59 protein-coding genes (2 of these 59 only partly in view) are annotated in these 57671 nt (G+C 39.7%); 11 read left to right on the top strand and 48 right to left on the bottom strand.

All coding sequences use genetic code 11. The features are described from left to right. From lpxD to UMU13_RS03415, 22 genes are all read right to left on the bottom strand, one after another. Nucleotides 1-871, bottom strand: the 5' portion of a protein-coding gene (gene lpxD / locus UMU13_RS03520; protein WP_328217189.1) for a UDP-3-O-(3-hydroxymyristoyl)glucosamine N-acyltransferase. Its footprint begins 143 nt before the window's first position; only the first 871 of its 1014 coding nucleotides appear in the window; its start codon is at nt 869-871; its stop codon lies beyond the left edge, outside the window. A gap of 2 nt (nt 872-873) precedes the next feature. Beyond that, nucleotides 874-1398: an OmpH family outer membrane protein gene (locus UMU13_RS03515; protein WP_328217188.1), complete on the bottom strand. Its 525-nt coding sequence runs from the start codon at nt 1396-1398 to the stop codon at nt 874-876. Nucleotides 1399-1425: 27 nt separating this feature from the next. Next, entirely contained in the window at nt 1426-3660 is a 2235-nt protein-coding gene (gene bamA, locus UMU13_RS03510) for an outer membrane protein assembly factor BamA (RefSeq protein WP_328217186.1), read from the bottom strand. A 4-nt stretch (nt 3661-3664) separates the two neighbouring features. Continuing rightward, entirely contained in the window at nt 3665-4288 is a 624-nt protein-coding gene (gene hisG / locus UMU13_RS03505; protein ID WP_328217185.1) for an ATP phosphoribosyltransferase, read from the bottom strand. After that, nucleotides 4281-5540, bottom strand: coding sequence for a UDP-N-acetylglucosamine 1-carboxyvinyltransferase (murA, locus tag UMU13_RS03500; protein ID WP_328217184.1), 1260 nt, complete (start codon nt 5538-5540; stop codon nt 4281-4283). The genes hisG and murA overlap by 8 nt, the downstream gene beginning before the upstream one ends. Next, complete coding sequence (prmC, locus tag UMU13_RS03495) at nt 5528-6358, bottom strand: peptide chain release factor N(5)-glutamine methyltransferase (RefSeq protein ID WP_328217183.1); 831 nt, start codon at nt 6356-6358, stop codon at nt 5528-5530. Before prmC ends, murA begins: the two co-directional genes overlap by 13 nt. A 7-nt stretch (nt 6359-6365) precedes the next feature. Further along, nucleotides 6366-7436 (bottom strand): peptide chain release factor 1, encoded by a 1071-nt coding sequence (gene prfA, locus UMU13_RS03490; protein WP_328217182.1) that lies wholly within the window; start codon nt 7434-7436, stop codon nt 6366-6368. Further along, nucleotides 7429-8337, bottom strand: coding sequence for a DUF1385 domain-containing protein (locus UMU13_RS03485; RefSeq protein ID WP_328217181.1), 909 nt, complete (start codon nt 8335-8337; stop codon nt 7429-7431). Before UMU13_RS03485 ends, prfA begins: the two co-directional genes overlap by 8 nt. A gap of 186 nt (nt 8338-8523) precedes the next feature. Then, on the bottom strand, nt 8524-9258 hold the full coding sequence (gene thyX / locus UMU13_RS03480) for an FAD-dependent thymidylate synthase (protein WP_442902129.1): 735 nt from the start codon (nt 9256-9258) through the stop codon (nt 8524-8526). A 15-nt stretch (nt 9259-9273) separates the two neighbouring features. After that, entirely contained in the window at nt 9274-9504 is a 231-nt protein-coding gene (gene rpmE / locus UMU13_RS03475) for a 50S ribosomal protein L31 (RefSeq protein ID WP_013887043.1), read from the bottom strand. A gap of 479 nt (nt 9505-9983) precedes the next feature. Next, nucleotides 9984-10373: a 30S ribosomal protein S9 gene (gene rpsI / locus UMU13_RS03470; protein WP_013887044.1), complete on the bottom strand. Its 390-nt coding sequence runs from the start codon at nt 10371-10373 to the stop codon at nt 9984-9986. Nucleotides 10374-10384: 11 nt separating this feature from the next. Further along, nucleotides 10385-10810, bottom strand: a complete 426-nt coding sequence (rplM, locus tag UMU13_RS03465; RefSeq protein ID WP_328217179.1) for a 50S ribosomal protein L13 — start codon at nt 10808-10810, stop codon at nt 10385-10387. Nucleotides 10811-10872: 62 nt separating this feature from the next. Continuing rightward, on the bottom strand, nt 10873-11229 hold the full coding sequence (gene rplS / locus UMU13_RS03460; RefSeq protein ID WP_013887046.1) for a 50S ribosomal protein L19: 357 nt from the start codon (nt 11227-11229) through the stop codon (nt 10873-10875). Further along, a complete protein-coding gene (gene trmD, locus UMU13_RS03455; protein ID WP_328217178.1) occupies nt 11226-12530 on the bottom strand; it encodes a tRNA (guanosine(37)-N1)-methyltransferase TrmD in 1305 nt (434 codons plus the stop codon). Before trmD ends, rplS begins: the two co-directional genes overlap by 4 nt. Then, nucleotides 12517-13032: a ribosome maturation factor RimM gene (rimM, locus tag UMU13_RS03450; RefSeq protein ID WP_328217176.1), complete on the bottom strand. Its 516-nt coding sequence runs from the start codon at nt 13030-13032 to the stop codon at nt 12517-12519. Before rimM ends, trmD begins: the two co-directional genes overlap by 14 nt. Nucleotides 13033-13073: 41 nt before the next feature. Beyond that, nucleotides 13074-13304: a KH domain-containing protein gene (locus UMU13_RS03445; protein WP_013887049.1), complete on the bottom strand. Its 231-nt coding sequence runs from the start codon at nt 13302-13304 to the stop codon at nt 13074-13076. Nucleotides 13305-13325: 21 nt separating this feature from the next. Then, nucleotides 13326-13604, bottom strand: coding sequence for a 30S ribosomal protein S16 (gene rpsP, locus UMU13_RS03440; protein ID WP_442902128.1), 279 nt, complete (start codon nt 13602-13604; stop codon nt 13326-13328). 17 nt (nt 13605-13621) lie between these two features. Then, nucleotides 13622-14971 carry a signal recognition particle protein gene (gene ffh, locus UMU13_RS03435; protein ID WP_328217174.1) on the bottom strand — a complete coding sequence of 450 codons (1350 nt, stop codon included), beginning with the start codon at nt 14969-14971 and terminating at the stop codon, nt 13622-13624. A gap of 315 nt (nt 14972-15286) precedes the next feature. Beyond that, entirely contained in the window at nt 15287-15922 is a 636-nt protein-coding gene (gene coaE / locus UMU13_RS03430) for a dephospho-CoA kinase (protein WP_328217173.1), read from the bottom strand. A 13-nt stretch (nt 15923-15935) separates the two neighbouring features. After that, the gene (locus tag UMU13_RS03425) at nt 15936-16187 is read right to left on the bottom strand and encodes a YkgJ family cysteine cluster protein (protein ID WP_328217172.1); all 252 of its coding nucleotides are present in this window, start codon (nt 16185-16187) and stop codon (nt 15936-15938) included. Next, entirely contained in the window at nt 16171-16929 is a 759-nt protein-coding gene (locus UMU13_RS03420; protein ID WP_328217171.1) for a fumarylacetoacetate hydrolase family protein, read from the bottom strand. Before UMU13_RS03420 ends, UMU13_RS03425 begins: the two co-directional genes overlap by 17 nt. After that, nucleotides 16929-18287, bottom strand: a complete 1359-nt coding sequence (locus tag UMU13_RS03415) for an HD domain-containing protein (RefSeq protein WP_328217170.1) — start codon at nt 18285-18287, stop codon at nt 16929-16931. Before UMU13_RS03415 ends, UMU13_RS03420 begins: the two co-directional genes overlap by 1 nt. A 92-nt stretch (nt 18288-18379) precedes the next feature. Between UMU13_RS03415 and UMU13_RS03410 the strand changes: the two genes are divergently transcribed. Both UMU13_RS03410 and UMU13_RS03405 read left to right on the top strand, forming a co-directional pair. Continuing rightward, a complete protein-coding gene (locus UMU13_RS03410) occupies nt 18380-18868 on the top strand; it encodes a metallophosphoesterase family protein (RefSeq protein WP_328217169.1) in 489 nt (162 codons plus the stop codon). A gap of 1 nt (nt 18869) precedes the next feature. After that, nucleotides 18870-20237: an NAD(P)/FAD-dependent oxidoreductase gene (locus UMU13_RS03405; RefSeq protein WP_328217168.1), complete on the top strand. Its 1368-nt coding sequence runs from the start codon at nt 18870-18872 to the stop codon at nt 20235-20237. 4 nt (nt 20238-20241) lie between these two features. On the opposite strand, the gene UMU13_RS03400 is transcribed toward UMU13_RS03405, so the two are convergent. Further along, nucleotides 20242-20640, bottom strand: a complete 399-nt coding sequence (locus UMU13_RS03400) for a hypothetical protein (protein ID WP_328217167.1) — start codon at nt 20638-20640, stop codon at nt 20242-20244. A gap of 356 nt (nt 20641-20996) precedes the next feature. Here UMU13_RS03400 and UMU13_RS03395 point away from each other — a divergent pair, with 356 nt between their 5' ends. Together UMU13_RS03395 and UMU13_RS03390 are read left to right on the top strand one after the other, a co-directional pair. After that, nucleotides 20997-21656 (top strand): AzlC family ABC transporter permease, encoded by a 660-nt coding sequence (locus UMU13_RS03395; protein ID WP_328217166.1) that lies wholly within the window; start codon nt 20997-20999, stop codon nt 21654-21656. After that, a complete protein-coding gene (locus tag UMU13_RS03390; protein WP_328217165.1) occupies nt 21649-21969 on the top strand; it encodes a branched-chain amino acid transporter permease in 321 nt (106 codons plus the stop codon). The genes UMU13_RS03395 and UMU13_RS03390 overlap by 8 nt, the downstream gene beginning before the upstream one ends. Nucleotides 21970-21990: 21 nt before the next feature. Here UMU13_RS03390 and UMU13_RS03385 read toward each other — a convergent pair whose 3' ends face one another. The 7 genes from UMU13_RS03385 to UMU13_RS03355 form a co-directional block, all read right to left on the bottom strand. Then, on the bottom strand, nt 21991-24252 hold the full coding sequence (locus tag UMU13_RS03385) for a hypothetical protein (RefSeq protein ID WP_328217164.1): 2262 nt from the start codon (nt 24250-24252) through the stop codon (nt 21991-21993). A 20-nt stretch (nt 24253-24272) separates the two neighbouring features. Then, complete coding sequence (locus UMU13_RS03380) at nt 24273-24917, bottom strand: TVP38/TMEM64 family protein (RefSeq protein WP_328217163.1); 645 nt, start codon at nt 24915-24917, stop codon at nt 24273-24275. Between the two features lie 194 nt (nt 24918-25111). Continuing rightward, nucleotides 25112-26353, bottom strand: a complete 1242-nt coding sequence (gene rho / locus UMU13_RS03375) for a transcription termination factor Rho (protein ID WP_328217161.1) — start codon at nt 26351-26353, stop codon at nt 25112-25114. 324 nt (nt 26354-26677) lie between these two features. Further along, complete coding sequence (locus UMU13_RS03370; RefSeq protein WP_328217159.1) at nt 26678-27490, bottom strand: pyruvate, water dikinase regulatory protein; 813 nt, start codon at nt 27488-27490, stop codon at nt 26678-26680. After that, entirely contained in the window at nt 27490-29469 is a 1980-nt protein-coding gene (gene ligA, locus UMU13_RS03365; RefSeq protein ID WP_328217158.1) for an NAD-dependent DNA ligase LigA, read from the bottom strand. Before ligA ends, UMU13_RS03370 begins: the two co-directional genes overlap by 1 nt. Further along, the gene (locus UMU13_RS03360; protein WP_328217157.1) at nt 29466-30668 is read right to left on the bottom strand and encodes a peptidase U32 family protein; all 1203 of its coding nucleotides are present in this window, start codon (nt 30666-30668) and stop codon (nt 29466-29468) included. The genes ligA and UMU13_RS03360 overlap by 4 nt, the downstream gene beginning before the upstream one ends. Then, complete coding sequence (locus tag UMU13_RS03355) at nt 30655-31287, bottom strand: O-methyltransferase (protein ID WP_328217156.1); 633 nt, start codon at nt 31285-31287, stop codon at nt 30655-30657. Before UMU13_RS03355 ends, UMU13_RS03360 begins: the two co-directional genes overlap by 14 nt. Before the next feature lie 158 nt (nt 31288-31445). Here UMU13_RS03355 and UMU13_RS03350 point away from each other — a divergent pair, with 158 nt between their 5' ends. Both UMU13_RS03350 and UMU13_RS03345 read left to right on the top strand, forming a co-directional pair. Further along, nucleotides 31446-32342 carry a DUF362 domain-containing protein gene (locus UMU13_RS03350; protein WP_328217154.1) on the top strand — a complete coding sequence of 299 codons (897 nt, stop codon included), beginning with the start codon at nt 31446-31448 and terminating at the stop codon, nt 32340-32342. Next, on the top strand, nt 32329-33849 hold the full coding sequence (locus tag UMU13_RS03345) for a 4Fe-4S binding protein (RefSeq protein WP_328217153.1): 1521 nt from the start codon (nt 32329-32331) through the stop codon (nt 33847-33849). Before UMU13_RS03350 ends, UMU13_RS03345 begins: the two co-directional genes overlap by 14 nt. Nucleotides 33850-34104: 255 nt before the next feature. Here UMU13_RS03345 and UMU13_RS03340 read toward each other — a convergent pair whose 3' ends face one another. The 7 genes from UMU13_RS03340 to UMU13_RS03310 all read right to left on the bottom strand — a co-directional run bounded on the left by UMU13_RS03340 (nt 34105) and on the right by UMU13_RS03310 (nt 40475). After that, on the bottom strand, nt 34105-34311 hold the full coding sequence (locus UMU13_RS03340) for a hypothetical protein (protein ID WP_013885540.1): 207 nt from the start codon (nt 34309-34311) through the stop codon (nt 34105-34107). Nucleotides 34312-34448: 137 nt separating this feature from the next. Then, a complete protein-coding gene (gene purF / locus UMU13_RS03335; RefSeq protein ID WP_328217152.1) occupies nt 34449-35840 on the bottom strand; it encodes an amidophosphoribosyltransferase in 1392 nt (463 codons plus the stop codon). Further along, the gene (purL, locus tag UMU13_RS03330) at nt 35837-38068 is read right to left on the bottom strand and encodes a phosphoribosylformylglycinamidine synthase subunit PurL (RefSeq protein ID WP_328217151.1); all 2232 of its coding nucleotides are present in this window, start codon (nt 38066-38068) and stop codon (nt 35837-35839) included. Before purL ends, purF begins: the two co-directional genes overlap by 4 nt. Further along, nucleotides 38069-38764: a phosphoribosylformylglycinamidine synthase subunit PurQ gene (gene purQ, locus UMU13_RS03325; RefSeq protein ID WP_328217150.1), complete on the bottom strand. Its 696-nt coding sequence runs from the start codon at nt 38762-38764 to the stop codon at nt 38069-38071. 19 nt (nt 38765-38783) lie between these two features. Then, nucleotides 38784-39017 carry a phosphoribosylformylglycinamidine synthase subunit PurS gene (gene purS / locus UMU13_RS03320; protein WP_328217149.1) on the bottom strand — a complete coding sequence of 78 codons (234 nt, stop codon included), beginning with the start codon at nt 39015-39017 and terminating at the stop codon, nt 38784-38786. 118 nt (nt 39018-39135) lie between these two features. After that, complete coding sequence (locus tag UMU13_RS03315; protein WP_328217148.1) at nt 39136-39801, bottom strand: GntR family transcriptional regulator; 666 nt, start codon at nt 39799-39801, stop codon at nt 39136-39138. A gap of 2 nt (nt 39802-39803) precedes the next feature. After that, nucleotides 39804-40475 (bottom strand): GntR family transcriptional regulator, encoded by a 672-nt coding sequence (locus UMU13_RS03310; protein WP_328217146.1) that lies wholly within the window; start codon nt 40473-40475, stop codon nt 39804-39806. Between the two features lie 277 nt (nt 40476-40752). On the opposite strand from UMU13_RS03310, the gene UMU13_RS03305 reads away from it, so the two are divergent. Next, the gene (locus UMU13_RS03305) at nt 40753-41520 is read left to right on the top strand and encodes a patatin-like phospholipase family protein (protein ID WP_328217145.1); all 768 of its coding nucleotides are present in this window, start codon (nt 40753-40755) and stop codon (nt 41518-41520) included. Nucleotides 41521-41794: 274 nt separating this feature from the next. Here the strand turns inward: UMU13_RS03305 and UMU13_RS03300 are convergent, their stop codons facing one another. The 6 genes from UMU13_RS03300 to UMU13_RS03275 form a co-directional block, all read right to left on the bottom strand. Next, nucleotides 41795-42949, bottom strand: coding sequence for an MFS transporter (locus UMU13_RS03300; protein WP_328217144.1), 1155 nt, complete (start codon nt 42947-42949; stop codon nt 41795-41797). Between the two features lie 549 nt (nt 42950-43498). Next, nucleotides 43499-43690 (bottom strand): YgaP family membrane protein, encoded by a 192-nt coding sequence (locus UMU13_RS03295; RefSeq protein WP_328217143.1) that lies wholly within the window; start codon nt 43688-43690, stop codon nt 43499-43501. Beyond that, nucleotides 43691-46975, bottom strand: coding sequence for an efflux RND transporter permease subunit (locus UMU13_RS03290; RefSeq protein ID WP_328217142.1), 3285 nt, complete (start codon nt 46973-46975; stop codon nt 43691-43693). Then, nucleotides 46976-48163: an efflux RND transporter periplasmic adaptor subunit gene (locus tag UMU13_RS03285; RefSeq protein WP_328217141.1), complete on the bottom strand. Its 1188-nt coding sequence runs from the start codon at nt 48161-48163 to the stop codon at nt 46976-46978. A gap of 19 nt (nt 48164-48182) precedes the next feature. Further along, nucleotides 48183-49490, bottom strand: coding sequence for a TolC family protein (locus UMU13_RS03280; RefSeq protein WP_328217139.1), 1308 nt, complete (start codon nt 49488-49490; stop codon nt 48183-48185). Next, nucleotides 49487-49750, bottom strand: a complete 264-nt coding sequence (locus UMU13_RS03275; protein WP_013885527.1) for an ArsR/SmtB family transcription factor — start codon at nt 49748-49750, stop codon at nt 49487-49489. Before UMU13_RS03275 ends, UMU13_RS03280 begins: the two co-directional genes overlap by 4 nt. A 472-nt stretch (nt 49751-50222) precedes the next feature. Between UMU13_RS03275 and tsaA the strand changes: the two genes are divergently transcribed. Beyond that, a complete protein-coding gene (gene tsaA / locus UMU13_RS03270) occupies nt 50223-50621 on the top strand; it encodes a tRNA (N6-threonylcarbamoyladenosine(37)-N6)-methyltransferase TrmO (protein WP_328217138.1) in 399 nt (132 codons plus the stop codon). A gap of 5 nt (nt 50622-50626) precedes the next feature. Here the strand turns inward: tsaA and UMU13_RS03265 are convergent, their stop codons facing one another. Then, on the bottom strand, nt 50627-50827 hold the full coding sequence (locus UMU13_RS03265; protein ID WP_328217137.1) for a 4-oxalocrotonate tautomerase family protein: 201 nt from the start codon (nt 50825-50827) through the stop codon (nt 50627-50629). Further along, nucleotides 50808-51992, bottom strand: a complete 1185-nt coding sequence (locus UMU13_RS03260; protein WP_328217136.1) for a YbfB/YjiJ family MFS transporter — start codon at nt 51990-51992, stop codon at nt 50808-50810. The genes UMU13_RS03265 and UMU13_RS03260 overlap by 20 nt, the downstream gene beginning before the upstream one ends. Nucleotides 51993-52109: 117 nt before the next feature. Between UMU13_RS03260 and UMU13_RS03255 the strand changes: the two genes are divergently transcribed. Then, complete coding sequence (locus UMU13_RS03255; RefSeq protein WP_328217135.1) at nt 52110-52475, top strand: cupin domain-containing protein; 366 nt, start codon at nt 52110-52112, stop codon at nt 52473-52475. Then, nucleotides 52472-52912, top strand: a complete 441-nt coding sequence (locus UMU13_RS03250) for a CBS domain-containing protein (protein ID WP_328217134.1) — start codon at nt 52472-52474, stop codon at nt 52910-52912. The genes UMU13_RS03255 and UMU13_RS03250 overlap by 4 nt, the downstream gene beginning before the upstream one ends. 17 nt (nt 52913-52929) lie before the next feature. Here the strand turns inward: UMU13_RS03250 and UMU13_RS03245 are convergent, their stop codons facing one another. Next, complete coding sequence (locus UMU13_RS03245; protein WP_328217133.1) at nt 52930-53811, bottom strand: VIT1/CCC1 transporter family protein; 882 nt, start codon at nt 53809-53811, stop codon at nt 52930-52932. Between the two features lie 411 nt (nt 53812-54222). Between UMU13_RS03245 and UMU13_RS03240 the strand changes: the two genes are divergently transcribed. Next, entirely contained in the window at nt 54223-55401 is a 1179-nt protein-coding gene (locus tag UMU13_RS03240) for an MFS transporter (protein ID WP_328217132.1), read from the top strand. Here the strand turns inward: UMU13_RS03240 and UMU13_RS03235 are convergent. Then, entirely contained in the window at nt 55393-57012 is a 1620-nt protein-coding gene (locus UMU13_RS03235) for a class I adenylate-forming enzyme family protein (protein WP_328217131.1), read from the bottom strand. The genes UMU13_RS03240 and UMU13_RS03235 overlap by 9 nt on opposite strands. Next, nucleotides 57005-57671, bottom strand: partial view of a beta-ketoacyl-[acyl-carrier-protein] synthase family protein gene (locus tag UMU13_RS03230; protein WP_328217130.1) — the 3' portion only. The gene runs 602 nt beyond the window's last position; 667 of the gene's 1269 nt are visible here — the last part of the coding sequence; its start codon lies off the right edge, out of view; its stop codon occupies nt 57005-57007. The genes UMU13_RS03235 and UMU13_RS03230 overlap by 8 nt, the downstream gene beginning before the upstream one ends.

Here is a 57671-nt window from a genome sequence, read left to right as displayed (position 1 = left end):
CCCCGGATTTGGAACCAATCATAGTTCCATCCGGGATATTAACATGGTCGGCCACTGCAGTCTGTCCACCCAGAACAACAAAGTCTCCTATACGGCTGCTGCCAGCAATACCAGCCTGTGCAACAATTATACAATGCTTACCGATTTTTACATTATGTCCAACCTGGACAAGGTTGTCAATTTTCGTCCCCTCCCCGATAACAGTGGAAGATAGTGTACCTTTATCCACTGAGCAGTTGGAACCTATTTCTACATTATCCTCTATAACAACACGCCCAATATGTTTGATTTTCAGATGTCCCTGTTTCGTATTTACAAATCCGAAACCATCTGAACCGACAACCGTTCCTGCATGAATAATCACATTGTTACCTATAATACAGTTGTCATATATTGTTACATTGGGGTAAATTGTACAGTTATCACCAACTGAAACATTATTTCCTATTACTGCGCCGGACTTAATTTTGCAGCATCTGCCGATTTTACTTGAGGCACCAATACTGACATTATCTCCAATACAGGCATCTCCCGCAATTACAGCATCTTTTTCCACATAAGCGGACTCTGAAATAAACCCGGCCTGCTGATCATCCGGATAAAAAATATCGATAATGCATTTTAAAGCATACTTATAATCATCCACAACAATTGCAGACTTATGAAAAAGATTACTATATTTATCAAACAGTTTTGCAGGCACCACAAAAGCGGAAACGTTTTCAGTGTCATACATCTCAAGCATTTTTATGTCAGTCAGGAGTACAAGCGAATTATCAGCTGTTTCGTTAATATCGGAGATATTCCCGACTTCTGCATCTTCACCTGAAAGCCTGGCACCGATTTTTTCGGCAATAAAACTAAGCTTCATGATTAATTGTTTTCCGCATTCCATTCATTATTATATCTTTCAATCACAATAGGAGTAATGTCCACCGTTTCCGAGTTATGAATAATACCGGCTTCCTGCTTTTCCATAATTATATCATATTTAAGCTCTTTACCGAGCTCTCTGACAACCTGTGTCAAATCTTCGGCAATCCTGTTAACATATGACCTTTCCTGCCTCTGCAATTCTGCATTTGAATCCTCTATCATTCTTTTTAAATCCTTCAGTTTATCCTGATACTCTGCCATTTTGTTTTGTTTTGCCTGCTCGGAAAGTACACCGCTTTGACTGTTGAGCTCTGTCTGCATATTTTGCAGCTCTTCTCTTTTTTTCTGAATCTTTTCCTGCATCTCTTTGTACTCTTGCTCTATTTTCTTAGCTGCTGCCTTACCTGCATCACACTCATCCAGAGCTTTCTGCATGTCCACAACACCCACTTTGAGTTCAGCAAAAGCCATTGATGACAACACAAAAATAAACATGAAACTGATTACTGCTATTTTCCTCACAATTACCTCCTGATTTATATTAATTTTTTAAAACGTCCCGCCTATTGAAAAATCCCACTGGGCTTGCTCTTCATCCTTTTTCTTATCCAGTTTGTAGCCATATTCTAACCTAAGAGGGCCTATAGGGCTGAACCAGCGGAAACCAAATCCCACTGAACTTCTCATATCTTTTTCAAAATAACTTTCATCATTGTCATATACCTGACCGGTATCGTAAAAAAGTACACCTTTCAGGTTAGCCGCTTCGGAAAGAGGAAAAATTAGCTCTGCATTGAAAAGCAGGAATTTGTTTCCACCATACTCATAGCCGTTTTCATCAACCGGGGAAATATCTCCGTAATCAAATCCTCTGACGCTTTGCATTCCGCCTAATCTGTACCGCTCATCTATGGGAAGTTTTTTATCATCCAGTGACTCCATATATCCTGCCTCACCGTGCAGCATACCAACAAACTTCCACCAGAGGGGCACATACTGACTTGATTCAATACCGGCTTTGTAAAAATTACTGTCTCCGCCCAGAAACGTATCCGCATATTTTACAAACAAACTTGACTTGTTTCCTCGTGTGGGATCAACAGGATGGTTTAATGTATTCCATACAAGCTTCGGAGTAAAACTTACGGTGGTTGTTATGCCTTCTTGATCCTTGATATACTGTGAAGCGTCATCATCAATAGAAGTTATATCAACTTTCTCATAGGCAAAACGGTAATACATATTAAGTTTTCTTTTAATAATGGGATGCCCTATTCTTAATGCACCGCCTGTAGAATCTTTTGTATATTCGTAATAACTCCGTCTGAATTTATACAAGTCAAACCCGAATGAGATAGGCCTGTCAAAAAGCCACTGATTAGTAAAACTTAATGTATAGTCTGTTCTCTTTGAGGAGAACTCTGATTTCAGGCTCAAATCATAGCCATATCCCAGCAGATTTTTCTGTGAAACCTGTATCATTCCCACAGCACCGTCCAGAGTTGAATATCCTGCACCTATGGTAAACATACCTGTGGGTTTTTCATTAACAGACAAATTTAAATTTATACTGTTATTGTCAATTCTCTCTTCCACCAGCTTCACCTGTTCAAAATAGTTTAGATATTCAATTTGTTTTTTGGACTGTTGAATTTCCAAACTGTCATACTTGTCTTTTTCAACGATATCAAACTGCCTTCTGATAACCCTGTCCCGGGTTTTTGTATTGCCGGTTATTTTTATTTTATTAATATAATACAGGTTATTTTCCGTAATTTTATAGGTTATATTAACCTTTCTGGTACTTTCATTAACAGAAGTTGACGGATTAACATTAGAATAAGCGTATCCAATCTTGGTAAACGCCTTTGTTAAAGACTCGATATCTTTCTGAAACTTCTCACTTTTAAAAAGATCCCCCTCTTTAAGGGTAATGACTTTTCCCAAATATTCATCTGTCCGATGCTCATTTCCTTCAAAGCGGATTTCACCTATATGATACTGTTTGCCTTCCTGGATTCGAAAAACAAGGGTAATTTCCGTTTTATCCTCATTATATATAACTTCAGGTTTTCCCACTTTAGCCTGAATATATCCGTTATTAAGATAAGTGGCCCTTATCCGCTGTCTGTCAAGATCCAGCTGCTGTGATTTCAGCTTACCGCTGCCCGTGAACCATGAAAAGAACCCCTTTTCACTTGTCTGAATAATATCTTCCAACTTATCATCAGAGATATTGTCATTACCGTAAAATTTTATCTCCTCGACCTTTGCTTCTTTCCTTTCATTAATAGTAAATATAATATCAACAGTATTGTCAGGTCTCTGCTCTATAGAAAAATTCACATCAACATTATAATAATTTCTGTCCTGATATTCAGCTATTATCGTTTTTACTGCATTTTCAATAGCAGGTTTCTCAAAAACATCACCTTCTGAAATAGATAATTTTTCCAGCAGGGCTCCCCTGTCGATTTCCTCATTCCCTTCAAAATAGATATCATTAATAAACGGCTTTTCCTCTACAATATATGTTACAATCACCTTTTCGGTAACCTTCAGATCAACCTTTATGTTAACAAAAAGACCCGTCTTATACAAACGTCCGATTGATTTATCGATTTCAGCCAGATCAAACTCAGAGCCCACCTGCACAGCCTTTTCAAGAACCTTCTCATCAGGGACTCTTTTATTGCCTTTCACCACAACCTTATCAATGGTGGCAGCATTAACCGTAAAAGCTGCAGCCAGAACTATTAAAACAATCTTCAAATAAAGTCTCATAAAATCACTCATCCAATACATTTATTATATTTTTTATCCTTTCAGATTTGCTCTTGGATAAATTCTTGTTTGCCACAAGACGCGCCGTTGATTCAAGAATTGTTTCAACTTCCTCGAGACCGTTTTTCTTAAGCGTTTCACCGGTGGAAACAAGGTCCACAATAAAATCCGACAAACCAAGCAGGGGAGCAATTTCAATCGATCCGTATAATTTCACTGTTTCCACAAGCACTCCCCTGGAAGCAAAAAAATCTTTAGTAATATTTACAAATTTGGTTGCCACACGCATATCGTGGGCGTATGAATTACTGCCGCCTCTTTTGGCAGCGACACACAGCCTGCAGTATCCAAAACCGAGATCCTTGAACTCGTATAGCTCAGGATTTAACTCCAGAAGGATATCCTTTCCCACAACACCCAAATCGCATGCGCCGTGCTCCACATAGGTGGGCACATCCATATTTCTTATCATCAGAAAACGAACTTTCCCTTTTGTGTCCTCAAAAATCAGTTTACGGGATTTGAAGTTTATACTTTCTTTGTTTATGATACGGCGGCTGTCCAAAAGGTTCACCGTCTCTTCAGCTAACCGCCCCTTAGGCAGTGCTATTGTTAAATAATCATTCATCAGCCACCCTCTTCACACTGATTCCGAGCTCTGCCATCTTTCTATCAAAACCATCATAACCCCGGTCCAGATGATAAACCCTGTGTATATGGCTTTCCCCTTCAGCAAGCATCGCAGCGATAAACAGACCGGCACTTGCCCGCAGGTCAGATGCCATAACATGAGCACCTGTAAGCTTGTCAACACCTTTCACAACAGCAGATCTGTTTTTAAGTGTAATATCTGCGCCCATGCGCTTCATCTCCGCAACATGCATAAACCGGTTTTCAAAAATATTCTCCGTAATAACCGATATACCCGACGCCACTGTCATACATGCCATAAATTGAGCCTGCATATCAGTGGGAAATCCGGGATAAGGCTGAGTACTCACATCTGCTGAAGAGGGTCTCTCATTTGCCGAAGCTCTTATACAGTCCTCTTTTATATCGATATTGAGACCAATCTCTTTCAACTTATCCAGCATTACACCCATATGTTTCACCGGCGCATTTTTCAAAGTCAATTCTCCGCCTACTGCTGCAAGAGCGCAGAGAAAAGTACCGGCTTCTATCCTGTCGGTCATGACAGAATAACTGCAAGGCTTTAATACTTTAACACCTCTGACAGTGATTGTCGAAGAACCTGCCCCTTTTATATCAGCACCCATTTTATTAAGGAAATTTATCAAATCAATGACTTCAGGTTCCCTGGCAGCATTTTTAATTACTGTAACCCCTTCAGCGAGAGTAGCTGCCATTATAATATTTTCAGTACCTGTTACAGTCACAATATCAAAATTTATATCGGCACCTTTAAGTCCGTCACATTCCGCCTCAATATAGCCGTGCTTAATCTCAACATCTGCCCCCATCTGGGTCAGTGCTTTTATATGAAGATCAACCGGACGCTCCCCTATAGCACAACCGCCGGGAAGGGATATTCTGGCTTTTTTACGTTTTGCCAGAAGCGGTCCCAGCATAAGCACTCCAGCCCGCATCAGTTTTACCAGCTCATAAGGAGCTGTATAAAAATCTCTGTTTTCAACATTAAGTACAGTGACATCATTCTGCACCTGACGAGAGGTTATCCCAAGCACATCAAGCATACCAAGCATTGTACTTATATCCCTCAATTTAGGGATATTGCTCAGATAATATTCCCCTTCGGCTAAAATTGTTGCACAAAGGATTGGAAGAGCAGCATTTTTAGCACCGCTGACCTTCACACTTCCGTTTATCTTATTGCCACCTTTAACTATCAGTTTTTCCACATCATTATCCTGTCATGCCCGGCCAGATCTTTAATAAATTCGATTTTTTCATTCTTGTATATTAATTCAAGATCCTTTTTATGGGTATTTCCTATTTCATAAAAAACAATTGCATCCTTTTTACATAATTTATTCAGCTTAGACAATAGCTTTTTATAAAAAAACAGACCGTTATCCGGAGCAAACAGAGCCTCTTTAGGTTCAAAAAGGATTGATTTTTCATATTTATCCGTTTCTGAAACATAGGGGGGGTTGCAGATAATAATATCAAAACGTGTTTTATGAAACATATCGGAATCAAGCATATCGGCACAAACAAAAAATGATCTTTCATCCGGATCGTACTTAAGGGCGTTCTTTTTGGCAACATTCAGGGCATGATAGTTTTTGTCCACCCCGAGTCCTTTAAAATGTTTAAGTTCTTTAAGCAGGGTAAGCAGTATGCACCCTGAGCCCGTCCCCAAGTCAAGTATCAGACCATTTTCATTCTTCACATATTTTAATACAGTATCCACCAAAATTTCCGTTTCAATGCGGGGAATCAAAACACTTTCATCGACATTAAATTCTCTGCCGTAAAACTCCCTGCGGTTTGTTATATAGGCTGGAGGAATTCCTTTATCCAGTTTTCGGATAATATCGTCAAAATCTAAAATCGGGATAAATTTTGTATGGGAAAAAAGTGCTAATTTCTTGTAAGGAATACCTGTAACATAAGATGCCAAATCACCGGCATCACTTTTGGATAGATTGTAGTGTTTACATAGAGAAGAAATTATTTCGGAAATATTTTTTTCTTTCCAGGAGTTTGAAATCATAAAACATTTATAAACCGGCTTCTTTCAATCTTTCCGTTTCATCATATGTCCAGAGAGCTTCCAGCAGTTCGTCTATCTCCCCTTCCAGGAATTTATCCAAACTGTGGCTTGTATAATTAATTCTGTGATCGGTTACGCGGTTCTGAGGGAAGTTGTATGTCCTGATTCTTTCGCTTCTGTCACCTGAGCCAACTTGCAGTTTCCTGCTTTCGGCAATTTCCTCTTCCTGCTTTCTAATCTCCATGTTGAGAAGTTTTGCTTTGAGAAGCTTCATTGCCTTGTCTTTGTTCTTTGTCTGGCTTCTTTCATCCTGGCAGGAAACCACAATACCGGTGGGCTCATGAGTTATCCTTACCGCCGAATCGGTTGTATTCACATGCTGTCCGCCTGCACCGCTCGCCCTGAAAACATCTATCCTCAAATCATTCTGGTCTATCTGCAGCTCCACATCTTCGGCTTCCGGGAGAACTGCAACAGTACACGCGGAAGTATGTATCCTTCCGCCGGATTCGGTTTCCGGAATTCGCTGCACTCTGTGTCCGCCGGCTTCAAACTTCAAATGACTGTAAGCTCCCCTGCCTTTAATCAGTAACACAACTTCCTTGTATCCGCCCACTCCGGTCTCGTTGGCTTCTACAATCTCCGTTTTAAAACCTTTTCTTTCGGCATACCTTGTATACATTCTCAACAAATCAGCCACAAAGAGCGTTGCTTCATCTCCGCCCGTCCCGGCTCGTATTTCAAGATAAATATTCTTCTCATCAAAGGGATCTTTGGGCACCAGGAGTCTCTTTATATCGTGTTCGAGCTCACACAGTTTATCTTCATTCTCTTTCTTCTCGGCTTCCGCAATTTCTTTCAATTCGGAATCGCTTGATTTCGCAAGTATTTCTTCAGCTTCTTCAACCAGTCCAAGAGCCGTTGTGTACTCATCATATTTTTCCACAATAGGTTTTAGTTCGGAAAGTTCCCTGGCGTATTTCTGGAAAAGATTCTGATCGGCTATGACATCCGGATCGGTCATTTTTTCTGTTAGCATGTCATATTTTTCTTTCACTTCAGCCAGTTTTTCATACATAAACTACGCCTTCCTCTTCCACATTCTCTCCTAAAGCTTCCCGCAGAGACAACAAAGCAACTTCAAGCTGTTTGTCATCGGGCTCTTTGGTGGTAATTTTCTGCAGCCACAAACCGGGAACAATAAGCAGCTGAATAAGTTTACCCGATTGATTTCTGCTGCTGAATTTCAGTATTTCATATGAAATCCCGGCTATAACAGGGATAAAAACAAGTCTGGATGCAAACTTAATTACAAAATGGGAATCTTTCGGAATGACGCTGAAAACAAAAATACTTACTATCATAACAATAAGCAGAAAACTTGTACCGCATCTCGGGTGAAATCTGCTTTTACTACGTGCATTTTCCACTGTCAGCTCTTCACCGGCCTCATAAGTAAAAATCGACTTATGTTCGGCACCATGATATTCAAACACTCTTTTTATATCTTTAAAAAAAGAAATTATATAAATATAAATCAGAAAAAATATCACCCTGATTACCCCGTCCACAGCATTAAATGCCAGGAATGACTGCTTAACTATGGGTAAAACATGTTTAAGGAGATCTGTTATCAAAAGAGGGAGAAATATAAAGAGTACAATACCCAATCCCAGCCCGAGGAACATACTGAGAAAAATTTCCTTTTTAGTCATTTTTTCCTCGCCCTCTCCCATAGCATGGTAAGCGCTGAAATTAAGAGCCTGCACTCCCAGAATAAGGGCATTATACAACGCCACAAGACCTCTGATAAAAGGTTTTTTGAAGATACCTTTATTGTCAATGGTAACATTCTTCTTCTGAACAACAATCTGGTTTTCAGGATTGCGTACAGCAATAACAAACTTTTCGGGTGCTCTCATCATAACACCCTCTATGACCGCCTGACCACCTACATCACTATATTCTTTATTTTTCATTTTTCACCTGACACTTTAAGCTTTTTTTAATACATTTCGTAAATTAATCTGTTAATATAGTCATTTTGCCAAAATAGTACACAATAATCTTAAATTTATTTATTTTAACGTCTATATGAAAAGTTAGATTTTATGCGACGGAAGTTCTGTTTAACTGTGTAATATTATGATAAGGGCAGATTGCATTCAGTTCAACCTATCGTATTTGTCCAGCATCTCACTGTACTTCTGTCTGACTGCAGAAATTTTACCGCAGGCAAACTCACCTTCGGGGCAGGGGCCGCTGAGACATCCGGGACCCGAATTTTTGAATATCAGAGGAGCGGTTTCATAACATTTCTGAAGCATCAGATCTGCCATCTGCCTGATTTCCCACTGAGCCCGCTCACAGCATCTTAAAGAAAAGAAGTGAAGCAGTTCTCTGGCATTCATTGTAATGATTATCTTTGTCTCACATGCATTGGGAAGAACATAACGGGCATCTTCAGCTTTGATTCCCTTATTTATCATTTCACCGTAAAAATCGGATATTTCCGACATCAGATTGTGGAAACGTTCAGCACAGCCGGAATCCTCTTTTATACTTTCAGGCAAAATAAAGTCGAACCCTTCCGTTTCGGATACATACCTCTGCGACTTCTGTGAATAACTTGCAACTCTGTGTCTTACAAGCTGATGTGTGAGCGCTCTTGAGACACCTTCCACGCCGAAGGTAAAACTTACATGCTCTAACACGGAAAAATGACCGAGCCCCATAATCTTGTTAACAAAATCACCCTGATCTTTTGCCTGAATCTTTTCCCGTAAGCCTTCAATATCCGAAGAGGAATAACAAAGTTTAGCGGCTAAAGCCACTGTTTTTTCCGGTTCGGGTGCATGAGAAAGCAGTTCCACTACAGGTTTAACAGCTTTACCTTTCAAAATCACACCGCCAGGTTACTTACTTTTTTTCTTTTCGTTTTTCTTGCCGTACTCGCCGTATTTTTTCATAAATTTTTCCACACGCCCGGCTGTATCAACAAACTTCTGTCTGCCTGTAAAGAAAGGGTGGCAGGCGGAGCAAATTGCAACAGAAGTATCTCCGGCTGTTGACTTGGTATGAATTTCATTCCCGCAGGCACATTTAATTACAGAATCTTTATATTCCGGGTGAATGCCTTCTTTCATCTTTAACACCTCTTTATTTAAATTGATGTGTTTCACTAGCATCGGTCAAAGACCGATAAATTTACCAGCCTTTCAGGCTGTTGCCAATAGAGTCAAAGAAAATAACACAGTAACCGAGCCTTTTCAAGCTTTTTTTGTTGGTAGGCTCACAATATTTTCTCATTTAAAAAGCAGTGATGCGTAAAAATGTAGTTAAAGGTATTTGAGGTAATTGGGGTATTTTGAAGTCCATCTGAGTACAAAGCTTTATAAACTTCCTCAACCATCTCAACCTTAACCTTTGCCTCTACTTCTCTATCTCCCTAATCTCACTATTTCCAAATCTCACTCCCTCACCATTTAGATTGGCATAGCTCTTTAAAAAAATTGGGGAAGAAGTTTTTTGGAGTATCTCATTCTGAACCCTAATAATAAAAAAGCAGGTAACAGCTATAACAAACTGCAACCTGCCCGAATATATCTTACAAAATATAAATTTATTAACGTTTTGAAAATTGAGGTTTTTTACGTGCCTTGGGCTGTCCAGGCTTTTTCCTTTCAACCATTCTGGGATCTCTTGTAAGAAATCCGCCTTCGCGTAAAGCTTTTTTGAATTCAGGATTATACTGAAGAAGTGCCCTTGCAATGCCGTGTCTTATCGCACCGGCCTGTCCGCTTTTACCGCCGCCGGTAACGGTTATATAAAAATCGAATTTAGCTTGAACACCGAGCTTTTCCAAAGGCTGCTTTACCACCTGCCTTGAAACAGGTCTGTCAAGATAAGATTCAAGCGGTTTGCCGTTAACCGTGATAACACCGGAACCGGGCTTTAAAAATACCCTTGAAATCGATGTTTTTCTTCTGCCGGTACCATAAAAATATTCAGCCATCAATACTCCTCCTATAACTCTATAAGAACAGGTTTCTGAGCTTCGTGGGGATGAGATTCCCCGGCATAAACCTTAAGTTTTTTTAACATTTGTCTTCCAAGACGATTCTTGGGAAGCATTCTCTTTACCGCCAGCTTGATGACATCTTCCGGCTTGTCAGCAAGCATTTGTTCGAGATTTTTTTCTTTCAGACCGCCAAGATATCCGGAATGTCTGTAATACTTTTTATCACTCAGCTTTTTACCGGTGACACTTATCTTCTCAGCATTGATAACCACCACGAAATCTCCTGTATCGATGAATGGAGTATATTCGGGTTTATGCTTGCCTATTAATATTTTGGCAATCTGGCTGGCAACTCTGCCAAGGGTCTTACCCTCAACATCAACCGTATACCAATTACGATTTTCATCCTTTTTTGCCCATGTCGTTTTCATAACTCACTAACCCCTTTTCTGCTATCTAAAATTATTTATACAAGCTGAATCCCGATGTCAATTTAAAAACCTTTCCTGCGCTCCTTAATCCTGGCTGCTTTTCCTCTTCTTTCTCTGATGTAATAAAGTTTGGCTCTGCGCACTCTGCCCCTGCGGAGAACTTTTATTCCTTCGATCCGCGGAGAGTGGAAGGGAAAAATCCTTTCAACACCGATGTCCCCGACAACTTTTCTGACGGTAAACGTTGAACTCAGACCGTTATTATTCACTCTTATAACCAGTCCTGAAAAAGACTGTATTCTTTCTTTGTTCCCTTCAACAATTCTGAAATCCACATTCACAGTGTCACCAGCCCTGAATTCAGGAATATCGCTTTTTTTGTATTCAGCCTCAACTGATTCTATCAATGCATTTCTCATGATGCTTCCTCCTGTAAAAACTTAACAACTCTATCAAGTATTATAGCCACTGCACTTCTTACTGACAGGTGATTGAAATCACCCGCACCTTCTATTGGTTCGGCAGTATAATCCACCTCTTCCATAATATCCGGTACAAAACCCCATCCGGTACCGAACAACAGCAAAACAGGCTTTTTAGCAGCCATTCCCGCAATCTTTTTATAAGCAACAGTTTTTTCATGTCTTTTCGCACTTGTTGCCACTAACAGGGGCTTTTCACCCTCTGCATCTTCTATATCAGAAATTGTTTCCACCAGCGAGCTTTTAATCACTGTACCGCTGAAGGCTTCTTTTCTGTTACCGTTATAGGCAGAGCCGTATCCCACCTGCCAGTGTTTCAAAACCCTCCCAGCAATCTCACGCTGTGCCTCAAGGGGGGTTACCACAAAATATTTTTTAACACCAAATGTCTTGCAGCTTCTGGAAATATCGTGCAAATCCATATTGGTGATAGCAGTAGATACTGTATCACCCTGTTTGTCAAGCATCGGATAATGCATCAAAGCCACGTATAAACTGGGTCCTGAATTCATTTTTGCCTTTTCTTTTTCTACTATTTCCGCATCCCCGATGTCAAGAGCCTTATCTTTTAACAAATCAAATCTGTTTTGTAAAGTAATTTTTATCGATTCTTTTTTTCTCCATTCTTCAATCTTTTTATGGTCCCCGCTTCTCAGTACGTCCGGAACTTTCAACCCTCTGTATTCATAGGGTCTTGTGTAATGGGGGAACTCCAGCAGATTTTGTGAAAAAGATTCCTCTTCGGCTGAATTTTCATCTCCCAGGACACCGGGAATAAGTCTGCCCACCGCATCGATAATTACAGCTGCTGCCAATTCCCCACCGCTTAGGATAAAGTCTCCTATGGAAATCTCTTCGTCCACAACAAGATCTCTTATGCGCTCATCAACACCTTCGTATCTTCCGCATATAAACGTTATGTTATCTTTTTCTGACAATTCTTCGGCTTTAGACTGATCAAATCTGCGTCCGCGGGGATCAAGCAGTATTACATGACTTCTTTCTGCGGCTTGTATCTCATCCACAGCCTCGCATATGGGCTCCGGTTTCATAACCAGCCCCTGTCCTCCGCCGTACTGATAATCGTCCGTCATTCTATGTTTATCACGGGTATAATCCCGGATATTTAGAACTTCCACATCTATAAGTTTGTTCTCTATACCTTTGGAAATCACTCCGTATGAAAAAAACGAGTCAAAATAATCAGGAAAAATGGTCAGAATATTAAACTTCTTCACTAACCAGTCCGTCTGAATTTATAAATATAGACTTTCTCTCCGCATCTATCTTTTTGATATGATCGGGATTATTTGAGATTAAGTATAAAATACCGTCATGTCCTTTTATTTCAAAAACATCTGTGCCGCCGGATTCGATATAATCATAGAGAACTCCGATATCCCGGCCGTCTTCATCAAAAACACTTGAGCCCTTTATTTTATACCAGTAAATTTCACCAGATGACGCCCCCGGCAGAAAAGTTTCCGGAATAACTATTTCCATACCTTTAAGTGCTTTGGCTTCCTCTATATCATCAAGCCCTTCCAGAGTGAAGATAAAAAACTTATTTTGAAGGAAAAAGGATTCAATCTTATACGATTTCCTGACTTCACCGTCGACAGACAGCATGATATGTGACAGATTGTTGTATATGTTTATGTTATCTGTAATCGGTCTGACTTTTATTTCTCCGTCAAGACCGTGATGACCGGCAACTCTGCCGATTCTGAAAAATTTCATAGCAACACCATAAAAAGCGTCTCACAAAAGAGACGCTCTATTTATTCCAATATTTCCAGAACAACTCTTTTGTTCTTTTTAATGCCGGCGGCATTTAGTATTGTTCTGATAGCTCTGGCTGTCCTGCCCTGCTTTCCTATAACTTTACCTAAATCTGAAGGGTCAACTCTAAGCTCAATAACGGTTGTTTTTTCACCCTCAACTTCTTCAATCAGAACCTTGTCCGGGTTGTCAACCAAAGACTTAACGATGAATTCAACTAACTCTTTCACTTGTACACCTCCGCATTGGTTTTAGCTGCTCTTTTGATGCTTCTGCTCATCAAACTTTTTCATTATTCCGGCCCTGGAAAGAATACTCCTGGCAGTATCGGTCGGTACAGCACCATCGCTCAACCATTTAAGAGCCTTCTCCTCATCAACCTTATATTCGGTCGGGTCCGGCAGCGGGTTGTAATGGCCGATTATCTCTATAAATCTGCCGTCTCTTTTAGCTCTGCTGTCTGCAACAACCAGTCTGTAATAAGGTCTCTTTTTTCGTCCCATTCTCATGAGTCTGATTTTAGTAGCCACGTTTCACACCTCCTTGTTTACATAGGGAATATATTTTTTAACATATTTTTGTCAAACTTATCTGCTCCGCCGTATTTCTTTTTAAATTTTTTCAGCATCTTATTCATCTGCTGCAGCTGGCTGATAAGTTTATTGACATCGTTTACCGAGGTTCCGCTTCCTCTGGCTATACGTTTTTTCCTGCTCCCGTTGAGGAGTTTATAATACCTTCTCTCCCGGGGGGTCATGGAATTGATAATCGCTTCTATCTTCTTAATCTGGTCTTCATCCACATCTGCATTTTTCATGTTGCCCATTCCGGGCATCAGTTTCATAATGCTTTCAAATGAGCCCATTTTTCTTATCATCTTAAACTGCGAAAGCATATCGTTAAAGTCCATCCCGCCTTTTGAAACTTTATCGGCAAGCTTTTCGGCTTCATCCTCTTCTATTGCATCCTGTGCCATTTCAACCAGAGAAACAACATCGCCCATGCCAAGAATTCTTGAAGCCATCCTGTCTGGATAAAAGGGTTCAAAGGCATCCAGTTTTTCCCCTACACCGACATATTTCAAAGGTTTGCCGGTAACTTCCCTGATGGACAGTGCGGCTCCGCCTCTGGCATCACCGTCAAGCTTTGTAAGAATTACACCGGATATATCCAGATCATTGTTAAACTTTGTGGCAACATTCACAGCATCCTGTCCTGTCATAGCATCGGCAACAAACAAAATCTCATCGGGACTAACAGCTTTCTTGATATTGGAGAGCTCATCCATAAGCTCATTGTTGACATGAAGCCTGCCAGCGGTATCAATGATTACAATATCTTTCGCACTCTTCTTTGCGTATTCATACGATTTTTGAGCAATGTCGACTGCATTTTTATTGTCTTTGTCGGAATAAACGTCCACACCCAGCTGTTTCCCAAGGACTTCCAGCTGATCGATAGCTGCCGGTCTGTATATATCATCGGCCACCATCAATGCACGTTTGTCATTTTTCTGGAAATGTTTTGCAAGCTTACCCGCAGTAGTAGTCTTACCTGAGCCCTGCAGCCCCACCAGCATTATAACCGTGGGAGGAGTAGAGCTGAGAGTGATTTTGGAAGCGGAAGGATCCTCTCCTCCCAGAATACTGGTTAGTTCGTCATTTACTATTTTTATGAAAACCTGATCGGCACTAAGACTTTTGAGAACTTCCTCGCCCAGAGCTTTTTCCTGGACACCGGAAATAAATTTCTTTACAACTTTATAATTAACATCAGCTTCAAGCATAGCCATCTTGACCTGTCTGATGGCTTCTTTAATATTGTCTTCGGTGATTCTTGCTTCACCGCGCATTTTTTTAAATACAGACTGAAGCTTTTCATTCAGCGTATTAAACATATACTTCCCATCCCGTTACGCTTATCGTATTCAATTGGGCACATTCCACCCTTTGGAGAGAGAAAATATATATGAACAGTAATATCAAGTCAACAACTTATTTGTTGGCAACCTCCTAAAATTTACATATTTAAAAGCCGTAACGCGTAATACGTAATGCGTGACAGCTGAAGGAAAGATAGTTAAAAGTATTTGAGGTGGTTGAAATGGTTGAATAAGTTGATTGTGTGGAAATTCAGCCTTTACCTTTGCCTTTGCCTTTGCCTCTGCCTATACCTATACTTCTCAATACCTCACTAATAGTAGGTTGGCAGCTTATTTACTAGTTTTTTTTCTAAGCTGCCTGAAACAGTATTTATAAATCTTTATTGCATTAAATACGCGAAGAACATCTTGTTTTGTATCCTCCGGAGTTCCCGTATTATCAATAATAAAATCGGCATATTTAACCTTTTCATCCAAAGGCATTTGGGAGGAAATGATTTTCTCTGCATACTCTCTCGAAATGGAATCTCTCTTAATAAGCCGTGTAATCTGCTGCTCTCTTTCAGCATAAACAACAATCACTCCGTCAAATCTTTCAAATGTTCCTTTTTCGATAATAAGAGCAGCATGCGTTATAATTATTGCCTTGTCATCACGCCCTTTTATCTCCCCTACGCGTTTTTTTTCTTCCTCCAGAATAGCAGGATGAACAATGGACTCAAGCAACTGCCTTTTTTCAGCATTGTCAAATACAATCTTTCTCAGAGCTTTCCTGTCAATTTCATTGTTCTCCTTCAGTATGTCTCTGCCGAAATTTTCAACAATTTTATCATACGTTTTATGACCAGAAGACATTACTTCTCTGCTTATTTCATCAGCATCTATTGTATAGGCACCTAATGAAGAAAACATTTTTGCCACTGTATTTTTGCCCGAAGCTATCCCGCCGGTAAGCCCTAAATACACACCATACCCCTATTTACATACCATAAATTTTTTTAAGCACTTCTACTTTTTCCTCAAAAGACAGCCCCTGGATTAAAACACAGATCTCATCCGGGACAAATTCCCGGCATACATCGGGGCGTTTTGAATATATTCCGCACAGTCCGTCTTCAGAAAGGTAATTACAGGCTTTTCCTGATTCCTTTCCCAAAGTTGAAATACTGAAAGCTACACAGCAGGCCCCGCATGCAAAACATTCTGTCCTTTCATCATTTTTTGTGCACATAATTCCTCAGCATCCCTATTGCGTCTATTTCGACCTCAACAATATCACCAGGCTGAAGTTCTCCGACACCTGCAGGGGTACCCGTTGCTATGACGTCTCCGGGCAGAAGTGTCATTACACCCGAAATAAAACTTATTAAATACTCCACACTAAACACCATATCTGACGTATTGCCGTTCTGTTTTACCTCTCCGTTCACCAGACATCTAACCGCGGCATTGGAATGGTCAAGCCTGGTTTCCAGAAAAGGCCCCATTGGAGCAAAAGTATCAAAGGACTTGGCTCTCGTAAACTTATTTTCCTTCTTCTGGATATCTCTTGCAGTTATATCGTTAAAACAGGTATATCCCAAAATATAATCTGAAGCGCTTTCCGGAGAAACATCTTTACACGTCTTGCCTATAATAACGGCGAGTTCAGATTCATGATCCACTTTGGATGAACATTCAGGATAGATAATAACCGATTCATGACAGGCAAGAGATGTTGATGGTTTTAAAAAAATCATCGGCTCATCAGGTACTTCATTACCAAGTTCCCTGGCATGATCGGAATAGTTTCTCCCAACACAGACAATTTTAGATGGCGTAACCGGTGGCAATATATGAACCTCTTCCAGATTGTACTCTTCATCGGTAACAATATATTCATGAAAAATAGAACCGAAGATTCTTTTTATCAAACCGTCTTCATATATCCCTTTCTTTTCCACATCACCCGTCTTAAATCTAACGAACTTCATCATGTCCCCCTTATCTCTTTCAGAAAAATTTTTACATCTTCCATACTTTTCAGATAACCAAAGGCAAGCCGGAAATGTACTTCCTTTAATAGGATTGAAACCTCAGGCCCCCTCTCAACACCCATGTCGATGAGGTCTGAACCGGATACTGTTTTAGCCCGGCTCATATCAATCTCCTTCTGTGCATTTCTTATTCTTAATATAATGTTGTATAGTCTTTTCATATTAAATTTTTTAACCCTGTTATCTGCCAAACTCAATAAAATAATATCTTCTACTTCATCCATATTTTCAAACACAAATCGCTGCAATCTAATTTTTCTCACACCGTTAACAGCAAAAATGGTCAGCTTCAAATGCTGTCTGACCAGAAAAGAAACCCTTTTTATATATTTATTGGGATAACCGAGTCTTTTCATAATCTCAGCAGCCACTCTGCTGCCTAACTCGTCATGACCTATAAAATTTTTTCTATTATTTCTCAGCCAGGCTTCCTTCTTGCCGCAATCGTGAAGGAGGGCAGCTGTAATCAAAACAAAGCGCCTTTCCTCAGCTATATTAAGTCCGCGTGCTATTTTAAAAATTTCCTTTGCCACACTGAGACTGTGTTTAAGGACATTCTCCCTGTGAAAAATGCTGTTCTGCCTGATATCTGCAGAATCAACGAGCTCAGGGAAAAGATAGTAAGCTGCAGAATTTTTAGTGTGGTTTTCTTTCTTGAATAAATCTTTAGGACTTTTCCTAAAAAAGAGGGTAACGGCCTTGTCAAAATAACTGCCGCTAAAAAACCTTAATATCTCCTGGTAAACTCTCTCTTTTGGCACACTGTTTATTTTATCAGCTTTATCCGCAATGAGACGGCTGGTTTCCGGAACAATATCAAATCCGCACTCAGAAACAAAACGAAATGCCCTTAGAATTCTCAGAGGATCATCATCAAACACTGACGGATATACATGCCTGATCAGTTTTTTTTCAAGGTCATAAGAATTACCGATAATTTCACCCTTTAACGTTAAGGCAAGATTATTGATGGTAAAATCCCTTTTTTGCAAATCAGACTCTATCGTCTCACCACGGGGTTTGGATACATCAATAGTAAACCCACCTATGACAAGACGAACATTGTCTTTAAATGGAACATATGTTGCATCCGCTTTTGCTGCCAAAAGGCCTGCAAATTCAGAGTAAGCTATCCCAAAACATGTGATATCCACATCATGTATTCTGCGCCTCATCAGCAGATCTCTGACAACTCCGCCTACAAAATAAACTTCTGCTCCGCTGTCGGCCGCAGCACGGATAATATCATCTGCAAATGGTATATCTCCGGTGTTTATAGGTACAATATCAACCACCTTATATTGAGCTCAATCGTTAAACTTAACATTGACTAAGCTGCCGTTTTTAAAATAAACTATGCTTTAATTATAAACAAAAAAAGGTGCATATGAGAATCCTTATTATATCCGATACACATACGGATTCAATAAAAAAACTCCCGAAAAAGATATTGGCTGAACTTAGCAAAGCAGATTTGGTGGTTCATGCCGGCGATTACACCGACTTCAGACTTTACAAAGAGCTTGAAGAGGACTCAGCATCATTTGCCGGTGTAAAAGGGAATATGGATATGCAGACCGAATTTCAGTCGGTGCCCGGCAAGATGGATTTTGAATGCGGAAATTATAAAATTGGCATTTCACACGGATCCGGCGCACCCCACAACATCATCAACCGTCTTATGTATTTGCATGAAGCTACTGATATAATAATATTCGGACATACACATTCCCCGGCTCACAAAAAAGTCAACGGCAAAATATTTATTAACCCGGGCAGTCTCAGTCAAAACAGGTGGGGGAATGACAAAACATACGCCATCCTTGAAATTGATAACGGTTCTTATGATTTGCAAATAAAAAGTGTAGAGGAATAATATGCGGATAGCTATTGTGGGAGCAGGCAGCTCCGGAATGTTTGCGGCTTATAAGCTTATGCAAAACAATAATTTTTCCATTGATCTGTATGATAAAGGCAGTGATATTTATAAAAGAACACGCAAGGAAGTAATGAGCGGCTTCGGAGGAGCAGGTGCCTATTCTGATGGTAAGCTTACACTGACAACTGAATTCGGGGGGTGGCTTACTGAATTTGTCCCTGAATACAAACTAGAAAAACTGATAGAGGAAGCTGATTCCATATGGAAGAGTGTGAGCGGTGTGGATACTCTTGAAAGTACTTCCAATTACGAAAAAATCAAAGACCTCGAATACATGTGCACCCGACACACGTTAAGGCTTTATGCAGCCAAAATCAGACATTTGGGTACAGACAACTGTATTAAGGCTATAAAAAAACTTTATGAAATTCTTAACAGTCAATCCAATGTTAACATTTACTGCAACAAGCAGGTATCGGACATAATCATTGATAATGGCTCTGCCAAGGGAGTTGTTACAGAAGATAAAGAAATAAATTATTATGATAAAATAATACTGGCAGTGGGCAGAAGCGGCAATTCCTGGATGCACGAAATCGCACAGAAATATAATATATCTTCATCTATCAATCCGGTGGACATAGGTGTAAGGGTGGAAATCCCAAGGGCGGTTTCCGATCATTTCACAAATAATCTCTATGAATTCAAGATAAAACACTTTTCAACAGAATTTGAAGACGAAGTCCGGACATTCTGTGTGAATCCGGGTGGCTATGTGGCGATGGAAGAAAATGAAAACGGGCTTTTAACCGTAAACGGTCACTGTTACAAAAACAAAAAAAGCAGCAACACAAATTTTGCACTGCTCGTTTCCACAAAATTTACAGAGCCTTTCAGAGAACCCGTTAAATACGGGCAGTATATAGCTTACCTTGCAAACATGCTCAGCGGCCAAAGTGTCATAGTACAGAGATTCGGAGATTTGGAAAGGGGAAGACGCTCCACAACCAGCAGAATAGCCAAAAATTTTGTCCAGCCGACACTTAAAAACGCCATGCCCGGGGATCTCTCTTTTGTACTGCCCTACAGGTATCTAACCGACCTGAAGGAAACGATATACAGGCTTGATAAGATAATGCCGGGGATAGCCGATCCCAATACACTTCTGTACGGAGTGGAAGTAAAATTTTATTCACTGCGTATTGATGTTGATGAAAATTTAAAATCGAAAAGTATAGAAAATCTCTACTGTATAGGCGACGGTGCTGGAATCACGAGGGGTATTATACAGGCATCCACATCGGGAATCATTGCAGCAGAAGATATTAAAAATCAATACGAGAAAGAATACATATCTAATGAATAAACAACTAACGCTTGGCTGTATTGCACGCCTTGGCCCTTTTAATGACTTCATCCCTCAAAAGCTGAGCCACATCCTCGGGCTCCACCCCTCTTTCGCGGGCTTCTTCAGATATGGCATGTACCAAGTCTTTCTTTTGCGGTTTATCCACAGCACATTGTACTGTCATCGTCGTACCGCAGGAGCAGTTTCTAAACGCAATTACATCGTGCAAATCCTGTGAGTCAATAAGCTGCAGACTGTGATCCTTTGAGTGTACAGGTATGATTGTGTGAGTTAGGAAATCCTGAAATGTATCAAAATACCTGCCGCAGCAGCTGCACTTTTTGGGAAACTGTTTTTCACAGGCATCAAGCATAATTTCAACAAATTCTTCAATTTTTTTTCTCTTTTTGTTTTCTTCCATATGCATCATCACCATGTTCAATATATTTAACGTAATTTAATGAGTAAAATATAAAAATGCAACAATTTCCTTTCGTTGCAAAAATAATTTTACAATCAATTTTTTCAAGTTCTTACTCCCACATTTACTTCCACTTTGCACTTGTTACTCGGCCCTTGAGACTTAATATATAGCAAATCTTTCACCAATAAACTACTCAACTAATAACCAATATACAAATTACGACTTCTCCATCTCACCAACAAATTGTCATAGCTATTAAAAAAATGAGAAGGGGCAAAAATTACATATCACTTGACTTAAATCCTATTAATTGCAATAACTCATTCTTAAAAATATTTAACGGTTTATCTATAATGAAAAAAGTTTTTTTATACACATTGCCCGTACTAATGGGGTATATCCCGTTAGGCATAGCATTCGGCATTCTTTCTGTTGAGAGCGGAATTTCTTTTGCAGCCACAGTAATAATGAGCATTGTGGTATTTGCCGGAGCAGGGCAGTTTTTGGCGGTTTCCCTTCTCAGTGCCCATGCCGGGTATTTTGAAATAGCGCTCGGTACTTTTCTGCTGAATTTAAGACACTTCTTTTACGGAATCACAATAATGGACGAGCTGAAAGATTTTGGCATGAAGAAGTTTTACATCATTTTCGGGCTCACAGATGAAACATTTGCACTTTTAAAAGCGTGGAAAAGAGAGGAAGACAAGGAAAAAACCTTTTTCCGGATTGCCCTTTTCGATCACCTATACTGGGTTACCGGAACAATTATAGGTGCAGCCGCTGCTTCTACAATTTCTTTTAACTCCAGTGGTATCGAGTTTTCACTGACTGTACTGTTTGTGGTGCTTACAATTGATCTTCTCAGACAGCAGAAAAATTTCAAAACTTTCTTCACAGCATGTATAATAGGTATTTTGTCATTAATGTTTATCTCTGCAGATAAAATGCTGATTACCTCCCTTACATTAGGGGTCATTGTGATGTTCATTATGAGAGGTTTTGTGGATGAGTAGCGGTTATTTATATTTCTCCATTCTTTTATGTGCTTTATTTACCTTTCTTACCCGTATTCTGGCATTCATCGTTTTCTCTAAAGTAAAACCAAATCCCACCATGGATTATTTAAAAAGGAACCTTCCCGTAATGATAATGACCATCCTAATCTTTTATGCACTCTCGGGAACAAACTGGGACCATACCAAAGGGATACCGGAAATATCGGCAATAGCACTGTCTGCAGTGTTACATCTGAAAATGAAAAATGCCCTGATAAGCATCTTTTTATCAACAGCCTTTTATATGATATTTTTACAGTCGATTTTTTAGACTGAAACTCTGAACAATATTTTACCCATTTAAAATATCCAACTTTTTAGCAACACAGCCATTTTTAACAACTACACTTTCATATCCCGGAATCATAATATTGAATGATAAATCCCGTGACCGCTCCGTGCAAATAACATCCACAGAAACTCCTTCATCATCTTTCACAACGGCAACCTCCACTTTGCCGCCGGGAACAGGCGTAGGTCCGAAAGATATTGTTTTACCCGTTTCTATCCATTGGGCAAAAATACCCGAACCAACAATTATTTCGTCTTTTTCTTCTCTGACAAAAATGTTTTTAATCATCATAATCCATTCTGCAGATGCCCATCCGTGTTGCCCGTCTCCCATGCAGCCGCCTTTTGTTTGTGGATGTATAGCTTCCGGCCACTGTCCGGTGGGTGAAGCAAGCCCGGCCACATTATATACCAGATCTTCATACTCTTTATCTCCGGCTCTGAGCAGAGATTGTGCAATTGCCAGTGTCAGATATATGTTTACCCCTGAATGAATCATATTTTGGAAGAATGCCCCTTCATAAAAAGAGGTCTCTTCAAGGAGCTCTATGGTTTTCATTATTTTGGAATCCGCGGGCGGGGTTATCTGCAGCGGATAATCGGCCACCAGCGAACCCACAGCTCCGGAATCAATTCTCCTGTAAGGGGAAGCCGGAACACCACCCTGTGATTTAGCTGAAGGAATTGAGTTTATTGTATCGAATATGGTTTTTTCATATTCATCAGCTACTTCTTTGAATTTATTTTTGATATCTGCAAACTCCTCGTCCTCGCCAATAATCTCATCAACAGCTCTCAAACCGGCCAGTGCCCAAAAATTATCCCAATAATAATAATCATTCGGGCCTAAATGCTCTGCACTGAATCCAGCCGGCAGAAGACTGTTATGCATTTTACCGTCTGCATTTTTAATCCTTTTATTGCATAACCATTCTGCACCTTTTGCCATAGAACGGACAAAATCTTTTTTATACTTAACATTTCTGATTTGCTTTATTCTGTTTGCTATCCATAAAACCTGACCATTTGAGTCCCATTCGCCTTCCTGAGACCTGAAATAGCCGGAGTGTTTCTGTTTCTCCGGAAATTTTAGAAGCATATTATATGCTCTGTCTGTTAGACCGGCAGCAAGCAGTGCATTCATCATCAGGCAGGCATCTCTAAACCAGAATCTTTTATAGGTGTAAGGTCCCGGGTAAGCTTCGCCAGACGTTAAAAGTAAAAGAGTCCTTACAGAAGCGTCATAAAGAAATTGAATCTTTTCATCCGGAATATTGAGTTTTGCTGTTTCACTTATTAAACTGTTCCATTCACCGGCAACATTGACAGATGGGTAAATTTCTTTTTTCCTGCTTTTACATTTAAGGGGCAAACTGACTGAAAGTTCCGATTCATTTTCATCCAAAGTAAATACAGCTGCAGCAGTTGCCATCCCAATATTACAAATGACAGAATTACCGCTCTCTTCACCATTGATTTTATAGTAAACATCCCCGTCGTGATAATCAGAAAAAAATATTTTATCAGGAATTTTGTCAAAATACACTTTAGATGATTCATTAACAAGAAAGTTATTACCGGCTCTCTCATATTCAATCTTTTCCACAAACTGCACACCTTCCGCATTATACGGTCTTATAGAACAGATGATTTTATCACCCTTTTCACCGGAAACTTTGACATCGCTGAAAATAGTGTATTTGCCGTTTTTACCTTCAACGAATATATCAGAGGAGATTTTTCTTTGGCCTTCCTTCGTTTCTGTTTTCACCCTGATATTATCTTCATATTCCAGTGTTTGATGTACATTGTCCATCTGTGCGGGTATCAGCATATTGCCGTCATTTTTTAACAGCCAGAAATCGATTGACCATCCGTCATAATAAGGTGTTAAAAGTCCCCGTGGATCAACAATAGGATAATGCGGTTCATTAGGAGAGCCCACAGCAGTCCAGTTGCGATGAGTTAAATTGATATGGCTGAAAGAAAACCCCCTTGGTATGAATGACTCGTCTTCCGGTCTGAACTGCTTGTTTATCCAGTATGGCCAGACCCAATCCAAATTGTATTGTATAGCCCTTGTATTAACCAACCCTCTTGCATGAAAAAGAACGCCTGCTCTTATAAGCTCAATAGGTTCCTGAACCTCCGAAGGATGCCCGAATCTTCTTAATTTCGCCATTAAGGTGAGTGGATCCATAAAACCGTGGGATTTGGCTGCTCTTTTTATTATAAATCTCCACGGAAGCCACCTCATTATCATGCAACACCACCTTTCAGCATTTAATTTTCTTTCTTTGTTATAAGCTTATAATATCTTTCTTTCAGCTTCCTCATAACAAAATAAAAAATGGGAAACAATATAAAAAGTGCAAAAAGCATCCGGTAATCAAGGCTTGAGGCAGCCTCACCTAAAATAACAAACGGTGCCCCTAAAACTGATTGAATTATCCAGCCTATAATAAAATAATATCTGAATGGAATACCTGAAGCGGGAAGCAGATAGTTTTTCACTGCATAAGGCACCACCGGAAGAATCATAAATATAAAAGTGTATTCAAGGTGCTTCTCAGAGGATATATCAAAGATTCTGAATCTGCTTGCCAATGGTGAATGTTTTATTTTTTCCCGGAAAAACCTGTTAACAATCCAAAAAGAAAATGCAAGGTGAAGGGGAATTACAGCTACCAAAATCACGAGTCCGATAATATAATCAAATTCAATCCCAATAGCCACAAGAAGTGCTGAAAAAGGAAATCCAAGAAGAGGCAGAGCAAAAACAGAAACAATGACCAGAAGGTGTTTATATAAATCATGTTTAAAAATATTTAGTTCTATTAAGCCGCTTTTTGACAGAATGACTATTACTAATATAAAACAGATAAGTAGCAGGGCAAAATAGCGGTAAAACTTAAACTTATTGGGCACAGAATCCTCACTGCCAAAAAGATATTGTTTCAGATTATTTTATTAGAATAAGAGGCAAGAGTAAACAAATGTGACTAAATTTTTCCGTTTAAAATAAAAAATCCCACTGAAAAATATACCAAAATTTCCGCCCGCCCACTTAAGGCGTTAAGTGAGCGGGCGTAATGACGGAACTAAGTGCGAAACTTGTAATATTATTTATTCATGGAATCGAGAAATTCTTTGTTTGTCTTGGTGCCTTTAATCTTATCAAGCAGAAATTCCATTGCATCCACAGCATTCATATTGCTTAAGAACCTCCGGAGTATCCAGACCTTGTTTATCTCATCTTTTCCGAGAAGGAGCTCTTCACGCCTTGTACCGGATCTGTTAATATCGAGTGCTGGGAAAATACGTTTTTCAACTAGCCTTCTATCCAGATGAACTTCCATATTACCCGTACCTTTAAATTCTTCAAAGATAACTTCATCCATACGGGAGCCTGTATCCACAAGAGCTGTAGCAATGACCGTCAGGCTGCCGCCTTCTTCGATATTCCTGGCAGCACCAAAAAACCTTTTGGGTTTATGCAGTGCATTGGCATCCACACCACCCGACAAAACTTTACCACTGGGCGGCTCAATAGAGTTATAAGCTCTGGCAAGTCTTGTAATACTGTCCAGAAGGATACAAACGTCTCTGCCCTGCTCAACCAGTCTTTTGGCTTTATTCATAACCATCTCAGAAACCTGAACATGTCTGTAGCCGGGCTCGTCAAATGTGGAACTGATAACCTCGGCATCAACCGAACGCTGCATATCTGTTACCTCTTCAGGTCTTTCATCAATAAGCAGAATAATCATATAAACTTCAGGATGATTCGCCGTAATACTGTTGGCAATAGATTTTAAAAGCATTGTTTTCCCGGTTTTGGGCGGAGCCACCAGTAGGCCTCTCTGTCCTTTTCCCACAGGTGAAAGCATATTCATAATTCTCGTATCATAGGAAGTCGGATAAGCTTCAAGATTGAGTCTCTCTTCCGGGAAAAGAGGGGTGAGATTTTCAAAAAGGTTTCTCTGTCGTCTCGGTTTTCCATCGTTAACCGTTGTAATTTTAAGCAGCGCAAAATATTTTTCATTATCTTTTGGCGGCCTGATTTCTCCGGCTATAGTATCCCCGTTGCGAAGTCCAAAACGCCTGATTTGTGCAGGAGAGACATAAAGGTCATCCGGCCCGGGGAGATAGTTGTAATCCGTGGAGCGTAAAAAGCCGAAACCGTCCGGTAAAATCTCAAGGACACCGCGGCCGTATATCTGGCCGTTCTTTTCACTTATGGACTTTAGAATCTCAAATATAAGTTCCTGTTTCAAAAGGTTAGGAGCATCTACAATCTCTTGTTCTTCAGCAATATTAACAAGCTCTTCTATAGACTTTTTCTTAAGTTCGGATAAATTCACACAAACACCTCTGCAATTTTTTATCTATTATTTTAGATGTTTACCTTGCCATCTCAGTGGCGGTAAACACTGTTGGTACACAAAAACAAAATTTTCCTGAAACAATTTCATAAGATTATTTATTTTATCATCCAGGTTTACAAATCAGCAGAAAAACAAAACAAGTTAGATACACCTTAAATTAACTTTTATTGATTTTTGAGTTTTATTTAAGCATCGAAACGGCTGTTTCAGCGGCTCACAAGCTGAATATAGATGTATAAATAACTGCAAGTTAAACCGTTGTCAAGCTTTTTGTAAAGAATTCAGCCGCAAAAAAACAAGTCACAGTTGTATTTCTCTGCCGTAAATTTTCATAAGTACTTCCCTTGCCGTCTCTTCTACAGACTTATTTGTCGTATCAACTATATGCCATTGTCTGTGCTTATCTTTCAATGCATACATAAACTCCACTTCTTCCAGGATATTGTTAATATTTGTATATTTGCTCATAGTTCTGTAATGTTTCAAACGCTCAATACGAATTTTCTGCAGTATATCAGGCTCCATCATGAGACAGACAATTTTATTCTGATCAGCCTTATACACTTCTTCCGGAATCCCCACTTCAGGGATAACTGGTATATTCACAACCTTGTAACCCTGCTGAGCAAGAAAAAATGAAGTCGGCGTCTTTGATGTTCTTGAAAGACCTAAAATTATTATATCCGCTTCTTCAAGATTTTTAAGATTTTTACCGTCATCATGATTGATTGAAAACTCTATGGCCTCTATCCGTTTAAAATATTTACTGTCCACCTTTCTCAGCAGATTAGGATTTTCAATCGGTTCACTGTCCAAAAAAGCACTCAGTTTTTCCACCGGCGGTCCCAAAATATCATGGTGAATTATTTCCCTTTTATGGCATACCTCGTGAACCAGCCTTCTCAACGATTTCTTGGCAATGGTAAAAGCTACAAAGGCCTTGTTGCGTCCAGCTTTTTCCAGAATATTCACAATCTTGTCCTCATTATCAACCTTTGAATACACCGAAAGCTTAATCTCCGGATCCTCAAACTGAATCAGGCACGCTTTTACAATATTTATGGCACTTTGACCGGTTCCGTCTGATAATATATACACTGTTTTTTCAGCCATTATTTACCCAGCATGCTCATGAATTCTTTTTCACCTATAATATTGATATCCAATTCCTTGGCTTTATCAAGCTTAGAACCGGGAGACTCACCGCAAATTAGATAATCAAGATTACTGCTGACACCGGAAAGAACCTTTCCTCCGTTTTTTTTAATTAACTCTTCAAACTGTTTTCTCGGTCTGCTCAAACTACCGGTTATCAGGAACGTCTTCCCTTTTAAAACATCACTTTCCCTTACTCTTCTGTAAGTGAAATTAAGGCCGGCTTTTCTAAGTTTTTCTATAAGATATGTAATCTTTTCATTCCGCAGTGCTCTGAACAACCCGTCGGCAATTACAGGGCCAATATCTTCGATTTCTTCAAAATCTTTCCTCTCAGCTTTCATCATTGTGTCCATATCCCCGAATTTTTCAGATAGTATCTCAGCTGTCCTGACACCCACATTAGGCAGGCCGATTCCGAAAAGCACTTTTGAAAAAGGTTTGGATTTACTTTTGGCTATGGCTTTAATCAAATTTTCGGCAGATTTCGCACCAAAGCCTTCCAACCCCTGGAAATCCTCACTCTTTAAATCATAAATATCTGCAATTGAGTCCAACAACCCCAAATCAACAAAGCGGTCCACAATTTTTTCCCCCAAGCCTTTTATATCCATAGCGTTTCTCCCGGCAAAATGTACTATGGAAGCTTTCAAACGGGCAGGACAATCCGGGTTTGCACACTTGTAATATACATCATCCTCGTCTTTTAAAACAGCACTTCCGCATACCGGGCAGGTATCGGGAAATTTTATATCTTTTTCATCCCCTTTTCTTTCATCTTTTATAACACTCGTTACCTTCGGAATAACATCTCCGCTTTTCTCTATAAAAACATTGTCTCCTATCTTTATACCAAGCCTTTTTATTTCATCCTCATTGTGGAGTGTTGCCCTGCTTACTGTAGAGCCTGCAACCTTAACAGGCTCAAAGATTCCAACCGGAGTAACTATACCAGTCCGTCCCACCTGAAAGGAAACCCTTAAAAGCTTTGTTCGGGCATGCTCGGCAGGGTATTTATACGCCACAGCCCACCGGGGGGATTTATTCGTGCTGCCCAGTTCTTCACGGACATTGTACTCATTCACCTTTATAACCACACCATCAATTTCATAGTCCAGCTTTTGTCTTTTCTTCTCAATAAGGTTAATATATTCAAAAATTTCATCCTGTGAGGATACATGCTCAATCATTGGATTTACTTTTATTCCTATGGATTTAAGAAATTGTAAATCTTTATAATGCTCAGCATTAACCCTTCCCACATCCAAAGCATAAATATATATGTCAAGTGATCTTTCGCTGGCAATTTCAGGATTAAGAAGTTTCATGGTTCCAGCTGCTGCATTGCGTGGATTTGCAAACAGCGGCATTCCATCCTTCTCCCTTCTTTTGTTTATTTTATCAAAATTATCTTTTGATAAAAAGACTTCACCCCTCACAACAATTTTATCCTTATGCTCAATATAAAGAGGGAGTGTTTTCACAGTTTTTATGTTGTGCAGTACATCCTCACCCTGATAACCATCCCCCCGGGTGACAGCTTCTGTCAGCACACCCTTCTCATATGTCAAAGAAACGGCTGCACCGTCAATCTTAGGCTCAAGCAGAAAGGTAAAGCTGCGGGAAGAGTCCTTCTGCATTCTTGTAATAAAATTTTCAAGCTCGGATTTACTGTACGTATTATCCAGAGAGAGCATTCGGACTTCATGTGATTTAACGGCCAGTCCCGATTCAACTTTATGTCCGACTCTTTGGGTGGGTGAATAGTCGACCGTCCAGTCAGGATGTTCTTTTTCCGTCTTTTCAAGTTTTTTGTAAAGCTGGTCGTACTCATAGTCTGATATTACAGGATTATTAAATACGTAGTACCTTTTATCATGTTTAATAATTTCCTCAACAAGCTGTATATATTCTTCATATGTTTTTATTGTGCTCATTTATATCTTCTCACCAAAGCCCCTTCAGAAATACTTTCATTTACGGGAAGATAATATTCAAAATTTGGTTTTGTGCTTTCACACTCATTCATTTTATCATCATAAATCTTTTGAACCTGATACGGTGTCTCCCGCATATCAGTATCAAGAAAATGTATATTCTCATTTATTTCAAGCTTGGTTTTACAAATAAATTTTATGGTTTCTCCGTCGAACTCCGTAACAACGCCGATAAAATCACAATTCCTGTAATAGGAAGACGTACTGTAATTCATCGATTGCTCATCAGCTTTGCTGCAAAAAAAACCGGTTGTATACCCTCTGTTACTGACACTTTCCAAAAGAGGCATCCATTCTTCCGGCGCTAATTGTTCACCTCTTAACGCAGTGTCCAAAGCCTGTCTGTAAACACCGGTGACTACGCCCGTATACATTGCACTTTTCATTCTCCCTTCTATCTTCAGACTCGCAACTCCAAGATTGACAATTTCGTCAATGTATTCCAAAAGACATAAATCTCTTGAGTTATAAATAAAAGTACCTTCCTCACTCTCCACTACAGGCAAATATTCACCAGGTCTTGTTTTTTCAACAAGATAATAGTTCCACCTGCACGGATGGGTGCACTCACCGCGGTTAGCATCTTTACCGGTAAAATAATTACTGAGGACACATCGGCCGGAATGGGAAATGCACATAGCTCCGTGAACAAACATTTCTATTTCAATGCCGGTATTGTTACAGATAAAGCCAATCTCCTCCTTACTAAGTTCCCTTGCAAGTATAACCCGTGAAGCTCCCATCTCTTCCCAAAACTTAACAGACATATAGTTTACAGTATTGCTCTGGGTGCTGATATGAACAGGTATATTGATCCCGGATTGTTTTATTAAATGCAAAATTCCCGGATCACTTATTATTACAGCATCAGCGCCTATTTCGGCTAAAACCCCGATGTAGGATTTTAAATCTTCAAAATCATCATTCCGGGGGTATATGTTGGCTGTTACATACCCTTTTTTGCCTGCAGAATGCAGATAGCTTAATGCATCCTCGAGCTCAGAAATTTCGAAGTTAGCAGCTTTAGCCCGCAGACCGAAATTTTTCCCGGAAAGATAAACGGCATCCGCTCCGAAATTCACAGCTGTCCGCAGCTTTTCGAAATTGCCGGCAGGACTTAATAACTCAACATTTTTCATGATTTATCAATAATAAACCGTTTCCGATTGGAATAACAGAAGAATTTGATGGATACCTGCACTTAATCTCATTTATAAAATTTCTCAATTCCTTTACTGACTGGATATATCTGCCGGGGATTTCAGCATCTTCAAAAAGTGTGTATCCATAAAGCAGTATATCATCAAACACTACCAAAGCGTTGTTTTTCAGCTTTCTACGGATCATATGCCAGATGCCTGGATACTCCCTTTTTATTGTATCAACAAAAACAAAATCGTAATAATCTTCAGTTTTGTCAAGAAAATTTTCAGCCTTATCAAAAACAAACTCCACATTATCCGAAGGGCTGAAATGCTCCTTTGCCTTCCCCAGCCTGTCGGCATTGTAGTCAACTGCGGTAAGCTTTATTTTGTCACTAAACAGCAGGTATTTGGTCGCCACCCCGGCTCCGCATCCAAGCTCCAGAAGGTTCTTAGGTTTTTTAAGTTGCACCAGAAAACGCAAAAACTCTCCCACACTCTTATCGACCGCCGGTATTTTATTATTTAGGGAATAAGAGTATATTTTCTCGATGTCTATCGATTCATATGAGTTTAGAAAATTTTCAAGAAAAGGATACATCAATTCGCTCTGCATTTAACAGTCCTGAATAAAATTTTATACTCTGAAAATAGCATTTTTGCGGCTATCTTTCAACTAATTCCAAAATTCTATTTATCTTCAAAAAAATATACATTAAACAATCATTGATTTTTTTTAAAAACATTACAAATTAAATTGAAAAAAGAGGAAAAATGATTGACAGAAGAAATTTCATTAAACAGTCAGTATTGGCTTATACAACACTAAAATTTTTTTCTCCGCTGCATACACTTGCTGCTGAACAAAATAAATCTCTTGTAGCAATCTGCGAATCAGCTGATCACAGACGGGCAGTCAGACAGTCGGTAAAAATGGCTGGAAATATGGAAAATTTTATTTCCAAAGGGGATACAGTTGCAGTTAAGCCTAACATGGCGTGGGCCAGAAAACCTGAATATGCCGCAAATACAAACCCGGACGTTGTGGCTGAAGTTGTAAAACTCTGCTATGAAGCCGGAGCAAAAAAGGTTTATGTAACAGATAATCCGTGTAACAGCCCTAGAAGCGTTTATGCTCTCTCAAACATCCCCGCATTTGCTCAAAAGGAAGGAGCGGAAGTCTTTATACCACAAAGCAGACATTATAAAGATATGAACCTGGGTGGGAGATTCGTGGATGACTGGTCTGTTTTGGAGATATTTCATACAGCTGATAAAGTTATAAACGTGCCGGTTGCCAAACATCACGGCTCATCACGTATAACTGTTTCCATGAAAAACTGGCTCGGAGCAGTGGGAGGCTTCAGGGGGTTGCTCCATCAGAATCTCCACCAGGCAATTGTTGACTTGGCCTCCTTTTTCAAACCGACTTTGAATATAGTGGACTGCACAAGGATATTAATGTCAAACGGTCCCACCGGAGGCAGCCTTGATGATGTAAAAAGGCTAAACAGGGTGCTTGTATCCACAGACCAGGTTTCCGTTGACTCAATAGCTGCCGGATATCTCGGCACATCCGCCGAAAAAGTAGAATTTATAGGGCTTGCAGAAAAGCAGGGACTCGGAACATCTGAGAAAAACAAAATGAATGTTTTATATGAAAAAATATAGCAGATACTTAAGGCTTATATCCCAGATTTTGTTTTTGGCTCTGTTTTTCTACATTTTCTTTAATTCAATCATCGACAATTCAGGTTTCTCACTTGAGCTGAAATTAAAAAGCAAAATTGAATACATTTTCGCGATTGATCCGCTTGTAGCACTTACAACTTTTTTCAGCACATACAAACTGCCGGCTGTTTTTATTCTTTCAGCCGTCGTTATAATGCTCACGGTGATTTTCGGAAGGCTTTTCTGCGGGTGGATTTGCCCATTCGGGACAATACATCATTTTTTCAGTTTTATCGCTCATAAAATCAGGAAAGACAAATACGAAAAAACGGAATATCCAAAGTATCAAAATCTGAAATACTACATTTTTACAGCCGTTGTTATTTTATCAATTATGCGTATCAATGTCTCAGGGTATCTCGACCCGCTGAGTATTTTGGTTAAATGCTTAGCTGTTTTTTTTCTCCCGGTTGTGCTTATTATTTACAACATGAATATACTGTCAGGCAGCATGCAGGATTTTCTCTTCTATAATGTACTCGGAAGGGATAATATATATTATGAACAGGCGCCCCTGTTCGGAACCATATTTATAATTTTATTGGCTCTGAACTTTTACAGGAATCGCTTTTGGTGCAAATACCTCTGTCCTTTGGGAGGGATGCTTGGTTTGCTCAGCAAATATTCACCTTTAAAACTGCAGCACAAGGCAAACTGTAATTCATGCGGCAGCTGTTCGGACAAATGTTATGCAGATGCTCTGCCTTTCAAAAAGAACAATTTTAAATCGAGTGAATGTATGCTTTTATTTAACTGCCTCGCCGCCTGTCCTTCAGATTCGCTTTATTACGGATTAAATATAAAACCAGCTGAAATTGATCTGTCTAAACGTGCAACTGCAAAAACCCTGGGAATCGCTTTGTCCGGATTCTTTGTAATAAAAACAGGAAAAAAAGCAGTTGCTAAAACCCCACAGCTGATAAGGCCGCCTGGAAGCGTTCAGGAAAATAAATTTCTTAAAACATGCATAAGATGCGGAGCGTGCATGAAAGTATGTCCGGAGAATTTTCTCGCCCCCTCTCTTTTTGAATCAGGTATCGAAGGTTTATGGACTCCTGTGGGAAATGCCGATTACGGCTATTGTGTTTACAACTGCAATCTGTGCGGCAAAATGTGCCCTACAGGGGCAATTGAAGAATTAAGTGTGGAAGAAAAGAAAAAAACAGTAATAGCAACTGCATTCATAGATGAAAACAGATGTCTTCCCTATGCCTACGGAGTGGACTGTATTGTATGCGAAGAGCACTGTCCCACCTCACCCAAAGCAATATACTTTGACAGAGTCAAAGGCAAAAACTATAAGGGCCGTTCAAGGGAAATAAAGCAACCGAAAATTAATCCCGAGGAATGTATCGGATGCGGAATCTGCCAGTACAAGTGCCCGGTCAAAGACAAACCGGCAATTTATATGACCTCCATCAAAAACGGAGGTGTTATATTATCTTAGCCAACTAAACGCAAACGCATATTTGTTTATTGTATCGTTTCATATGGCAGAGATTTTTCTGCGCCCCCGAGCGGTTTGAAAAAATGTATGCGGCCGCTATCAGTTGTTTAGACTAATAAACCACCCCGCCGCCGGGCAAGATATGTGTAACATCCTATTTATCTATCGATGTTAGACAGTTTTTTGTCACCTCGAGCTCAGCGGAGAGGTCTCTATCTATATGCTCATAATCTCTGTTAATCTCCTTAGTGAAACTTAAGGACATATCTTTTCTTTCAATTTTTCGTATGCCTTACCGGCATCTTCGATACCCCAGCAAAACGGCCTGCCGTCCAGAGAAACATAAGGCAGGGGCAGCCTGCCCTCTACTATATTGTTAACATCCTCCAGATAGTCCAAAACTTCCGGTGTGGAAATATCAATATATTTTATATCATAATCCCTGCAGTCGTTCTTGGTCAAATAAGCATCCAGAGCAACATAAAATTCAAAGTAAGGATCTTCGCTCTTCCCGCAGCCTGCGGGAAAATATGAAGGGCTTCAGCCGGACTCAAAATCGGAACTTGAGCCAAAAATCCTGATTTCCGGTTTATCCATTCTTACACCTCATCTCTTGGGTTACTGTCATCACCAAATTTATATATCGTCGGATAATCGCCGCTGAAACATGCATCACAGAAATCGCCATTTCTTGAGCATTCAAACATCCCCTCCCTGCTCAGGTATGCAAGGGAATCAGCTGTAATATATTTCCTTATCTCCTCCACAGTATGTGTCGAAGCAATCAGTTCCTTTCGGGTGGGTGTATCTATTCCGTAAAAGCAGGGAAATCTTGTGGGAGGAGAACTAATTCTGAAATGTACCTCTAAAGCTCCCGCTTCCCTTAGCATTTTCACAATCTTTCTGCTTGTGGTTCCCCTGACAACGGAATCATCCACAACAATCACTCTTCTTCCCTTTATTATCGATTTAACGGCATTAAGTTTGATTTTTACTCCAAAATGCCTGATGGACTGGGCAGGCTCGATGAATGTTCTGCCAACATAGTGGTTTCTGATAAGCCCGTGCTCATAGGGAATTCCGCTGGCTTCAGAGTATCCAAGTGTTGCCACAACTCCTGAGTCAGGAACGGGCATTACCACATCGGCATCCACAGGCGCTTCCTCGGCAAGTTTTTTCCCCATTTTCTTTCTGACCGAATAAACATCGGTACCGAATAAAAAAGAATCCGGTCTGGCAAAATATATATGTTCAAATATACAAGGTCTTGGCTTCTCTTTTTCAAATGGATAAATACTTCGGATCCCCTCATCATTGATAATCACCATTTCACCGGGTTCAATTTCCCTTATGAACTCAGCTTCAATCAAATCCAGCGCACACGTTTCACTGACCAGAACGTGCCCTGTCCTTATTTTTCCCAAAATAAGCGGACGAAAACCGAACGGGTCCCGGACACCTATCATTGTTCCCTTCGTCATAAACAACAACGAATATGCCCCTTTCAGTTTTGTCAGAGAGGCAATGATAGCGTCAATCAGGTTATCCTTTTTGCTTTTTGCCAAAAGATGTATGATAATTTCACTGTCTGAAGTGGAAGTAAATATTGCCCCGTTTTGCACAAGTTCATTCTTTACTTCATCGGCATTAACAATATTTCCGTTATGTGAAAGAGCAATGGAACCTTTGCTTATATCAGCAACAATGGGTTGGGTATTTTTTATATGGTTTTCTCCGGCCGTGGAATACCTGTTGTGCCCAACAGCCATGTCACCTTTGAGTTTGCTCAGTCTTTCTTCTGAAAAGATATCGGCAACAAGCCCCTGTCCTCTTTCATAGTTTATTTTTTCACCGTCGGATGAAGCAATTCCTGCCCCTTCCTGCCCTCGGTGCTGTAAAGCATAGAGGCACAGATACACAAGATTAGCCGCTTCGCTGTCACCGTATACACCGGCAACTCCACATTCTTCTTTAAACTTATCAAATATCATTGCATTAATTCTCCGAGAGACTCATTAAAAACCTCTGCTGCAGCTTCAACTTTCTCATCGATTACGAGATGACCGTTATGACGGATTGTGAGCAAATCACCGTCTGTCTTACCGAGTTTTTCAAAAAGAATATTATTATTTTCCAGCAAACTTTCAACCCCTTTTAAATGCAAATCGTCCACTTCCAGTAAAACCAAAGGCATATTTTCTCCAAACAATAACTCATCTGTGCGGATATCTCTGTTGATATCTATATTGGCACCAATTCCTTTATTAAAACACATTTCAGCCAGACAAACACACAAGCCGCCGTCGGAAACATCATGGGCGGATAAGATAAGACCCTTTTCTGCTGCTTCTGCTAAAAAATCAATTAATCTCAAACCAAGATTCAGATCAACTTCACCTACACTTCCCTCAAGTTTGTTATGAATCTTATACAGGTATTCACTTGCATCTATCTTAGGGTTAAAATTCCCTGCAACAATAATATTACTGCCTCTTTTATTGAAAAAAGATGGGATTCTTTTATTTATATCGTCCAAAACCCCAACCATCACAACTGTAGGGGTGGGTAAAATTGCTTTTGATTCCGTTTCATTATAGAAACTAACATTTCCGCTTACCACCGGTGTATTCAGTATTTTGCAGGCTTCGCTCATACCATCTGTTGATCTTACAAACTGCCACATTACCCCTTCTTTTTCAGGATTACCGAAATTCAAACAATCGCTGACGGCTTTCGGCCGGGCCCCGGATACCGCTACATTAAGTGCACTTTCTAGTACAGCAGCTTTCCCCCCTTCATAAGGATCCACAAAACAGTATCTTCCGTTACAGTCAGAAGAAACTGCTAACCCCTTTTTGCTCCCCTTTACTCTCAACAGTGCTGAATCTGAACCGGGTAAAAAAACTGTATTTGTCTGAACCATATGATCATACTGCCTGTAAACCCATTTTTTTGATGCAATATTGGGATTAGACAGCATTCTGGCCAGAATTGCAGGGTAGCCTCCCGGATCGTCAATCGAAGCCGGGTCAAAATCCTTTATTTGCCTCTGAGATTCAGGCTCGGTATATTTTCTATCATAAACAGGCGCATCATCCGCCAAAGATTTAGCCGGCAGACTTGCCACTTCCTCGCCGTTCCAGTTCAATCGGACAAAACCATCATCTGTTACTTTACCTATAACTTCGGCATCCAGATCCCATTTATCGAAGATTTTTTTAACTTTATTTTCATACCCTTTTTTCGCAATCAGCAACATCCTCTCCTGAGACTCTGACAGCATTATTTCATAGGGTGTCATGCCTGTTTCTCTCACAGGAACTTTTTCAAGGTCCAGTTCAACACCTGTATCCGATTTGGAAGCCATCTCAAAAGAAGAGCTGCTCAAACCGGCTGCGCCCATATCCTGAATCCCCACTATATAATCCGTCTGCATAAGTTCCAGACAGGCCTCCAGAAGGAGTTTTTCCTTGAAAGGGTCGCCAATTTGCACATTAGGCCTTTTAGATTCACTCTCCTCGCTGAATTCCTCACTTGCCATGGTGGCCCCATGAATACCGTCTTTACCTGTTTTTGCCCCGACATATATAATGGGATTACCCTTACCTTCTGCCTTTGCATAGAAAATTTTATCTCTGTCCACCAGTCCCAAAGCAAAAGCGTTGACAAGGGGGTTTTTTTGATATGTTTCATGAAAATATATTTCACCGCCGACAGTCGGAACACCAAAACAGTTACCGTATCCGGCTATGCCTGAAACTACACCTTCTAACAAATGTACACTCTCGTCATTATTCAAAGGGCCGAATCTCAGTGAATTCATTGCGCACACCGGCCTTGCACCCATTGTAAAGACATCCCTTAGTATTCCGCCCACTCCGGTAGCTGCACCCTGGTATGGCTCTATGTAGGAAGGATGGTTGTGACTTTCCACTTTAAAACAGGCACAAATATCACCGTCCACTTCAATAATACCGGCATTTTCACCGGGACCCTGAACAACCCACTCAGCTTCTGTAGGAAATTTTTTCAGATGTTTTTTGCTGCTTTTGTAACTGCAGTGCTCACTCCACATAGCAGTAATAACACCAAGCTCTATATAATTCGGTTCACGCCCCAATATATCACAGGCATTTTTATACTCATCCTCTTTAAGTCCCATTTCCATGGCAACTTTCAGATTAACGCCGGGATATTTAAATTTTTCGTAGACTCCCATTTATGCACCTTTAAGAAAATTTTTTATCGATTCAAACAGATAATAGCCGTGATTGCCCCCCAACAAAGGCTCACAGCATCTTTCCGGATGCGGCATCATCCCCATTATATTGCCTTTTTTATTTATCACACCGGCAATATTATAAACGGAGCCGTTAGGGTTATCCTCTTCACTGATCCCACCGTCTGCATCGCAGTACCTGAAAACCACCTGCTCATTTTCCAGCAGATCATTCAGCCCCTTTTCATCAATGTAATAATTGCCGTCCATATGAGCAATGGGGATATTCAGTATTTCGCCGTCATTATAATAGGATGTAAACCCTGTTTTAGCATTTTCCACAATCACATTGACATATTCACAGATAAATTTAAGATTTTTATTTCTGATCAAAGCACCCGGCAACAGTCCCGATTCAGTAAGAACCTGAAAACCATTGCATATCCCCAGAACATGACCGCCTTTCTCTGCAAAATCAACTACTGCATCCACTACAGGAGAATGCTTTGCTATAGCTCCGCATCTAAGATAGTCACCATACGAAAATCCGCCGGGTAATACGAGAAGATCAAAGCCTTTTACACTGTCTTCTTTATGCCATATATATTCAGCATCAATCCCGAGTATGCTGTTTAGGGCATAATAACAGTCATGGTCACAATTGGAACCGGGAAAGACAACAACCCCTGCTTTCATATCTTCACCTTTTACTATTTTAATAAATTATTCTGTAGTCTTCTATTATCGGATTGGCCAGAATGGAATGACAGATTTCTTCTATTTTTTTCTCATACCTTTCAATGCCGTCTTCGACTTCCAGCTCGATAACTTTGCCAACCCTGACATCACTGACAAAATCATACCCCTTTCTGTTCAAAGTATTCAGAATAGTCTGACCTTCCGGGTCAAGAACTCCCTCTTTAAATCTCACTTCAACCTTGACTTTCATTTTTCACTCCAACATTTTTTGGGTATATAACACAATAAAAGTGCACAGTCACCACTTTTTTAAGGATGTAAACAACTGGAAAACTGATAAGATACAACGAATTATAGAAAAAACAAGATTAAATAACTTCGCCGCTTACTCTGGATTTGATAAACTGCCAGCCATTCTGAATGTGCTTTGCCATAAGCTCTTCAGCCATCTCGGAATCACGCTTTTTAAATGATTCGATAATCTCTCTATGCTCTTCAATCACCCGCTGAATTCTGCCGGCTTCGGTAAAAGAATAGGCTGTCGCCCTCTTAAACTGTCTCAGCAGGGCTTCGAGAAATTTAGCAAGACGTGTATTTTCGCATTTGGAAATGATAAGGTTATGAAATTCTGAATTTAATTTTATGAGAATCGATACATTTTTTGCATCGGCAAACTTTTCCATTCTTTCGTTCAACTCTTCAAGTTCTGCAATATCTTCATCACTAAGGTGCTCAGCGGCAAGCTTGGCAGCCAAAGACTCCAGCTTTACCTTTAGAATAAATATCTCATCGACATCCTTGTCTGTAACATCTGTAACTACAGCGCCGCGTCTGGGAAAAATCTCAATAAACCCTTCCATTTCAAGAATACGCAAAGCTTCCCTTATTGGCGTTCTGCTTATGCCAAGCAGCTTTGAGAGCCTGGGTTCGGTGAGGCGCTCACCCTGTTTAATCCTTCCTTTAAGGATATAATCCCTTATAGTCCCTGCTATACGCTCACTTAACGGAGTACTGTCGATATTAAGCTCTTTCAATGTTAATACCTCTTTTTAAGTTTTGACCTGAGATACTCCCAGCCGTTCTCAATATGCCATCTTACTGTCTTTTCCGCCAAATCAGGATCTTTTGTAGCAAAAGCCTTAATAATTTCTTCATGTTCTATCCTTGCTTCTTCCGCCCTGTCAGACTTGGAAACAAGTATGGATTTCAGACGCTGAAAGTTTTTATCAAGCCCTTTTAAAATTTCTATAAGCTTATGATTCTTTGATAACACAATAAACATATTATGAAAATCTAAATTATACTTCAGGTACTCTTCGATGATATTTGTTTTACCTGATGAAATCCTGTAAAATTTCTCATTAATACTCTTCAGCTTTTCTATATCTTTTTCGGAAATATTTTCTGTAGTCTGTTTTGCAGCAAGCCCTTCAAGATTAGCCTTAATCGCGTACAAATCATCGATGTCTTTAAGAGTAAGCTCCTTCACTACCGCCCCTTTTCTGGGGACTATCTCCACAAATCCTTCATTCTCAAGCTGTCGTAAGGCTTCACGAATAGGGGTTCTGCTGATACCGAGCATTTCAGCCAGCTTTGGCTCAACGAGGCGCTCGCCGTCTTTGTATGTACCTTTTATGATATCGGATCTCAGCCTGTCCGCAATCCTCTCACGGAGTGGTTTGCTCTCCAGTATATTAGGATTATCCAATATTGCACCCGCCTTACGAAGACCCTTTTTTTGACTTTTCCGAGATAAATGCTCTACAGCAAAACATCCGGAAAACAATTAAAATATCTAATCATTGCATGTATTCTGTATACAGTATTCAATTATACACAACAAATTTCTGACAGTCAAATAAAAATATAACAGCATACAAAATTGTGACAGGTCATTCAGATCGGTTTACAAAAGATAATTTTATTTGCTATAAGTATAAGAGAAGCTGGAATTATTCAAAAGTCAAAGAGATAAGGTGGCAAAATTGGTTAAAAAGGTATCCCTTGCACTGGGCAGCGGCTCGGCAAAAGGATGGGCACATATAGGCATAATAAAAGCACTCAAAGAGCTGGATTATAAAATTGAAGCTGTTTCCGGGACAAGTGCGGGTGCTATAATAGCAGCTTATGAGGCTTTCGGTATTTTAAATGAATTTGAAGATTTTGTTTTAAATCTCGATAAACGCCGTGTACTCAGATATTACGATGTAAACCTTCTGCCCGTAAAAGGGCTCATCAGCGGGAACAGGCTTCTGGAACTTTTTGCTGAAAATTTAAAAAACAAAAAAATTGAAGACACAGTAATTCCACTATACATTTGCGCATCAAGTCTGGAAAGCGGCAAATGCGTAACATTCGAAAAAGGTTCTGTAATAGAAGGAGTAAGAGCTTCCATATCCATACCGGGACTGTTCACTCCTGCAGAAATCAAAGGTATGTATTTTGTAGACGGTGGAATAACAAACCCCGTTCCCGTGGATATTCTTTCTCATAAAAGGCACAGAAAAATTATAGCAGTGGACTTGAACTCACCGCTTCAAGTACCTTACTTTGAAGAATCACCCAATGTTATGAGTACAATTAACAGGTCAATCACAATAATGTCACACCACCTGACATCATATCAGCTGAAAAATTCTGAGGCATGGAAAATACTGAAACCGGATCTCAGGGAATTTGGTCTTTTCGAGTTTTACAGAGGTAAAGAACTTATTGAGGCAGGATACAAATACACTATGAAATGTTTATCTTAATATTCAAGTTTCGCACTTACACTGTTTTCTCGTCTTTGTTCACCCTGTTAAATATCAGCTTCGCTGATTGCCTGTGGCATTTAACAGGGCAGGGAGTGAAAACGACGAAGCAATCTCCATACTTTTCTTATTTTGAGCTTGCCACAACCCTGTTTTCACAGGGTTTCTCAAGGATGCCTATGGCTAGCACCAGTCTTTTAGACTGGTAAATATGTTTAACATTCTATATATTCGCTAAAAGCGAATGCTAGACACAGAGAAGTGCGAAACTTAATTATTTATTTGTTGCAAGTTTTTTGCCGCCGATAAAAACTATAATTGATGAAAAAACAGCCAGAAGACCTCCGATTGTAAAGATAGCGTTAACCCCGGCCATATCATATATGATACCACTTAATACAGAACCGATTATAGCCCCGAGTCCGAAACTCATTTCAGAATACCGGCTTTGTGCTTTGAGACGAACTTTTCCAGGGAGCTTTTGCTGAATAAGCCTTAAGACGGAAAGGTGATAAGCTCCGAAAGCAAATCCGTGAAGCAGATTTACAGTATAAAGAATCAAAAGATTTGCACTGAAGGCAATTACAAAAAGCCTGAAGGCTCCAAGAAACATAGATAAAATCAGAACATTTACAGCTTTATATTTTCTGAAAATACTTCCGGCATAGTACATAACAAATACTTCACATAATATCCCGAATCCCCAGATCGCTCCGGCGTGGAACTGCGAATACCCGGCTTCATCTATTTTAATATTAAAAAAGCTTCCGAAAAATTTAAACGATGCAAAATAAAATATTACGGCAACAAGTATAAAATAAAAGAAAAGGGGAAAAGCTTCTGAGCCTTTTTTTCGGTCGTTTTTGCAAACCCCGTCACTCAATTGAAGAAAAATCAATGGGACTGCAGAAACACAACCCAGCACGGAGGCGGCGATAACAATTGAATCCACACCCCAGATATCAACAATTTTACCCATAATAACTGTGGATGCAATGAAGCCGATAGACCCGAACATTCGCATTTTACCATATTCGATTCCGCTTTTTTTGAAAAATTCCATACTGCAGTGATCAACAGCCGGTAATAAACCTACTCTCAGGGTTGAAAAGACAAACACAATAACCGCAGCTGTAAAAAAGCTCGGGAAAAGGATAAGAAAATACAGAGCGATATTAGCCAAAAGTACACTTAAAGCTGCAAACAAATGAGGCATTGGAGATGCACCAAAAAGCTTCGTCCATTTTGAGGTAAAAACAAATTTGCACAAAGGAACAAGAGCCAGAACTATCCCAATCTGAAGACCGCTGAAGCCGTTCTCTTTAAAAAACAGCGCCAGATAAGGGAGAAAAACGCCCAAAGAGGCGAAGTTCAAAAAATAAAAAAGTGAAAAAAATACCGCCTGAATTCCTGTTTTGCTCGTATTCAACAAACCGTCCTTGTTCAACTGATAATTACGGAATAAATAAGGATAAGCAAAAACTATAATTGTTCAATAATCCCATACTGTAAAGGGAAAAATAAAATTTTAGAGTTTTGTACAAAACCTAAAGCACAACTATAAAAACGTTCAAGATTAGTGAACGTAAGTGTGAATGTGAAAGCAAAACTATCCAGATCTACAACTAAAATTATCTCTATCTTTACTAAGCAGAAACGCAGAAATTGTTAATATATAGATAGAGATTCCTCGATTCCACTTTGCTCCACTCGGAATGACATAAATTGTTGTCTAACATCCGCCTTGTGCGGATAAATAGAATGTAAACATATTTACCAGTCTAAAAGACTGGTGATAGCCGCAGGCATTCTTTCGAACGAAGTGAGAAATCTCTACCATATGAAACGACATAACGAATAAATATGCAACTGTGCTTATCACTTTACTTCACTACTTCCCCACCTTTACCTTTACCTTTACCTTTGCCTTAGCCTTATCTTAACACTTAGCACTTAACGCTTAACACTGTATCATGTGTTACTGTTCAGGAAAACCCAGTTTCCGAAGTATCTTTTCCAACGGGCAGAAGTCCGTAAATCCGGACTGTGTGAGATTAATGCCCACAAAAAGTGTCAAAGCAAACCACCAGGGACTGTGGATAAGCCCCAATATAGCACTGATTGTAACCATAAGTCCCGGTATTATTCTCATCAATTTTTTTACCGTCATTTAAGCCTCCTTTTTTATTTTACCAATTTTCAGCATAAACTTGTAAAACATATAGTACGCCATCGGTATAAGCACAAGGGTCAATACTGTCGATACAAGAGCCCCCATGATAAGTGAAACACCAAGGCCTGCAAATATAGGGTCCGGAAGCATAAACAAAGCTCCCACAACCACTGTAATTGCCGTAAGAAATACCGGCCTCGTCCGGATAGCTCCGGATTCTATCACAGAATCCTTAATCGATTTACCTTTCTTCAGACCGTTCTCGATAAAATCAATTAGCAGTATTGCATTCCTGACCATTATCCCCGCCAGAGCAATGAAACCTATCATACTTGTAGCGGTGAAAAACTCCCCGAAAAGGTAATGTCCGGGAATAATCCCGAGGAGACTCAAAGGTATCGGCAGCATCATAATTATCGGGGTTGCAAAAGAGCGGAACCATGCAACAAGAAGAAAATACATAATTACCAGCACGGCTGCAAATGCCAGTCCCAGGTCTCTGAAAACCTCATATGTAATCTGCCACTCTCCATCCCACTTCATTGAAACTTTATTAATGTTTTCAGGCTGATTGATCCAGTATTGTTCAATCTTGTGTCCGTTATACGAAATTTCGGAAATATCATCTTTCATATCAAGTATCGCATACACAGGACTTTCTTCAACACCAGCCACATCCCCTGTCACATATGTTACCGGCTTCAGATTTTTCTGATAAACAGGTTTTTCTTTTGTCTTGTACTCAAATTTAACAAGTTCATTAAGAGGCACCTGTTTGTTGTTCATGGATGTCAGCATTATATTGCTTAAAACATTCTGGTAAGACTTTTTAGATTCCGGAAGTTTTATAACAATATCAACTTCTTCCCGGTCATTTCCCGTATGGAGTATACCGATTTTACTTCCTTTGACTGCCGCATAAGCAGTTCGGGTTATCATTTCCGTTGAAATACCCGTTAATGCAGCTTTTTCTTTGTCCACCTTCAGATGGAGTTCTTTCATGTCGTCTTCAACATACCAGTCCACGTCCACCACACCTTTGGTGGATTTAAAAACCTCTTTAATTTTCTTCGCAACTTCACGTCTGCTCTCTTTATCAGGCCCGTAAACCTCTGCAACAAGCGTGGACATAACAGGCGGCCCCGGCGGTACTTCGGCTATTTTAATATTAGCATTGTATTTATCGCCTATTTTCTGTATCGGTCCTCTGATAACTTTTGCCAGCGCGTGGCTTTTCAACTCCCTTTTATTCTTAGACACAAAATTAACCTGTATGTCAGCGACATTCTCACCCTTTCTCAGATAATACTGCCTGACAAGACCGTTAAAATTAATAGGGGCAGCTATACCCGAATATATCTGGAAATTTTCAACCTGCTCCACACCTGATAAATAATTGCCTACCTCCATTGCCACGGTATTGGTCCTTTCCAGCGGGGTGCCTTCAGGCATATCTATGATAACCTGCAGTTCATTTTTATTATCAAATGGCAGCATCTTCATGACGACCATCTTAGCCGGCACCATAAGAAAAGCTGCAATAAAGAGGCCTATCATAACAAAGGTAAGTATCAGCTTATAATACCATTTCTCCATAAGAGGACTTAAAATAAAACTGTAAAACTTATAAAGTTTTGTACCCTTTACCCATTCATCTTCACTCAACTCAGCATCTTTGCCTTTTCCCGCCTTGCCGGAAAGAAGCTGCAAAGCAAGCCATGGTGTGATAATCAATGCCACAAGAAGTGAAAAAATCATTGCAAGGGAGGCTCCTATGGGCATCGGTTTCATATAAGGACCCATTAACCCTCCCACAAAAGCCATCGGATAAATGGCAACAATGACGGTGATTGTCGCCAGTATCGTGGGATTTCCGACTTCTCCCACTGCTTTCACTGCTTTTGCAAACAGATTTTTACTTCCCATCCTGAAATGCCGCTCGATATTTTCCACAACAATAATGGCATCATCCACCACGAGACCGGTGACAAAAATCAGAGCAAAAAGTGTTACCCGGTTTAATGTATAGTCAAACATATAATATACGAAAAAAGTCAGGGCAAACGTAACAGGCAATGCTACAAATACAACGAGTCCGGCTCTCCAACCCATTGTCAGTGTCATAACAAGTATCACTGCAGCGATAGCCCCAAGCAGGTGCTCAATAAGCGTCTTTACTTTTTCATAGGCCGTTTCCCCGTAATTACGCGTAACACTCACATGAACATTATCAGGAATTACCGTTCCTTTGAGATCTTCGAGTTTGCTCAGTATATGCTCAGAGACCACAACCGAGTCACTGCCCTTTCTTTTGGCAAGTGTGATTGTCGCGGCTGAATAGACTTTTTCAGTTTTGTCTTCATTGAAACCCATAAAATGATAGTTGTCAGGTATTTCAGCTCCGTATTCTATCTCAGCCACATCCCGGAGATAAACAGGAGAGCCTTTATTAACACCCACAACTATATTTCGTATCTCTTCAGCCGACTGGAAAAAGCTTCCGGCTGACATATAAATAACCTCATTGTTTCTGGTAATATTTCCGGTATTCAGAGAATCATTGGACATTTTCAGGGAACGTATTATCTTGAAAAAATCCACATTATAAGCATCCAGTTTATCCGTATCCGGTTCAATACGAACAACTTTTTCGTATCCTCCTTTGATATCGGTAATAGAAACATCCTCAACACTTTTTAATCTGTGTTCCACCTCACCGGCTATCTGCCTCAGAGAATATCCACCCATCTCTTTTGACCACAAGGTGAGCGTCACCTGAGGGACATCGTTAATGGAGCGTTTTTTTATTATCGGACTTTTTACACCATAGGGCATTCGGTCCATATTGTAATCAATCTTCGTTTTAAGTTTTGTTATACTCTTTTGCTCATCTTCTCCAACTTCAAAGCGAACTGTTACCAGCCCCATATCATCCATTGCCGTCGAATAAACGTACTTCACTCCCGGTATCTCCCACATTATCTGAGACAACGGTTCCGTTACATGTTTTTCAACACTGTCCACATCCGCCCCGGGGTAAGGGACAAAGATATCAACCATAGGCACAACAATTTGAGGTTCTTCCTCTTTGGGAGTATAGATTACAGAAACAATACCTATAAAAAGCGAGGCAATGACAAGCAGCGGGGTGATTTTGGATTTTAGAAATAATTTTGAAACCCTTTCAGCTAACCCCATCTCCAGAGCTTCAAGGTTATCGGAATAATCACAACCTGGTTCGGTATTTTTAGTTTGTTTTCGTTTGTCGTTGTTTTCAGCCATCTATTTCTCCTCCAGCATATCTCCGGATTCGATTAATTCCACATCTGTAAGAACCAATTTTTCTCCCCCATTCAGTCCGCTTAATACTTCGACATTACCGCCTGTTTCCCTGCCAAGTTTCAGAATGCGCATCTTGGCCCGGGCACCTTCCTTTACAATTGCAGCGCTCAGCTGCCCCACCTGCTTCACTGCAGATTTTGGTATAAAGATGCCTTCGTTTTGTCCTTTACTTAGTATTATCTTCACATATGCACCGGCAGGCAGTTTATCATCGGCAGTGGTTTCAATAATAAATTTCCTGGAACCAGGTAATATCTGACGGGATTTATTTTTAATTTTAGCAGTGAAAGATATATTGCCGGACGGGTAATTTATCGTAACATTATCGCCTGTAAAAACATTATTAAACAGACTCTCTCCGATTTCCGCTTCAACGATTTTATCATTGGTGCCGATTTTCAGTACAGCACTTCCGGGAGAAGCAAGGTTGCCATCTTCAGAAAGTTTCTGCAGCACTATTCCGTCAAAAGGTGCTTTTATCTTTTTGTAATCAGTATAAGACCGGGCTTCTGAAAGCACAGCCCTGGATTGTTCAAGCCTTGCTCCGGCCTGTTTCAGTTTCTTTTCGGCCAGATTTACATTTTCAACAGCTATATCATAGGATTCCCTGGCAGATAAGTATTCAGCCTCCACCTGATCATACTCCTGCTGGCTGACACTTTCGCTTTTGATTAGTCTTTTATAACGTTCATATGTCTTTTCAGCCAGATTGAACTGTGCTTCTGCTTTTCTTTTGTTCATCTTCGCCATTCTCAATCCGGACTCAGCCTGTTTCAAACCTATAAGTGCCTCTTTTACCGTACTTTCTGCCCGTTTCACCCTGGCGTTCAGCTCATCACTGCTGATATTGACAAGCACTTCATCTTTACTAAAAGAATCTCCTATATCAACATTTATGCTACGGATATACCCCATAATTTTGGGCATCAGCATCACCGTCTTGTCACTGGTAACAGTTCCTGAAAAAGTGATTTTTGCCTCTCTAACCTCTTTATGCACCACCATTGTATTAACTGTAAACTTATCCGGTTTATCATATGGTGACGCTTCTTTTTCAGTTTTGGCATTTGAACAGGATACGACTGCAACAGCCAAAAACATTAAAAAAATACCCTTCCAGCTTTTCATTTATCTTCCCCCTGAATTATTATTTCAATATACCTGAATTTAGCAGTAATCTGGCTCTGCCGGTTATAAGCTCATACTCCGCCATATACATATTAAGTTCCGCCTGCCTGACGTCCACTTCCCTGTCAAGCAGTGCGGTAATTTTAACCAAACCTTCCCTAAATCTGTTTTGAGTGATGGATAAAGCTTCATAAGCTGCTTCAACTTGCTTTTCAGCAGCCTGAAGTTTTTTTCGGGCGGCTTTTATACTGTAGTATGCATTTTTGACCTGCGATTTTATTTTACGTTTTTTATCCTGCTTTATATTAAGCATATACAGATAATCACTTTTGTTTTCCCTGATCTTGTTGTAATCGGCAAAACCGTTAAAGAGATTGAACGAAACCTTTGCCCCGAACGTTGCTCCTTCAGCTCCCCCGTTCATAAAGTCACTTTCATTCCATTTATAATTGGCAAAAAGTGACACCTCAGGAAGAAAATTAAATTTCGATTTTTTGGTTTCAAGCTCGGCTATGTTAAGCCGCTTATCCAGAGCAAGCAGATCTTCCCTGCTGCTGAGAGCGGTTTGCAGATATTTATTCAGCGATTTGTCCGTTTTGAAAGAGGGGGTTTCCCAAACAATATCAACTCTTTCATCAATCCCAAGCACCTGCTGTAGTCTGCTTTGTGCGACCTCCACCTGTTTCCGTGCTTCACTTATTGCACTTTCGTTTTTAAGCAGATGAGTTTTTGCAACCATCAAATCACTTTTTACAACCATTCCGTTTTCATAAAAATTCTTTGTCATACGGTAATATTTTTTTGTCCTTTCATATGATTTTTTTGTAACTTCCAATGCTTTTTCTGCCAAAGACATGCCGAAAAAAGCTTTGGTATAATTATAGATAACCTTTTGGTGTATTCTCTCAGAAGTCAGCTCCGCAATATCATTCATTCCGGATGCCTGCTTTATCCCGAAATATATTTTCCCTTTCATGAATACCGGTTGAAGAACTTCCACTTTTGTCTCATAATTTTCCACGCTGTCAGGGTTCGCCAGTTCATTACTAAAATAATTCATATCAAATTCACCCTGAGACATCGTTGAAAAAGCAGCTGTTGCAGGCTCATCCGTATTTGTGTAGGTTTCCGAAATATTGATATCAGGCAGATACCCACCTTTAGCCTGATAATATCTGTACTTGGAAGATTTAACTTTTTCCTGATAGGCCTGAATCAGATTATTGTTTTTCAGAACAAGTTCTTTCCCTTTTTGATAGTTAAGCTGAAGTGCAAACGATGTCGTCGCAAATATAACCATGCAAACTGCCAAAAATATCCGCATCATTCTTCCTCCATAAGCAAATCAACAATTTTTGCTATTTTATCATCTACTAAACTATAACATATTTCGTGCCCGTCCCGCACCCCTTCAACAATTCCAAGATTCCTGAGAAGAGCCAGATGCCTGCTTATTGTTGCCTGTGGCAGCTCCAAACCTTCGCAGATTTTTGTTACATTACACTCCTTTTGTGCCAGCCCCATAACAATTCTGAGGCGGACGGGATGTCCGATTGCTTTAAATTTATTCGCATATTTATCCAGCATATCAACCTCCGTCAAATCATATACAAATATACATATATTCGCATATTTGTCAATTGTTATATTTTTTTAATAAAACTGCCTCAGTTAAAGGTATTTGAAGTTGTTAAAGTAGTTGAGTTTTATCCCGGAGCTTATCTTTATATTTGGAGTTGGGTGATGACGGCACACATCTTTCCACCTCACTATCTCACCACTTCACTATTTCACCAATAATATCCTGCTGTTGATATATCTCTTTTAAAAAATAGTTGGGCATCAGTTTAGTAAAAATTTTGACCACTCTTGCCTAAAATGCTACATTGAAAAAATAAAATCTTTGAATAATATATTCTTATAAATTTTACCACCCCTTAATCCCCTTCTAACTCTTAGATAGGAGGGGAGATAAAGCTCCTCCCCTAATTTAGGGGAGGTTGGGTGGGGTACTTATTCAAAGGGCTCGAAATATAAAATTTTAATGAAGGATAGAATTATGAAAAAATACACGTTTGAACCTATAGGTTTTTTTTACACCGATACGGCTGAGGTCCCCCGGCATTGGAGCGTATCAGAAGAAAAGGGCAGAATAGTCCTTGAGGAAAAATATAAAGAAGGGATTACAGATTATTCACCCGGGGATAAAATCATGGCAATTTTCGTTTTCCACAAAAGCCCGGAATTTTCTGCCCGGAACCTCAGGACAAAACCTCCCCACAAAAATGAAGAAAAAGGCGTGTTCAGTATCTGTTCCCCGGTAAGGCCAAACCCGCTGGGAATCTCTGTCCTTAAAATTACAAAAGTTGAAAACAATATAATCTATGTAAAAAACATAGATATGCTGAATGAGACCCCGATTTTAGATATCAAGCCTTTTATACCTGCCGACAAATAGTATTTTTAGTTTTTATTCCTTCGATCCGTAACGGTTTCGCCGCCTATCCCCCAGTTGTCGGTCTCCACTTCATCGATTACTACTACAGTGGTGGCAGGATTTTTTCCAAGAACATCAACAAGCAACTGTGTTGCTCCTTTAATAAGTTCCTTTTTTTGATTCTCTGTTGCCCCGTCTTTTGTGATTTTAATGTTTACAAACGGCATAATTACCTCCTGATTTTTTAAGATATAAAAGAAATATCAATCCGAACAATAAAGCCACGCATGACAACAACAGTGGGTATGTAAAGCTGTTATATACATCAGAGAGAAATCCGGCAACAAAAGGGCCGATAATTTGGCCTACACTGAAAAAAGTGGTAAGTATCGCCACCGCTTGTGTAGATCTTTCAACCCATAATTCTTTGCCAAACGTCACACTCATTGAAACTATACCCATAAATGTCCCGCCAAAGGTTATAGCAGCAATAAATACAGCAATCGTATTCTGAAGACTTACAAACAAAACCAGACCTGCCAGCTGTACTGTATACGCATAGATTAAAGCAAGTGGAAAACCGGTTTTTCCGGAAACATAAAACCAGAAAATAGTTGAGGGAGCAGCAAATATCCCAACCACTATCCAGCCTATATAAGAGACCCCGGATTCTCCCAGATAATTTTGCGCAGCTGCAACCATAAAAGTTCCTATTATAACATAGCCGAAACCCTCCATAAAATAAGCAATGCTCAACAGCCAGAACTCTTTTTTTCTTTTAAACTCACTCGAATTAGTGACCCTGTCGCTTTTTTTACTTATATATTCAGGAGAAGATTTTATCAAGAAGATTGCAAAAATACTGATAATGCCAGCGGTAATACCCGTCATAATCCATGCGCCCTTCCATCCGCCGATCATTCCGAAAACAGGAACTATAACACCGCTGATAGCTATCCCTGTCCCGACTCCGCTGTAATGCCATCCCATGTAACGAACGGCATTTCTCCCAGCCAGATAATCAAACAACATAGCTGTGGATAAAATGAAACCTACGGCACAGGCAAAACCGGCAATAAATCTAAGCAAATGCCACAACAAAGGAGACGAAGTAAACCCCATTGCAACAGAAGATACAGCTATAGCCGCAAGGGATATTACAAATAAAATATAACGCATTTTATTAAAGAAAATAAAAACAAGTGTTCCCAGAAGATATCCTAAATAATTGGTCGAAGCTACTGCACCGGCCAGCGTATCGCTCATACCGGCACCTGCCTGCATATATGGAATAATAGGCGTATAAGCGAATCTGCCGAATCCCAAAAATACTATTAAGCTTGCCATACCGCCCAGAGTGGCAGTCACATTCTCTTTAAAATAATCCGTCATAATTATTTAGTATCAAAATAACCCCTCACAGGCAAGTTTTATAATTTTATAACCTCGTTATTTTATTTGTTTTTCCTGAATATTATGTTAAAATTTTATTATTACAGGAGGATTCATATGCTGAAATTAATCAAGCATTCCCAGGCTGAAAACTATGAGCCCGAAAAAGACTGGAAAAGAACAAGCCTTTGCAACGAAGCAGATATATCAATTGAGCATTTCATAAAACCGCCCAAGCATTCATCGCCCAGGCACAAACATCCAAATGCACAGGTTTTGTATGTGCTTCAGGGAAAACTGTCCGTAGTGGACTCAAACAACAATACTGAATATGTGGAAGAGGGAGACTGTATATATATCCCCGGAGACGAAACCCATATCGTCACAAATGAACTGGATGATATATCGTCAGGACTTGACATATTTGTTCCGGGCAGATCATTCGATTTTTGGCTTAAAAATAAAAAAGGAGGTAACTTATGAGTACTGTAAAAGACATTCTGTCAAAAAAAGTGAGCCAGGTTTATACCGTTTCCCCGGAGAAAACTGTTTTTGAAGCACTAAAGATTATGAGTGATGAAGACATCGGTGCGCTGATAGTTACGGAAGGAGACAACGTTAAAGGAATTTTTTCCGAAAGGGATTATGCGAGAAAAGTTATTCTTAAAGGCAAATCATCAAAAGAGCTCAAAGTTTCCGATATTATGACAACCGACGTCTTATTTGTAACACCCAAAAACACTGTTGAAGAATGCATGGCATTGATGACAGAAAAACGTATCAGACATCTGCCGGTTCTGGAAAACAAAAAACTAACAGGACTTGTATCCATAGGAGATATTGTCAAGCAGGTTATTTCAGATCATAAGTTTACCATAAAAGAGCTGGAAAAATATATTTCCGGAGATATTGCAGGATAAAATCTGAGACCGGCTTTTTATATTTCTATCCCCCAGAAGCTTCTTATACCGAAGCTTATAATAAAAGTCAGTAACGCAACTCCGAGACTTATAGCGCTCATTTCAGTAAAACGTTTGATAAAATTAAAATCTTTGGCAACTGAAACATAAAAGTTAAAAAACGCTATTATCAGAATGGCTATGATAAGCGTAGTAAGCAGAGACAAAAAGGGATTGTGCATCAGCAGATATGGCAAAATCAGCAAAAAAACTGTTAAAATATAAGCTGTACCTGTATAAATAGCAGATTTTACAGCGTATTTTTTGCTGTTTTCAGCAGCAGTTGAAAGATATTCCGAAGCTGCCATGGAAAATGATGCCGCAATGCCTGTAATAAGACCGGTAAGTGCTATAAGACCGGCATTTTGCAACGCAAACGTAAGTCCTGCAAGTGCTCCGGTCAGCTCAACCAGAGCATCATTCAACCCCAGCACAATGGAGCCGACATACTCCAGCCTTTCCTCTTTTATCATATTAAGGAGCGTATGTTCATGCTCATCCTCTTCCTGTTTAATATCAACAGCTTCAGGAAGGGTTTCACCGAGTTTCTCATAAGCTTTTGCAGCTGTTTCCTCCCCTCTTTCCAACAATTTTATTCCAAATGTCAGTCCAAAAATTTTTGTAATCCAGAAATATAAAAAAATCTTAAACCTGTCCGGTTTTACATCTTTGCCGGTAACAGACTTCAAAAATTTGTAGTGCCTCAGTTCATCTTCAGCAATATCTTTTAATAGCCGTTTATTTTGCTCATCTTTCAGTCCGCCGGCTATTTTATGATACAAAAAATACTCGGAGATTTCATTTTTTTGAGCATTTATCAATGAATTTTTTGTTTCCTGATCCAGCTTTATTTTTTCCAAAAACTTCCTCCAACTTTTAGTTTAAAAATATGTTACAGATACCTCTGAATATTATTCTATAATGGAATACTTTAGTCAACAAACTTCTTGTTTGGCTCTCTCCCATTTTTAAAAGCTCTGGCGATAGTGGGATTTTCACGAATGGAGAGATCGATGTCTGAGAAACATACTGCCAGTTGCCGATCATACCCTGTGAATAGATCTTTTAACAGGGTAAATATTTGCTAATAAGTAAAATTATGAGAAGAGGGTATAGGCGGTTACTGGCAGTAGTTACGAGTTCCGATCTCGTATATGAGTGGAAACCCCACTATTGTTCAAAAATGTTGTAAAATTACATAAATACTTAAATTTTGGAGATTTGCTATACTTTCTGTTTATTTTATATCAAAAATTTATTATGTTTAACTAATGCTTACAGATATTTCAATAAACTCCAGACTGTTTAAAGCCACAATACTGTCCCTTTCCCTGCTTACCATAATGGCGGGAGCTGTGGTTTCACCGGCGCTTGCCAATATTGCTCATGCTTTCAGTGAAGAGCCGTACTGGAAAATCAAGCTTGTGCTTACAATGCCAGCACTTTTTATAATTGTTTTCGCGCTGCTTAACGGCAAAATAGCTTTACTTTTCAGCAAAAAAAAAGTCACCCTCGTTGCTCTTATTTTATATATTTTGGGAGGAGCAGGCGGCGGATTGTCAACCAATCTGGAGATGCTCCTTGTTTTTAGAGCCTTGCTGGGAATTTCAGTTGGACTGTTAATGCCCTTGGCAACAGGCCTGATAGCAGATTTCTATTCAGGTGACACCCGTGCCAATTTGATGGGCAAATCCACAGCCACTTCGAATCTCGGTGGAATTATAGGCACCTTAATTTCAGGTTTTCTCGCTGAAATAACCTGGCAGGCGAGTTTTACAGTTTACCTGCTTGCAGTTCCTGTATTCATAATGGCTCTCATTTTTTTAAAAGACCCCGAGGCACCGAAGTCGGTCAACACCACACCGCTTTCACTTTTGAAACGGCCTTTGCTGGTAAGTTGGATGTTTATGGCTTTTCTCACAATGATAATCTTTTATACCGTACCTGTTAATATTGCCATTTATATAGAACAAATGAATTTCGGGGAATCATCACTATCCGGTGTAGCAGTATCTCTCCTGACAGGCGCAGGTTTTGTCGCCGGACTTTCTTTTTCTAAAGCAGCAAAATTTTTCAGCCGTTTTTTCCTTTCCTTCTGTTATTTTATGATTAGCGCAGGATTTCTATTAATAATCTACTCCCCAAACACATTCGTATTACTGACAAGTCTTTTTGTGGTGGGGTTAGGACTTGGTTGGACTGTTCCCAATATTTTCACAGAAGCCGTAAACAGTGTTCCGGACGGCTACGGCGTTGCAGCTATGGGATTTATTACCCCCTCTATATTCCTGGGTCAGTTTTTCAGTCCCATTGCAGTTGATTTCGCATATAAACTGGCCGGATTGAGTAATATAAAAGGACCTTTTATTATCGCATTCGTATTTTCACTGGTAACATTCGTTGCCATTACTTTTTTCAACTCAAAAATACACCGAAAAAGATTATCTTAAAAGCAGGCCTTTTTCGAGGTCTTCTTTTGCCTGTTCTCTTAATTTATAGTGCTGTTTTTTGCCTGTGGCGGTCATAGGTAGTTCTTCAATAATTCTATAGTACCGCGGCCTTTTATATACAGGAATCATAGGATGATTTTTTATGAAAACTTTAAGTTCATCCAATAAAATATTCTCATTTTTCCCCACCACATAAGCGGCAATACTGTTACCGCGTTTTTCATCATAAACACCCACCACAGCACAATCACTAACCAAATCGCATTCGTTAATGGCTTCTTCAATCTGGGTTGGATAGATGTTCTCTCCGCCCACATTTATCATGTCGTCTTTACGACCTCGTATGGATATGTATCTTTTTGAATTCCAAACCGCAAGATCTCCTGTGTAAAACCAGCCTTTATAAAACTTATGTTTCACCTCTTCCGGTTTCTTGAAATAGTCCATTGAAGTTTTAAATGTCTGTATTATAACTTCCCCCACTTCTTCATTATTATTGGCCACTGTATCAGCCGGTTCGGCAAGTTTATCCTCATAGACCTTCACAACTCTTATTGAATCAAAAACACACGACTTTCCAGCTGATCCGGCCATTTCAGGTAAATCTTTCGGCTTAAGCAGCGTATTCCAAAACGTCTCGGAAGTCCCGTATCCATTATATACATTGGGTGTAAATACTTCCTGCATTTTTGTACATAATTTTTTCTCCAGTGGTGCTCCCATGCTTACAACAGCTCTTAAAGAACTCAGGTCATTTTTCTTTTTCTCCTGCTCTTCAAGCATTAATGTAAACATAGTAGGAACACCAATTACAACGGAAACGGAGTATTTCTGGATAATATCGAGTGCTTCTTTCGGCAAAAATCCCTTCATAGCAACCAAAGAAGCCCCCGCATACAATCCGGGGTTAGGTCCACCAATGTGAATTCCTCCCCTGTGAAACCAGGGAGATAAATTTAAAAGGCGGTCTTTGTCACTTAATCCCAAATGCATTATAACATCATGTGCAGTTAAGATTTCATTTATGTTATTTAAAGGTACGCCTTTCGGCAAACCAGTCGTGCCGGAAGTGTACAATCTTGTTACTTCTTCAAATGCACCGGGAGTAAATGTTGTATTTGGTTCTTTTGTAGAAGAATCATTATATAATTTTGAAAAATCTGCTGATTTTATTTTGAAGCTAAACTCCGGTTTATAACGTGAAACTTCCAGAGCTTTTTCACTCTCATCAGCAAAAGCCTCATCATACAAAAACATTTTGGGCCGTGAATCCTCCAGAATTAATGCTGTTTCTCCCGATGCCAGCCTGAAGTTGACCGGACAGTTTACAGCCCCAATTTTTTGACATGCAAGATAGATAAATACAAATTCAGGGCGATTAAGCAGTTGGTAAATCACAACATCTCCAGATGATACTCCTTTGGCTAAAAAAGCGTTTGCAAGCCTGTTTACTGTCTCGTTAAGCTGTGCGTAAGACCAGACTTCTCCACTTTCACCATCGATTAAAGCCGTATAGTCCGGGTATCTTTCAACATTGCGCATGATGTTTTTTATGTAAGCAAAGTTTTCCTCAAAAAAATTTCTGAATCTTTTGACATTATAACTACTCATTGTAACCTCCCATTGCTTTCTCTGAACAGCTCTTTATGATTAAAGAACCGTTAGTGCCTCCAAAACCGAATGAGTTTTTCAAAGCGTAATCGGCATTGATCTTTTTGCAGACACCACGGACATAATCCAGATCACAATCTTTGTCACTATTTTCAAGGTTCATAATAGGAGGAATAATATTTTCTATGAGAGATTTAATGGTAAAAATAGTTTCCACAATTCCTGACGCAGCCCACATATGTCCAACCGCAGACTTGTTAGCCGTTATAGGAATGTTATAAGACTTGTCTTTGAATACCTTCTTTATTCCTTTTGTCTCAATAAAATCATTGCTTGGAGTTGATGTGCCGTGAGCATTAATAAACCCAATATTTTCATAAGATATACTGGCATCATTTAACGCTGACTCCATACATTTTGACACACTTTCAGCATCCGGATTCTGTGCAGTAGGATGATAGGCATCGCATGTGGATCCAAAACCGCAAATTTCAGCATATATTTTTGCGCCCCTTTTAAGTGCATGTTTACGGGATTCCAGGATAAGACTGCCCGCTCCTTCTGAAGGAACAAAACCGCACCTTTGAGCATCGAAAGGTCTGGAAGCTTTCTCAGGTTCTGAATTCCATTTATCTCCAACTGTGGCTCCTAACCTCTCC

Source organism: Flexistipes sp. (genome assembly GCF_036172515.1).
Lineage (GTDB): Bacteria > Chrysiogenota > Deferribacteres > Deferribacterales > Flexistipitaceae > Flexistipes.
The sequence above is the reverse complement of the archived record's forward strand: the minus strand, read 5'-3'. Positions and strand labels throughout refer to the sequence as shown.

Coding starts and splice junctions, on each gene's coding strand:
- bamA (WP_328217186.1), bottom strand. CDS start 3,660: ATGAGACTTTATTTGAAGATTGTTTTAATAGTTCTGGCTGCAGCTTTT.
- hisG (WP_328217185.1), bottom strand. CDS start 4,288: ATGAATGATTATTTAACAATAGCACTGCCTAAGGGGCGGTTAGCTGAA.
- prmC (WP_328217183.1), bottom strand. CDS start 6,358: ATGATTTCAAACTCCTGGAAAGAAAAAAATATTTCCGAAATAATTTCT.
- prfA (WP_328217182.1), bottom strand. CDS start 7,436: ATGTATGAAAAACTGGCTGAAGTGAAAGAAAAATATGACATGCTAACA.
- UMU13_RS03485 (WP_328217181.1), bottom strand. CDS start 8,337: ATGAAAAATAAAGAATATAGTGATGTAGGTGGTCAGGCGGTCATAGAG.
- rpmE (WP_013887043.1), bottom strand. CDS start 9,504: ATGAAAGAAGGCATTCACCCGGAATATAAAGATTCTGTAATTAAATGT.
- rpsI (WP_013887044.1), bottom strand. CDS start 10,373: ATGGCTGAATATTTTTATGGTACCGGCAGAAGAAAAACATCGATTTCA.
- rplM (WP_328217179.1), bottom strand. CDS start 10,810: ATGAAAACGACATGGGCAAAAAAGGATGAAAATCGTAATTGGTATACG.
- rplS (WP_013887046.1), bottom strand. CDS start 11,229: ATGAGAAATGCATTGATAGAATCAGTTGAGGCTGAATACAAAAAAAGC.
- rimM (WP_328217176.1), bottom strand. CDS start 13,032: ATGAAATTTTTCAGAATCGGCAGAGTTGCCGGTCATCACGGTCTTGAC.
- ffh (WP_328217174.1), bottom strand. CDS start 14,971: ATGTTTAATACGCTGAATGAAAAGCTTCAGTCTGTATTTAAAAAAATG.
- UMU13_RS03425 (WP_328217172.1), bottom strand. CDS start 16,187: ATGTGCACAAAAAATGATGAAAGGACAGAATGTTTTGCATGCGGGGCC.
- UMU13_RS03420 (WP_328217171.1), bottom strand. CDS start 16,929: ATGAAGTTCGTTAGATTTAAGACGGGTGATGTGGAAAAGAAAGGGATA.
- UMU13_RS03410 (WP_328217169.1), top strand. CDS start 18,380: ATGAGAATCCTTATTATATCCGATACACATACGGATTCAATAAAAAAA.
- UMU13_RS03405 (WP_328217168.1), top strand. CDS start 18,870: ATGCGGATAGCTATTGTGGGAGCAGGCAGCTCCGGAATGTTTGCGGCT.
- UMU13_RS03400 (WP_328217167.1), bottom strand. CDS start 20,640: ATGGAAGAAAACAAAAAGAGAAAAAAAATTGAAGAATTTGTTGAAATT.
- UMU13_RS03395 (WP_328217166.1), top strand. CDS start 20,997: ATGAAAAAAGTTTTTTTATACACATTGCCCGTACTAATGGGGTATATC.
- UMU13_RS03390 (WP_328217165.1), top strand. CDS start 21,649: ATGAGTAGCGGTTATTTATATTTCTCCATTCTTTTATGTGCTTTATTT.
- UMU13_RS03385 (WP_328217164.1), bottom strand. CDS start 24,252: ATGATAATGAGGTGGCTTCCGTGGAGATTTATAATAAAAAGAGCAGCC.
- UMU13_RS03370 (WP_328217159.1), bottom strand. CDS start 27,490: ATGGCTGAAAAAACAGTGTATATATTATCAGACGGAACCGGTCAAAGT.
- ligA (WP_328217158.1), bottom strand. CDS start 29,469: ATGAGCACAATAAAAACATATGAAGAATATATACAGCTTGTTGAGGAA.
- UMU13_RS03360 (WP_328217157.1), bottom strand. CDS start 30,668: ATGAAAAATGTTGAGTTATTAAGTCCTGCCGGCAATTTCGAAAAGCTG.
- UMU13_RS03355 (WP_328217156.1), bottom strand. CDS start 31,287: ATGCAGAGCGAATTGATGTATCCTTTTCTTGAAAATTTTCTAAACTCA.
- UMU13_RS03350 (WP_328217154.1), top strand. CDS start 31,446: ATGATTGACAGAAGAAATTTCATTAAACAGTCAGTATTGGCTTATACA.
- UMU13_RS03345 (WP_328217153.1), top strand. CDS start 32,329: ATGAAAAAATATAGCAGATACTTAAGGCTTATATCCCAGATTTTGTTT.
- purF (WP_328217152.1), bottom strand. CDS start 35,840: ATGATATTTGATAAGTTTAAAGAAGAATGTGGAGTTGCCGGTGTATAC.
- purL (WP_328217151.1), bottom strand. CDS start 38,068: ATGGGAGTCTACGAAAAATTTAAATATCCCGGCGTTAATCTGAAAGTT.
- purQ (WP_328217150.1), bottom strand. CDS start 38,764: ATGAAAGCAGGGGTTGTTGTCTTTCCCGGTTCCAATTGTGACCATGAC.
- purS (WP_328217149.1), bottom strand. CDS start 39,017: ATGAAAGTCAAGGTTGAAGTGAGATTTAAAGAGGGAGTTCTTGACCCG.
- UMU13_RS03295 (WP_328217143.1), bottom strand. CDS start 43,690: ATGACGGTAAAAAAATTGATGAGAATAATACCGGGACTTATGGTTACA.
- UMU13_RS03290 (WP_328217142.1), bottom strand. CDS start 46,975: ATGGCTGAAAACAACGACAAACGAAAACAAACTAAAAATACCGAACCA.
- UMU13_RS03285 (WP_328217141.1), bottom strand. CDS start 48,163: ATGAAAAGCTGGAAGGGTATTTTTTTAATGTTTTTGGCTGTTGCAGTC.
- UMU13_RS03280 (WP_328217139.1), bottom strand. CDS start 49,490: ATGATGCGGATATTTTTGGCAGTTTGCATGGTTATATTTGCGACGACA.
- UMU13_RS03275 (WP_013885527.1), bottom strand. CDS start 49,750: ATGCTGGATAAATATGCGAATAAATTTAAAGCAATCGGACATCCCGTC.
- tsaA (WP_328217138.1), top strand. CDS start 50,223: ATGAAAAAATACACGTTTGAACCTATAGGTTTTTTTTACACCGATACG.
- UMU13_RS03265 (WP_328217137.1), bottom strand. CDS start 50,827: ATGCCGTTTGTAAACATTAAAATCACAAAAGACGGGGCAACAGAGAAT.
- UMU13_RS03260 (WP_328217136.1), bottom strand. CDS start 51,992: ATGACGGATTATTTTAAAGAGAATGTGACTGCCACTCTGGGCGGTATG.
- UMU13_RS03255 (WP_328217135.1), top strand. CDS start 52,110: ATGCTGAAATTAATCAAGCATTCCCAGGCTGAAAACTATGAGCCCGAA.
- UMU13_RS03250 (WP_328217134.1), top strand. CDS start 52,472: ATGAGTACTGTAAAAGACATTCTGTCAAAAAAAGTGAGCCAGGTTTAT.
- UMU13_RS03240 (WP_328217132.1), top strand. CDS start 54,223: ATGCTTACAGATATTTCAATAAACTCCAGACTGTTTAAAGCCACAATA.
- UMU13_RS03235 (WP_328217131.1), bottom strand. CDS start 57,012: ATGAGTAGTTATAATGTCAAAAGATTCAGAAATTTTTTTGAGGAAAAC.